The organism is Streptosporangium sp. NPDC049046 (assembly GCF_040649155.1).
GTDB lineage: Bacteria > Actinomycetota > Actinomycetes > Streptosporangiales > Streptosporangiaceae > Streptosporangium.
Genome location: NZ_JBEZEZ010000009.1, coordinates 1 through 57,671 on the forward strand (window position 1 = coordinate 1; position 57,671 = coordinate 57,671).

Genomic DNA, 57,671 nt, shown 5'->3' on the forward strand with positions numbered 1-57,671 from the left:
TCGGGCGTCTTCTTCCTCATCGCCTTCGCGATCATGTCACTGCTGTGGGACGCCGGAGCCCGCCGAGCCATCGGCCTGCGCAGACCGTACGCCGGAGCGCTGAACCGGGATCTGACCGGCGTCGTGCTGGTGATGGGCCTGCTGCCCGCGGTCACCTACGTCGTCTCGTGGGCGGGCTGGTTCGCCTCCCCGCTGGGCTGGGGCCGCAACTGGGTCCAGGCGACCTCGCACGGGCCGGCCTTCTTCGTCTTCGACTCGCTGCGCTCCTGGCTGAGCTACCACTTCCAGGTGCTCGGCTTCCACACCGGCCTGGCGACCCCGCACAACTACGAATCCGACCCCTGGACCTGGCCGCTGCTGCTACGCCCCGTGGCGTTCCACTATCCGCCGGACAAGACCGGATGCGGCGCCGACAGCTGCGCCGAGGCGGTGCTCGGGGTGGGCACCCCGGTCATCTGGTACGGGGGCCTGGTCGCCCTCATCGCCATGATCGCCTGGTACGTCGCCACCCGCGACTGGCGGGCCGGAGCCGTGCTCGTCGGCTACGCCGCCGGCTGGCTCCCCTGGTTCTACTGGGCGGTCGCCGACGGCCGGACCATGTATCTCTTCTACATGATCCCGATGGTCCCCTTCATGATCCTCGCGCTCACCCTGGCCGCCGGGCTGATCATCGGAAAGGCGGACGCCGCGCCCAACCGCAGGGCGGTGGGGGCCGCGGTCGTCGGGGCCTTCACGCTCCTCGCGCTGATCAACTTCGGATGGCTCTACCCGGTGCTCAGCGCCGAGCTCATTTCGCACTCCCAGTGGTGGACGCGGATGCTGTTCCGGAGCTGGGTGTGACGGGATCAGGTGTGACGGGACCGGGCAACGCGGCGGGATCGGGGATGATCGTGACCGGGCCGCCCGTGCCGAGACCGCTCTCGGCCGGGTCGCCTGTGACACCGTTCGCGACACCGCCTGTGACACCGCCGCCCGTGGTGGCGTCGCCCAGGGCATCCGATGCGGCGCCGGATGTGACGCCGTCGGGGGTGACGCTGCCGGGGGCGACGGCGGCGGGTGCGGCGGTGACGGGTCCCGAGAACCCGTGGCGCAGCGAGATCGCCGCCGCCATGCACGCCAGCGGAACCGCGGGCAACAGGTAGCGGTAGTCGAACTCGGCCGTCGCCGCCGGTGCCAGGATGAGGCCGAGCGAGGCGAGCCACGGCAGCAGCACCGGCCCGCCCAGCTTCCGCCAGCGCACCGCCACCCCGACCAGTCCGACCAGGAGCAGCCCGCCGAGCACGATGCCCGGCAGCCGGACGACCCGCTGGTACGCCTGCAGGAAACCGGCCCACGGATCGGTGACATCGGTGCCGATCACGCGCAGCTTGCCCTGGATCTGCGCGGTCCGCAGGCCCGGATCGTACTTCTGCGCGTCGGTGTCGGTGCTGCCCCGGTACGACGACCAGGCGGGAAGGATCTTGTTCTCCGGCAGGAACTCGTACTGCCGGTAGGTGTTGAAGTCGGGGAAACGCGGCCGGCCCCAGTGGAAGGCGCGGAAGAAGTCACCGGCCACCAGGCTGAGATAGTCGAGCGGCTGGGACAGGATGGCCCGCTGGGCGAACGCGCCCGCGGTCTTGTTCGTCTCGGGAGTGAACGTGCTGCCCACCCCGAAGGCGTGGAAGCGCTGACCGTTCTGCGCCCACCAGAGGTATTTCTGGCCGGAGAAGCCGCGCTGGCCCGGCGGCGCGCTGATGCACAGCAGCGCCAGCTCCAGCTCCTCGCGAGGATCGACCTTCATTTTCCGGCAGTCGGCGAACAGCGCCGTCCGCATGTAGAGAATCGCGCCGTCGCTGTTGGTCATCGCGAAGTTGCCGTGCGCGGACGCGAACCAGGCCATGTATCCGGTCACGGGGAGCGCGCACGCGACCACCATGGCCGCGATCGTCTTCCAGGCCGTGCGCTTCACCATCAGGTAGATCACGACCAGCACGAGGATCGGCAGGCCGATCGACCGGGTGAGCGCGGTGAGGGCGAGCAGCAGCCCGACCACCGCACCGAGCCGCCAGGACATCCGCCGGTGCCAGAGCACCAGCGTGATCACACCCACGACGAGCAGCATGAACATCGCGTCGGACATGATCAGGTGTTCGAGCTGGATCTGGTACGCGTCGAACAGCACCGGCACCGCGGCGAGCGTCGCCCCCCAGCCGGGCAGCCCGAACCTCACCCGCAGCAGGGAGTAGATCAGCACCGCGACGCCCAGGCCCATCAGGTGCTGGACGAAGGCCACCAGCGCGAAACTCTGCAGCGGCCGCATCAACAGGAGCAGAAAGGAGTAACCGTTCGGCCTCAGGGCACTGGGACGGTCGGGGTTCACCGCCCCGGAGACATACTCGTAGGAGTCGTTGAACCACTGGGCAGGGCCGTACCCGAGCATGGTGACCACACGCAGCACGAACGCCAGCGCCAGGGCGGTCACGAAGACACGATGCCGATAGAGAAACGCCCATAGGCGAGCGACCCGGTCGGGCGGAGGCACGTCCGGGCTAGGGCGGTCGGCGACGGTCACCATGCACTACAGGATGCCAGTCGTTTCAGGGAGTTGACCCGGGCAGGGGACTGCAGAGGGCATCATGGTGAGATTGGCCTGTGCCGTGAGTGAAGGGTTGAGACGTGGAACTGACCGTGGTCATGCCTTGCTTGAACGAGGCGGAGACCGTGGAGACCTGCGTACGCAAGGCGCTCGCCTGCATGCGGGAGCACGGAATCGACGGGGAAGTCCTGATCGCCGACAACGGCAGCACGGACGGCTCACAGCAACTCGCCCGGGAGGCCGGGGCCCGCGTCGTGCACGTCGACGCGAAGGGGTACGGCAACGCGCTGATGGGGGGGATCCGCGCGGCGCGCGGTCGCTACGTCATCATGGGCGACGCCGACGACTCCTACGACTTCACCGCCCTGCTGCCGTTCGTCGAGCAGCTCCGTGACGGTGCCGACCTGGTGATGGGCAACCGCTTCAAGGGCGGTATCGCGCCGGGCGCCATGCCCCCGCTGCACCGCTACCTGGGCAACCCGGTGCTCTCCTTCATCGGCCGGCTGTTCTTCCCCAGCGCGATCGGCGACTTCCACTGCGGCCTGCGCGGCTTCCGGCGCGACTCCATCCTCAAGCTCGGCCTGCAGACCGGCGGCATGGAGTTCGCCAGCGAGATGGTGGTCCGCTCGACGCTTTCCGGGCTGGACGTGCGCGAGGTGCCCACCACGCTGTCGCCCGACGGCCGCTCCCGCCCGCCGCACCTGCGCTCCTGGCGCGACGGCTGGCGCCACCTGCGCTTCCTGCTGCTCTACAGCCCGCGCTGGCTGTTCTTCATCCCCGGCCTGGTCATGATGACGATCGGCCTGGTCGCGGGCGCCGCCCTCACCTTCGGCCCCGTCTACATCGGCAAGCTCGCCTTCGACGTCGACACCCTGGTCGGCGCCTCGGCCATGGTGGTGATCGGCTTCCAGGCGTCCCTGTTCGCCCTGTTCACCAAGGTGTACGCGGCGGAGGAGGGCTTCCTTCCCGAAGACAGGAGGGTGCGCAAGCTCGTCGACATCGTGAGCCTGGAGAAGGGCCTGATCGTCGGCGGCCTGCTCGCCCTGGGGGGTCTGGGCGGCCTGGTCGCCTCACTGGTCCACTGGCAGACGCGCAGCTTCGGCCCGCTGATCCCCTCGGAGTCGCTGCGCATCGTCGTGCCCTCGGCCACCGCGCTGATCGTGAGCTTCCAGACGATCTTCGCGTCGCTGTTCATCAGCATCCTGGGCATCCGCCGTACGAGGGAGACGCCCATCGACGTGGCCGCCTCCGCCGCCGAGGAGGCCGCCGAGGCCGTCAGCCGCGCCGCCGCGGGCGAACCGACCACCCCGGCCGAGGGTGCCACCCCGGTGTCGCCGCGGCTGCCCTGAGCCGAACCGGCCGACGCCTCCGCTGAGGGCCGGCCGCGCCGGTGCCGCCGTGGCCGTCCTGGACGCCACGGCGCCCCGGGAGAACGGCCGTCCCGCACGTCATGGCGGTTCGGGGGAGCGGCTGCCTCGAACGTCACGGCGATTCGGGAGAACGGCCGTCCCGGACGTCATGGCGGTTCGGGAGAGCGGCTGCCTTGAACGTCACGGCGGTTCGGGAGAGCGCGGGCTCCGCGGCGGCGGCGACTTCGGGAAAGCGGAGGCCTCCAAGAGGCATGACGGCACCAAGGACCGCGGCCGCGTCCCTTAGGCTTGCACCATGTCCCAGCACATCCTGACCGCGGTCGCCTGGCCCTATGCCAACGGCCCCCGCCACATCGGGCACGTCTCCGGATTCGGCGTGCCGTCCGACGTCTTCAGCCGCTACCAGCGGATGGCGGGCAACAAGGTCCTCATGGTGAGCGGGACCGACGAGCACGGCACCCCGATCCAGGTTCAGGCCGACAAGGAGGGCCTCACCGCCCGCGAGCTCGCCGACCGCTACAACAGGGTGATCGTCGAGGACCTCCAGGCGCTGGGGCTCTCCTACGACCTGTTCACCCGGACCACCACGGAAAACCACTACGCGGTCACCCAGCAGATCTTCAAGGGACTCCACGACAACGGCTATATCTTCCCCCAGACCACGATGGGCGCCATCTCGCCCTCCACCGGGCGCACCCTGCCCGACCGCTACATCGAGGGCACCTGCCCGATCTGCGGTTACGAGAGCGCCCGTGGCGACCAGTGCGACAACTGCGGCAACCAGCTCGACCCGATCCAGCTGATCAACCCGGTGAGCAAGGTCAACGGTGAGACGCCGGACTTCGTGGAGACCGAGCACTTCATGCTCGACCTTCCCGCGTTCGCCGAGGTCCTGGCGTCGTGGCTGCGCTCCAAGGAGGGCGACTGGCGGCCCAACGTGCTGAAGTTCGCCCTCAACATGCTCGGCGACATGCAGCCCCGCGCGATCAGCCGCGACCTCGACTGGGGCGTGCCGATCCCGCTGGAGGGGTGGAGCGACCAGACCAACAAGCGGCTCTACGTCTGGTTCGACGCGGTGATCGGCTATCTCAGCGCGTCCATCGAGTGGGCCCGCCGCTCCGGCGACCCCGACGCCTGGCGCCGGTGGTGGCAGGACCCCGAGGCCCTGAGTTACTACTTCATGGGCAAGGACAACATCGTCTTCCACGCGGAGATCTGGCCGGCGATGCTGCTCGGCTACAACGGCCGGGGTGCCCGCGACGGCGAGCCGGGCGCGCTCGGCGCGCTGAACCTCCCCTCCGAGGTCGTCTCCAGCGAGTTCCTCACGATGGAGGGGCGCAAGTTCTCCTCCTCCCGTCAGGTGGTCATCTACGTTCGCGACTTCCTGGAGCGCTACGACGCCGACGCGCTGCGCTACTACATCGCCGTGGCGGGCCCGGAGAACCAGGACACCGACTTCACCTGGTCGGAGTTCCTCAACCGCAACAACGGCGAGCTGGTGGCGGCCTGGGGCAACCTGGTGAACCGCTCGATCTCGATGGCCGCCAAGAACTTCGGGGTCATCCCCGAGGCGGGCGATCTCACCGACGCCGACCGCGCCATGCTGGAGCGCAGCCGCGAGGCCTTCCCGAAGGTCGCCGTCGAGTTCCAGCACTGCCGCTTCAAGAACGCGACGAACGAGGCGTTCGAGGTCATCCGCGAGGCCAACCGATACCTGGCCGAACAGGAGCCCTGGAAGATCAAGGACAACCCCGAGCGGGTGAAGACCATCCTGCACGTCGCCCTGCAGGTCGTGGACGACGCCAAGACGCTGCTCACCCCGGTCCTGCCCAACTCCTCCAACAAGATCTACGCGATGCTCGGCGGCACCGGGGTCTGGTCGGGAATGCCGGAGATCCACGAGGTCACCGACGACGACGGCCGGACCTACCCGATCATCACCGGCTCCTACGAGGGCGCCGCGCGCTGGGAGTCGTCCCCGATCCGGGTGGGCTCCCCGCTCGCCCCGCCGACCCCGCTCTTCGTCAAGCTCGACCCGAAGATCGTCGAAGAGGAGCTGGCCCGCCTGGGCGAGTAGGACGGGTCTCGCGGTTCCTGGGAAACGTGTGGTTCGCCGGACGTCCCGCGGCTTGTCGGGACGTTCTGTGACCCCTGTGAAGCGTGTGACCCTCAGGACGTCCGGCGATCGGTTGTGAAGCGCGTGGTTCGCCGGACGTCCACGGCCCGCGCCCGGTTCCGGGCGCGGGCCGTCGCCTCGGGGTGGACGAGGGCCGTACGGTACGGGCAGCGGCGGCCCCTGCCGGTGCGAGGCCGCCTCCGGGGGGACGAGGGCCGTACGGGCCGCTCGGTGGGCGCGGGCCGTGCCCGCTTCTCGGTAGGTTGGACGCCGTGAGCACGCCGAGCCTTCCCGCCGCGCCCAAGCCCCTGCCAGCAGAGGTGTTCGACAGCCACTGCCACCTGGACATCATGGTGGGCAACCGCCAGGCGTCCTCCGGTGACCCGGTGGCCCAGGCCGCGCAGGCGGCTCGGGCGAGCGTCGAGGGCATCCTCGACGAGGCCCGCGCCGTCGGCGTGACGCGGCTCGTCACCATCGGCTACGACCTGCCGTCCTCGCGCTGGAACGCCGAGACGGCCGCCCTCCACGCGGACGTCTACGCCGGGGTGGCCATCCACCCCAACGAGGCGCACGCCTCGACGCCGGAGACCCTCGCCGAGATCGAGCGGCTGGCCCGCCTGCCGCACGTCAGGGCGGTGGGGGAGACCGGGCTCGACTACTACCGAGACTGGGCGTCAAAGGAGGACCAGCACGCCAGCTTCCGCGCGCACATCGAGATCGCCAAGCGGACCGGCAAGGCCCTGGTGATCCACGATCGCGAGGCCCACGACGACGTGCTGCGGGTGCTGGCCGAGGAGGGCGCTCCCGAGGTCGTGGTGTTCCACAGCTTCTCCGGTGACGCCGGGATGGCGAAGCAGTGCGTCGATGCCGGATATTTCATGTCTTTTTCCGGTCCGGTGACCTACAAGAACGCGGCCTACCTCCGTGAGGCCGCGCGGGTCGCACCGCGAGAGCTGATCCTCGTCGAGACCGACGCGCCCTATCTGCCGCCCACCCCTCACCGGGGCAAACCCAACGCTCCCTACCTCATACCGCTCACGCTGCGCTGCCTCGCCGAGGTGAAGGGGGCCGACCTCGCCGAGCTGGCCACCGCCGTCAGCGCCAACGGGGAGACCGTCTTCGGCTCCTGGTGACCAAGGCTCGGACCCCGCCGACAGCGGGTCCGGAACCTGCCCTTTCCCGGCCCGGGGCTTGTGCTCTTCCTCGCGGGTCCGGAACCCGTCCGTTCCCAGCTGAGGGCGGGTCCGGGACCCGTCCGCACCGGGTCCTCACGGGCCCCGAGCCCGTTCCTCCCGGCCGCCGGAGCCGGGCCCGAGCTTCCGGCTCGCGGGGTGTCCGAGCCGGGAGTCTCAGCCCACGGAGGCGCCGAAGTCGACGGAGGCGGCACCTTCGAGGGCCGGAATCCCGCCGGTGCCCGGCGAGAGCGGGACTCCCTCGGTGTCGTTGCGGCCCAGCAGGACGACCGCTCCCGCGCCTCCCCTGTCGGGCGCTCCCGCGACCAGCCTGTTTCCGCTGAACCCGACCGACCAGCCGAAGTGGTCACCCGCCCCGTTCTGGGTGATCAGCCTGCCTGGCCCCTGTTCGCCCATCGTGATCAGACGCACGCCGCCCTGGCCGTCGGCGTCGAAGGGTACGCCGACCGCGAGCCTGACCTCCCCTCCGCCTCCCTCGCCGGTGAACGCGAGCGAGAATCCGTAGCCCTCGCCCGGAGCCCCTTCCGAACCCTGGTGAAGGGTGGCGAGAGGGGTGATCGCCTGGGTGCCCGATGACTGGAACAGCTGGACGAGGCCGGAGTTCTTCACCGCCCCGCCGTCGCCGAGCGGTGCGCTCACGGCGAGGTAGCCGACGTCGTCCCGCTCGGCGTAGGCCATCGCGTAGCCGAACCGGTCGCCCGTCTCGGACCTGGCCACCTCACGAAGGTCCCACTTCCTGCTCCCGTACTCGTCCTTGGGCTCCCGCACGTCGTAGATCACCGTGATCGACCCCGAGTCGCGTTTACCCGCGTCGACCTGGCGGCCCGCCCCGTCGTCGTTCTCGTACGGCACCCCGACCGCGAGATCCGGCTCGTCCAGGGCGCCGCCGAGCCTGCCGATCGCGAGTGACCAGCCGAACATGTCGCCGACCTCGCCGTTGCCCGTCACGCCCTCGGTCTCCTGGGAGATCCGCCGGCCCGTACCGAGCGTCGCGGTGTCGAAGAGGTAGACCGCGCCGGAGTCGGCCGTACCGTCGGCGTCCTCGTGCGGGGCCCCGACCGCCACCATCGTCCCGCCGGAGGTGAGGGACCAGCCGAAGTGGGCGTCGGCCTCGGGCTTGGGAGCGACCAGGCGGACCGTCCTGCCCCCTGGGCCGCCGTACACCACGTAGACCGCGCCCGCGTCCTCGACGCCCGCCACGTCCGCGTACGGGGCGCCGACGAGCAGGTCCGCGCAGCCGTCACCGTCGATCTTGGCCAGCCGCACCGACCACCCGAAGCCGTCTCCGGCCTTCGTCTCGGGGACGGTCACGACCTTCCCGCTCTCTCCCCGGCCGAAGAGCACGTGGGCGGCCCCCGCCCCGGCCAGCCCGCCGGGGTTGGCGAACGGATCGCCGACCGCCACGTCCTCCAGGCCGTCGCCGTTGAAGTCGCTCACGCCCGCTCCGGCGCAGTCGGCGGGCGAGGCGGCGGCGGATCCGGTCGCGAGGATCCCGCCGGGCGCGGTGAGCGCCTCGGCGGCCCCGGTGGAGGCGAGCGCGATCGCGGCCGTCGCCGCGAAGGGGAGCAGCAGTCTCACGACAACCTCACCTCGATGTTCCTGCCTCCCTTGATCACCACACCGGTCAGCTTCGCGGGCTTGCGGGCCGGTGGCAGGTCGAAGACGAGGACGCCGTCCACTTTCGCCCCGGGGGCCAGGGCGGCGGGCACGGCCGTCGACGTCTCCTCGGAGGTGTGCGTCGCGCCGCGATCGTCGACCAGCGTGACCGGGGTGCCGTCGAGCTGCACAGACTCCCCACCGGTGTTGATCAGTGTGAACGGGATCGTGCAGAACCGGCCGCGCGCCGGGGTGGCGCCCCGGTACGAGGTGAGCCCGCAGGTCGGGGTCCGCGGGATGATCAGCTGCGGGTCCTCGATGAGGGAGCCGGTCGTGATCATGCGGCCCACGTCGGTGTCGCCGGTGCCTGCGAGGTCACCGGTCTCGCCGGTGGCGCCCTGCGACGCCTGCCCCGCGCCGTTGGTCGCGTTTCCCCCACCGGTGTTCAGCAGGACGACGACCGTGACGGCGAGCGCCGCGAGCACGGCCAGTCCGGCGAACAACCAGCGCCGCCGGGGGGCCGCCCGCCCGGTGTCCGGCTCGCCCGATTCCGGTGGGGGCTGGAAGCCGGTGGAGGGCGACGGCGGCGACGAGGGCAGGGCGACGGCGGGTGCCTGCCCCGGCGTCCGGTCCGGTGCGGCGCCCGGTTCCGGCCCGGACGGCCGGGCCTGAAGCGGGCTGGTGAACGGGGGCGACGGCGATGTCGTGGACTCGGTCCGCATGGGGTACGGGAGCGGATTCGACTCCGGTGCCGTCCGGGAGTCCGGTGACGCGGTCGCCGCCGTGCGGGGCGCCGGTGTCGTCCGGGACCCGGGGTCCAGTGGTGTCGTGGACGGACCGGCCGCGGTGAACGGACCGGACGCCGAGGCTCCCGGTCCCTCCGGGGGCGCCGAGGGGAAAGCCGCGCCGGGGGCGGACGGGGTCGATCCCGGGAACGGGTCCGCGGGACGCCGGGCGGGAATCGGGCCGGGGATGGGAGTCGGTGCCGTCGCCGGGTCGGCGAACCCCGTCCCCAGGTTCAGCGCGCTGAGGGTCTGGGTGGAGTCGGGTTCCACGTTGGAAGGCGGCTCCCACGACTCGTTCAGCAGGTCGGTCGCGATCAGCGTGGGCGGGTCGGCCCGCACGGGCGCGGGAGCGGACGGTGCCGCGATCCCGCCGCCGACCAGGGCGATCAGCAGGTCCTGGGCGCTGGGCCGCTGGTAGGGGTCCATCTCGGTCGCGCGGCGGACCAGGTCGTTCAGCGGGGCGGGAAGCGCGCCCAGGTCGGGTGGGGTGGTGAGCAGCCGGGTCGCCATGGTCATCATGTCGCCCCGCCCGTAGGGGTGGCGGCCGTTGCCCGCGTACGCGACCATGCAGCCCCAGGCGAAGACGTCGGCGGCCGGGGTGATCTCCAGTCCGCGCACCTGCTCGGGGGCCCACCAGCCGGGGCTGCCGAGCACCTCGCCCGAGCGGGTGAAGCTGTGCGTGGAGTCGAGGGCTCTGGCGATGCCGAAGTCGATCACGCGGGGTCCCGACATGGACAGGATCACGTTGGCGGGCTTGAGGTCCCGGTGTACCAGACCGGCGACGTGGATCGCGGCCAGAGCGGCCGCCACCCCCAGGGCCACGCCGTGCAGGGTTCCCTGCTCCAGGGCGCCGTGCTCGATGATCTGGCGGGACAGCGGCGTGCCCGCGATGTACTCGGTGACCATGTAGGGGCGGCCGTCGTCGTCGTTGCCGTTGTCCAGCACCTGCGCGGTGCAGAACGAGGCCACCCTGCGGGCGTTCTCGACCTCCGTGTGAAACCTCGCCGCGAAGCCGTCCTCGATCGCGAACTCCGCCTTCACCACCTTGAGCGCGACCGGCCGTCCCGTCGGTGCCAGCGCCAGATACACGGTTCCCATCCCGCCCTCGCCGAGACGTCCGAGCAGGCGGTAACTCCCGATCCGCTCGGGGTCGGCGGGGCGCAGCCCTTCGACACCGGGCTGGTTCACGTCCTCTTCACCGGGCAGGTTCCCTCTCTCACCGTCGGGCCCCCGTACGGCAACGTTATCCACAACGGAACCTCTCGCGCTTCATCGAACGTCCTCGCATCGCCTTCTGTGCGGGAAACTGGTCGGATGGCATGGGAGAACAACCTTGAGTAATCGCGGCGAACGAGCCAAAGACCCCAGCGGGCCGATGGGTGCCGGCCGTGAGCGGGCGTACGGGGAACCAGCATGAACCTTCTCGGCCCAGCGGAAATACGTATTTTGGCGAACAAGCTCAATATTCGTCCCACGAAGAAGCTCGGCCAGAACTTCGTGATCGACGGGGGCACGGTCCGCAAGATCGTGCGGGTGGCCGGGCTTGAGCCGGACGACGTCGTCATCGAGGTCGGTCCGGGGCTGGGATCGCTCACGCTCGCGCTGCTTCCCGAGGTCCGCCGCGTGATCGCCGTGGAGATCGACCCCGTCCTCGCGGCTCAGCTGCCGCTCACCGTCGCCGAGCACACCCCCGAGCTCGCCGACCGCCTCACCGTGGTGCTCGCCGACGCCATGCGCGTCCTGCCCGCGGACCTTCCCGCGGAGAGGCCGACCGCGCTGGTGGCGAACCTCCCCTACAACGTGTCCGTGCCGGTGGTGCTGCACCTGCTGGAGACGCAGCCGTCGCTGAGCAAGGTCCTGATCATGGTGCAGGCCGAGGTCGCCGACCGGCTCGCCGCCGCCCCCGGTTCCAAGGTGTACGGCATCCCCTCGGTCAAGGCCGCCTGGTACGCCGACGTCCGCCGGGCGGGTCCCGTCGGCCGCACGGTCTTCTGGCCGGTCCCCAACGTCGACTCCGGCCTGGTCGCGATGGTCAGGCGGGAGCCGCCCACGACCGTGGCGACCCGCGAGGAGGTCTTCGCGGTGGTGGACGCCGCCTTCGCCCAGCGCCGCAAGACCCTGCGCGCCGCCCTCGCCTCGTGGGCGGGTACGGCCTCCGCCGCCGAGCGGGCGCTGCGGGCCGCGGGGATCGACCCCTCGGAACGCGGCGAGCAGCTCACCGTCGAGGACTTCGCGCGGATCGCCGAGCACCGTACGAAGGAAAGCGGACAGGAAGGCGGGGTGGAGAGCGGTGCGTGACGTGATTCGCCGGTCCGTTCGTGTGCACCGCGCAGGGAGCCCGTTACCATCTGACGTCGTGACCAGTGAGCGAGCTCTTGAGGGGGGCACATGGACTCCGTGACCGTCCGCGTGCCCGCGAAGGTCAACCTGCAGCTCGCCGTGGGGCCGCTGCGGGATGACGGCTACCACGACCTCGTCAACGTCTTCCACGCCGTCTCGATCTTCGACGAGGTCACGGCCACCGCGAAGGTGGGGATGAGCGTCCGGGTGGAGGGCGAGTCCGCCGACCAGGTGCCCGAGGACGGCGAGAACCTCGCGATCAAGGCCGCCCTCGCGCTGGCCGGGCACGCGGGCCGCTCGTACGGCGTGAACCTGCTCATCCGCAAGTCGATCCCGGTGGCGGGCGGCATGGCGGGCGGCAGCGCCGACGCAGCGGCGGCCCTGGTCGCCTGCAACGAGCTGTGGGGCCTCGGCCTGCCGCTCGAGGATCTGATGGAGATCGCCGCCGACATCGGCAGCGACGTCCCGTTCGCGCTGCTCGGCGGTACGGCCGTCGGCACCGGCAGGGGCGAGCGGCTCACCCCGCTGAAGGTCGAGGGCGACTTCCACTGGGTGTTCGCGCTCGCCGACGGCGGCCTGTCCACGGCCACGGTCTACGCCGAGTGCGACCGCCTCCGCGAGGCGACCGGCGAGCGGGTCGCCTGGCCCCGGGCCGCAGAGCCGCTGCTCGCCGCGCTCCGTGAGGGGGACGCGGAGACCCTCGGCGCGGAGCTCCGCAACGACCTGCAGCCCGCCGCCGTGATGCTGCGCGGATCCCTGGCCCGCACCCTGGAGGCCGGCCGCGAGCACGGCGCCCTCGGCTCGCTGGTCTCCGGTTCGGGGCCCACCTGCGCCTTCCTGGCCCGTTCCGAGTCCCACGCGGGTGAGCTGGCCGCCTCCCTGAAGGACGCCGGGGTGGCGCGCGACGTCATCACCGCCCACGGCCCCGTCCCGGGCCCCGTGATCGTGTAACCGCCCCCGGTCACCGAGGCGGCGTGACCGTCGAGGAAGGCGGCGCGACAGCCGAGGGCAGCCGAGGGCAGCCGAGGGCAGCCGAGGGCAGGGTCCGCCTCTCGGCGACGGTCGCGCGGGCGGGAGCCGTCTGACGCCGACGACGCCGCCGTCACCGTGGCCTACGCGACGGCCGTGCGGGCGGGAGCCGTTTTCCCCGCGGGGGTCGCGCCGGCTGGGAGCGGATACGCTTGTCTGGCGATGAATCTGGTCAATCTTGAGTCGGTCTCCCACTCCTACGGTCCCAAGCCCCTGCTCAGCGACGTCTCCCTCGGCATCGAGGTGGGCGACCGCATCGGCGTGGTCGGCCGCAACGGTGGCGGCAAGACCACCCTCATCTCGGTGATAGCCGGCGATCTCAAGCCGAACAGCGGACGGGTCACCCACAACCGAGGGCTCCAGGTGGGGTCGCTGTCGCAGGGCGACGACCTCGACCCGGCGCGCTCGGTGAGCGAGATCGTCCTGGGCGACAGGTCCGAGCACGAGTGGGCGGGTGACGCGGGCATCCGCGAGATCCTCGCCAATCTGCTCGGCGACATCGACCTGACGGCGCCCGCGGGCAGCCTGTCGGGCGGTGAGCGGCGCCGTACGGCCCTGGCCAAGCTGCTCATCGACGAGCACGACCTGATCATCCTGGACGAGCCCACCAACCACCTCGACATCGAGGCGATCGACTGGCTCGCCAGGCACCTGGCGGGCCGCAGGACCGCGCTGGTGGTGGTGACCCACGACCGGTGGTTCCTGGACGCGGTCTCCACCAGGACGTGGGAGGTCGTGGACGGCGCGGTCGAACGCTACGAGGGCGGTTACGCCGCGTACGTGCTGGCCAAGGCCGAGCGCGCCCGGATCGCCGCCTCCGCCGAGGCCCGTCGCCAGAACCTGATGCGCAAGGAGATCGCCTGGCTCCGCCGGGGCCCGCCCGCGCGCACCTCAAAGCCCAAGTTCCGCATCGACGCCGCCCAGGCGCTGATCGCCGACGAGCCTCCCGCCAGGGAGAGCGTCGAGCTGGTCAAGTTCGCCGCCGCCCGGCTGGGCCGTACGGTCTACGACCTTGAGGACGTCACCCTGCACGCCGGAGGCCCCGGCCAGGGCCCGATGGTCCTCGACCACACGACCTGGCAGTTCGGTCCCGGCGACCGGATCGGTCTGATCGGCGTGAACGGGTCGGGCAAGTCGTCGCTGCTCCGCCTGCTCGCCGGCACCGTGCACCCCGACTCGGGCAGGCTCGTACGCGGCAAGACGGTCCGCCTGGCGCACCTGTCGCAGGAGCTGGGCGAGCTCGACCCCGCGCGCAGGGTGCTGGAGACCGTCGAGGAGGTCCGCAAGTTCATCCAGGTCGGTAAGAAGGAGTGGACCGCCTCCCAGTTGCTTGAGCGCCTCGGCTTCAAGGGCGACGCGCAGTGGAAGGTCGTCGGCGACCTGTCCGGTGGCGAGCGCCGCCGCCTGCAGCTGCTCCGCCTCCTCATGGACGACCCCAACGTGCTGCTGCTGGACGAGCCGACCAACGACCTCGACATCGAGACGCTCAACGAGCTGGAGGACCTGCTCGACGGCTGGCCGGGCACGCTGATCCTGGTCAGCCACGACCGCTACTTCCTGGAGCGGGTCACCGACAGGACCGTCGCCCTGCTCGGCGACCACAAGCTCTCGATGCTCCCCGGCGGCGTGGACGAATACCTGGCCCGCCGGGCCTCGGGGGCGGCCCTGTCCGCGCGAGCGGCCTCCGGCGCGGTGTCGGGTACGGCCTCGGCGACCTCGTCCACCGGCGCGAAGGAGACGGCTCCCGGCCTGTCGGCGAAGGACGAGCGCGACCTCCGCAAGGAGCTCTCCAGGATGGAGCGCCAGCTCGACAAGCTGAGTGGCCGCGAGGCGAAGCTGCACGCGTCCATGGCCGACGCCGCCGCCGACTACGAGCGGCTCGCCTCGCTCGACGCGCAGCTGAAGGAGATCCTCGCGGAGAAGGAGTCGATCGAGGGCGAGTGGCTGGAGCTCGCCGACCGCCTGGGCGATTAGGCGCGCTCCTCGCCACGGGGTGGGGCGGATCGCCTGATCAGGCATGTCGCCGCTCCGACGGGGCGGGGCGGTCGTGTCCTCGGCGGGGCCGGCCGCCCGGGTGATCGGGCGTGGTTCCGGATCCGATGAGACGGGGGCTCGGCTGTCCGGATGGTCGGGCGTGGGTCTCTGGATCCGTCCAGGAATGCGGAAGGCCCAGGTTTGGATCTTCACCGGAGGGCATGAACTGTCAACGCACTCCGGTGTCGGTGGTGTCGAAGGGGATGAGTAGCGTGCGCAGCAGGTCCGCGAGGGCCTGCTGTTCGCGTTTTCCCAGGCTCGACAGGAGATCGCGCTCGCGGCGCAGCAGGTCGGCGAAGGCTCCGTCCACCCGCGTCCGTCCGGCGTCGGTCAGGGAGACCAGGACGCCGCGCCGGTCCTCGGGGTCGGGGCGCCGCTTGACCAGCCCGGCCGCGGCCAGGCGGTCGATCCGGTTGGTCATCGTCCCCGACGTCACCAGCGTCGCGCGGAGCAGGGCTCCCGGACTCATCTCGTACGGCTCCCCGGCCCGGCGCAGGGCGGTGAGCACGTCGAACTCCCAGGTCTCCAGGTCGTGCTCCGCGAAGGAGGCCCGGCGGGCGCGGTCGAGGTGGCGGGCGAGCCGGGAGACCCGGCTGAGCACCTGGAGCGGTTCCACGTCGAGGTCGGGGCGTTCCTGGCGCCAGGCGGCGACCAGCAGGTCGACCTCGTCCTTCTCGGGATCCTGACCGAGGTCTCGGTCAAGGTTTCGGCCGGAGTCCGGGGTGGGATCCTGGCCGAGGTCCTTGTAGGGATCCCGGGCGAGGTTCCTGTCGGGGTCCTGGTCGGGATCCCCGGCGGCCGCGTCGGCCGCGACGGTCTTGTCCTTCGCGGCGGAGGGACGCCCGGAGCCGTGGTCCGAGTGGTGCTGGGTCATGGCGCGAGTCTATCTGTCTTGACATCGAGATATCTTGCCGGATATCACTTGTCTTGATGTCGAGAGATATGTGGGATCCCCTGGTCTACGGTCGCTACGCCGACGAGCGCTCGCGACCGTTCTTCGATCTTGTTTCCAGGATAGCCGTGGAGCGCCCCGGTTACGTGGTCGACGCGGGCTGCGGCACCGGTGAGCTCACCGCCGAGCTCGCCAGGCGGTGGCCGGACGCCCGCGTCCACGGGTTCGACTCCTCGCCCGCCATGATCGAGAAGGCCCCCGCGGGCGGTTCGCTGAGCTTCTCCGTCGACGACGTCACGACGTGGCGCCCCGAGCGCCCGGTCGACGTGATCGTGTCCAACGCCGTCCTGCAGTGGGTGCCTGAGCACCGCGAACTGCTGCCGCGCTGGGTGGAGGCCCTCGCCCCCGGCGGCCGGCTCGCCTTCCAGGTCCCCGGCAACTTCGACGCCCCCAGCCACACCCTGATCCGCGAGCTGTGCCGCACCACGTGGCGCGACCGGCTGGGCGACCTGGCCAGGCCCTCCCCGGTCGACGACCCGGCCGCCTACCTCGGCCTGCTCACCGGCCTCGGCTGCCGGGTGGACGCCTGGGAGACCACCTACCTGCACGTCCTGCCCGGTGACGACGCCGTGCTCACCTGGATCACCGGCACCGCCCTGCGCCCCATGCTCGACCGTCTGTATCCCGCCGAGGCCACCGCCTTCCTCGCCGACTGCGCCGCCGCCCTCCGCGAGGCCTACCCGCCCGAGCCGTACGGCACGGTCTTCCCCTTCCGCCGGATCTTCGCGGTCGCTCAGAAGTGATCGTTGGAATGTAGCCCGGACAGCGGTGGCGTCCTGGTCACGGCACTGGCCGGGGTTCCTGGACGGATAACAGGGCATCAATAAATACTGCGAAGAGACGGTAGATATCTGGGCAAATCTGGGGATGACCTGTGGGAATAGAGATCGAGGACAAGTTCGACGTGCCGGTGGACTACCGGCTGCCGGACCTTACCGGCCTGCCGGGTTCGACAGGGGTGGTGGGGCCGAAAACCCACCAGCTGGTCGCCCTCTACTTCGACACGCCCGATCTGAGGCTCGCCGCGCGGGGGATCACCCTGCGCAGGCGCAGGGGTGGCACCGATCCCGGCTGGCACCTCAAACTTCCCAAGGCCAAGGGCGTCCGGCAGGAGATCACCCACCCGCTGACCCGGAGCGCCAAGATCGTCCCGGCCGAGCTGGCGGACCTCGTGCTCGCCTACACCCGGGGCGCCCCGCTCGCGCCCATCGCCGAGCTGGACACCCGCCGCTCCGTCACCACCCTGGTCAACGGTGCCGGGGTGGGGCTGGTCGAGATCGCCGACGACCGGGTCAAGGGCACCGTGTTCGGTGACGAACCCCACGTCGAGCGCTGGCGCGAGGTGGAGGCGGAGCTGCTCCAGGGGGAGGAGAAGCTCCTGAAGAAGGTCGGCAAGCGGCTGGGCAAGGCCGGGGCCGTCCCCGCCGACTCGGCGAGCAAGCTCGCGCGCCTGCTCGGCGGCGCCGGAGCGGTCTCGGAGCATCCGCGCGCCGAGACCGCTCCCGGGTCGGCGGGCGAGGTCGTCCTCGACTACCTCACCTCCCAGGTCGGCGCGCTGCTCGCCCAGGACCCCCGGGTCAGGAAGGCGGAGGAGGACGCCGTACACCAGATGCGCGTCGCCGCCCGGCGGCTCCGCAGCGCGCTGAAGTCGTTCAAGACGGTCGTCGAGGGGACCGACGACCTCAGGAAGGAGCTCAAGTGGCTCGGCGCGGTCCTCGGTGAGGCACGTGATCTGGAGGTCATCCGTGAGCGGTTCGCGCGCCGGCTCGACAGCCTGGACGACGCGCTGATCGTGGGCCCGGTGCGGGCGAGGCTCAGCTCCGACCTGCTGGACGACGAGCACGAGGCCCTCGACCGGATCAGGGACATCATGGGCGGGGAGCGCTACTTCGCCCTGCTCGACGCCCTCGACGACCTGACAGGCACCCCGGTGCTCACCAAGGCCGCGAAGAAGCCCGCCGACACCCTGGAGGTCGTCGCCGCCAAGAGCTGGCGCCGGGTCACCAGGATCTACGACACCGCCCAGGCCGTCGAGGACGAGTCCGAGCGCGAGGTCGCGATGCACGAGGTGCGCAAGGCGGCCAAACGGGCCCGCTACACCGCCGAGGTGATCGGCATGAGGAAGCTGGCCAAGCGGGCGGAGGACGTCCAGGAGGTGCTGGGCAACCACATGGACGGCGTCGTCGCGCAGGAGCGGCTCGCGGCCGAGGCCGGAAACGCCCGCCTGGTCGGGGAGGACACGTTCACCTACGGCGTGCTGACCGGCGTGGAGCGGGCCGCGGCCGCGCGCGCGTGGGAGGAGTTCCCCCGGATCTGGGAGAAGACCAGGGTCGCCGTCGCGAAAATCCTCTGAAGGGACGGCCGAACGGGGACGACCCCACCCGGCGTCTCGGTCACGGCGAGCTCCGGCGGCACGAGGTCCCCCATGCTCCGGCGGCACGAGATCCTTCACGGCGGGACGGCCGACGTGTCCTTCACGGAGGGACGCCGACGCCTCAGGCGTGCCGTCAGACGTCGTAGGCGTCCACGGCCACGACGTCGCCGCCCGCGTGGTGCAGCACCATGAACGCGCCCTTGGCCAGCCGCGTGTCGCCCGCCCGTTCGTCGAGCCCGGCGATCAGCTCGGGCAGGACCTTGCCGTGGCTGCAGAGCGCGACGGGCCGGTTCGAGGCCATCGCCTCCGTGGCCAGGCGCAGGGAGGCCCGGCAGTCGTAGCCGTTCTCCGACAGGACGGATTCGAGCCGGATCGGCAGACCGGCCCGCTCGGCGTACGGCTCCAGGGTCTGTACGCACCGCCTGCTGGGTGAGCTGACCAGCTCCGCGGGGCGGAAGGCGCCCAGCACGCTCGCCAGCACCTCGGACTGCCCGCGCCCGCGCCCGTCGAGCGGCCGGTCGTCGTCGTCGCCCTTCCAGTCCTGCCGGTTTCCCGCCAGGGCGTGTCGTACCAGCACGAGCGGGGTGGTCGCGAGCGGCGCTTCGCCGAGCGCGCGCAGCAACCCGGCGTCCCACTCGTAGCTCAGGCGCCGTGCGGCCTCCTCCACCGGTAGCCAGGCCACGCCGTCGACCTCGTGGGTGTCGGTGCGACGGCCCTCGGAGACCGTCCTGGCCAGCCAGTAGTCGACCCGCTTGGGCCGCCCGCCCTTGAGGTAGTGGCTCGACGGCAGCGACCGGCCGAACTCCACGGTGAGGCCCGTCTCCTCGGCCACCTCCCGCAGCGCGCCGGCGACGGGGTGCTCACCGCGCTTCAGCTTCCCCTTGGGGAACGACCAGTCGTCGTACTTGGGCCGGTGGACGAGGGCGACCTCCGGCGCGTCGGGGGAGCCGCGCCAGATGACCGCCCCGGCCGCGTGGATCATGTCGTCCGGGCGGGGGCCGCGCTCAGTCATCGATCGCTCTCCACCTGCGGGTGCCGATCAGGTAGGTCTGCAGGTCGTCGCCGGGGTGCCGGGTCCAGGTGCCGTCGGAGTTGAGCCACCAGGTCGCGGTGTCGTCGGACATGGCCCGGTCCAGCAGGTCGCTGAGATAGTTGCGCTGCTGCTGGCTGGAGACCTTGACCAGCGTCTCCACCCTGCGCTCGATGTTGCGGCGCATCATGTCACCGCTGCCGATCCAGATCTCCGGGCGCCGGCCGTGGCCGAACTCGTAGATCCGCGAGTGTTCGAGGAACCGGCCGAGCACGCTCCGCACCCTGATGTTCTCCGACAGGTCGGGGACACCGGGGCGGAGCGTGCAGACCCCGCGCACCCACAGGTCCACCGGTACGCCGGCCTGTGACGCCCGGTAGAGGGCGTCGATGATGGGCTCGTCCACCAGGGAGTTCGTCTTCATCCTGATCCTGGCCGGCCGTCCCGCCTCCTGGTGGGAGATCTCCCGCTCGATCCTGGCCAGCAGCCCGCCGCGCAGCGAGTGCGGGGCGACGAGCAGCCGCCGGTAGGCCGAGTGGTTGGAGTAGCCGGTGAGGTGGATGAACAGGTCCGTGACGTCCTCGCCGACCAGCCGGTCGGCGGTGAGCAGGCCGAGGTCCTCGTACAGCCTGGCGGTCTTGGGGTTGTAGTTCCCCGTGCCGATGTGGCAGTAGCTGCGCAGTTCGCCCGAGGGCTCCTGGCGCACGACCAGGGCGAGCTTGCAGTGGGTCTTCAGGCCCACGACGCCGTAGACCACGTGGCATCCGGCCCGCTCCAGCTTGCGAGCCCAGGTGATGTTGGCGTGCTCGTCGAACCTGGCCTTGATCTCCACGACCACGACGACCTGCTTGCCCGCCTCGGCGGCGTCGATCAGCGCGTCCACGATCGGCGAGTCGCCGCTGGTGCGGTAGAGCGTCTGCTTGATGGCGAGCACGGCGGGGTCGGCCGCGGCCTGCTCGATGAAGCGCTGCACGCTCGTGGAGAACGAGTCGTACGGGTGGTGCAGCAGCACGTCCCGCTCGCGCAGCACCGCGAAGATGTCGTCCTCGACGTGCACGACCTCGGCGGGCACGAACGGGCGGAAGCTCAGCTCGCCCCGGTCCAGGTCGGCGATCGCGTGCAGCCCGGTCAGGTCCAGCGGCCCCGGCAGCCGGTAGATCTCGTGCTCGGCGACCCCCAGCTCGTCCACCAGCAGGTCGAGCACCTCGGGCGTGATGGTGTCCTCGACCTCCAGCCGGACCGGGGGGCCGAAGCGGCGCTTGAGCAGCTCGCGCTCCAGCGCCTGCATGAGGTTCTCCGTGACGTCCTCGTCGACGTCGAGGTCCTCGTTGCGGGTCACCCGGAAGACGTGGTGCTCGACGATCTCCATGCCCTTGAACAGCTGTCCGAGGTGGGCGGCGATCACGTCCTCCAGCGGGACGAAGCGGTCCCTGGAGGCCGTGACGAAGCGGGGGAGCTGGCTGGGCACCTTCACCCTGGCGAAGACCGTGTTGCCCGTCGAGGGGTTGCGGACGGTGACGGCCAGGTTCAGGGACAGACCCGAGATGTACGGAAAGGGATGGGCGGGGTCGACGGCGAGCGGCGTCAGCACCGGCCTGATCCGCTCCCTGAAGAGCTTGCGCATCTCGCTGCGCTCGTCGCGGCCCAGATCGTCCCAGCGCACGATCTCGATGCCCTCGGCGCCCAGCTGCGGGCAGATCCGCTCGTGGAAGCAGGCCGACTGCCGCTGCGCGAGGTCGTTGGCGATGGCCGCGATCCTCGCCAGCTCCTCACGCGGTTTCAGCCCGCTCTTCGTGCGGAGCAGCAGGCCGGTGGCCATCCGTCGTTTCAACCCGGCCACCCGCACGCGGAAGAACTCGTCGAGGTTGCTGGCGAAGATGGCGAGGAACCGCACCCGTTCGAGCAGGGGCAGCGACGGATCCTCCGCCAGCTCCAGAACCCGTTGGTTGAACTGGAGCCAGCTCTCCTCCCGGTTGAGGAAGCGTTCCTGGGGTAGGGAGAGCCCATCGGGGGCCGGGCGAACGAGTTCAGCGGACATATGACCAGAATGCCCGCTTTGATTGAACGGAACGTTAACTTCGTCTCAACGAGCGCTGTTGCTTACTCACTTGGTTCAAGCTTTTCCCGCCCCGCGTCGACGGAGCTTGCGTGCCTGCGGCCGTCCCCGGCGGCCCTGGCCTCCTTGAGCCGCGCCTTCTCCAGATCTCGCAGCTCGCGCTCGCGGGCCTTCTCCTGCTCCCGCAGCAGTCGCTGCTGCTCCCGGTACTCCCGCTCGCGCACCTTCTCCAGCTCCCGCTGCTCGCGGAGCCGGATCTTCTCCAGGTCCTTGGCGAGCTTCTCGGCCTCGCGCCGCTCGCGCTCGCGGGCCTTCTCCTGCTCCTTGAGCTCGCGCTCGCGCAGCTTCTCCTGGTTCTTCAGCTCCCGCTCGCGGGCCTTCTCCAGCTCCCGGATCTCCTTCTCCGTCAGGGGTGGCGACTCCTCCGGGGGAGGTTCCGGCTCCTCCGGCTCCTTCTGCTCCGGCCCGGTGGCGCGCGGCCGGGGGCCGGAGGGGTGGGGTTCCGACGGGCGCGGCTGTGGATGGGCGAGCCGGTGCTCCAGGCCGCGCGAGGCCGTGGTCAGCCGGGGGTTGGGATCCAGGCCGGTCAGACCGTTCCAGGCCAGGTTGACCAGGTGGGCGGCGACCTCCTCGCGCGCCGGTCTGCGCACGTCGAGCCACCACTGGCCGGTCAGCGCCACCATGCCGACCAGCATCTGGGCGTACATGGGAGCCAGTTTGGGGTCGTAGCCTCGCTCGACGAACTCGTCGACCATGACGTCCTCAACCTGGCTGGCGATGTCGTTGATCAGGCTGGCGAACGTGCCGGTCCCCGAGGCGGCGTGCGAGTCACGGACGAGGATGCGGAAACCCTCGCTGTTCTCCTCCACGTAGGCCAGCAGGGCGAGGGCCGCCCTCTCCAGCTTGATCAGCGAGTGCGAGGCGGACAGCGCCTCGGTCACCAGGCTCAGTAACTTCTGCATCTCCCGGTCGATGACGACCGCGTACACGCCCTCCTTACCGCCGAAGTGCTCGTAGACCACCGGTTTGGAGACGTTCGCGGTCGCCGCGATCTCCTCGACCGATGTGCCGTCGAACCCTTTCTCCGCGAACAGGGTCCTGCTGATCTGGATCAGCTGTTCCCGGCGTTCCTTACCTGACATGCGCCGTCGGGGTTCGCTCACGTCTCTAATAATGGCGTTCCCCCGCTCCCGGACGGGACCCGAACCCCGGGTCAGGCGGCGATGCGCTTGGCGGCGAGGCGCTCGGGCGTCGGCCAGCGCACGTCGTAGGCCCATCCGGCCTTCTCGAACCAGCGGATGACGCCCGCGCTGAGATCGATCTGCCCCTTCAGCACGCCGTGCCGGGCGCAGGTCGGGTCGGAGTGGTGCAGGTTGTGCCAGGACTCGCCGAAGGAGGGGATGGCGAGCCACCACACGTTGCGCGACTTGTCGCGCGACTCGAAGGCCTCCTCGCCGAAGACGTGGCAGATGGAGTTGATCGACCAGGTCACGTGGTGCAGCAGGCCGATCCTGACCAGCGTGCCCCAGAAGAAGCCGGTCGCCATGCCCCACCACGACCAGGTCAGCAGGCCGCCCAGCAGGGCGGGCATCACCATCGTGGTGATCGCCAGGACGGGGAAGAACTTGTGCAGCTTGATGATGTCCGGGTCCTTGACCAGGTCGGGCGCGTACTTCTCGCGGTTGGCCCTGTCGGCCTCGAAGAGCCAGCCCATGTGTGCCCAGAGCAGGCCCTTGGCCACGGCCACGAAGCCCGTGCCGAAGCGCCACGGCGAGTGCGGGTCGCCCTCCTTGTCGGAGAACTTGTGGTGCTTGCGGTGGGTGGCCACCCAGTCGAGCACCGACATCTCCATGGAGAGGCTGCCGGCGATGCCCAACGCGATCTTCAGCGGGCGCTTGGCCTTGAACGAGCCGTGCGTGAAGTGGCGGTGCAGGCCGACGGTGACGCCCAGTCCGGTGACCACGTAGAAGACGCTCGCGATGATGACGTCGGACCAGCCGAGTCCCCACCCCCAGGCGAACGGGACGGCCACGACCAGCGCGATCAGCGGGGCGCCGACCACCACTCCGAAGGTGATGATCTCGGGCAGGGTCTTCCGCTCGGGGTCGATGTCAGGTTTTGGGCCCTGAGCAGGGCGCTCTTCGATGAGGGTCATGCGCTACCTCGCGGTGGCTCGGAAAAGGCAAGGACTCATGTCCGGCTACGCAACCGTAACCTACGCAATCGTAAGTTAGGAACACCTAAGCGCCTAATGTCAGGAACATGACTCTCTGGGATTCACTCCGTAGCGGGTCCATCACTTGTTCTACCCCCGGCTGACCTGCTAAACGAGGATCCCGCGCGCGCCCGCCCGTGAGGCCGGGGTGACGCCCGGGGGATCCGTGCCTCCTGGGGGCGTCCGGGACGCCCGGGGGGCGGGCGACCGGGCGCGCCCGGTCGCACGGGCCCCGGGGGCGGGTCGCGGAAGCGGGTGCGGAAACGGGGCGCGTTCGGCGGTGCGGGCTCTGTATCGTAGGGGTGCCGGGCGTACGGGTTCCGTCCCGATCGCCCGACCGGTCCGGCATTGGGTAATTGGCAGCCCGCAAGGTTTTGGTCCTTGTTGTCCAGGTTCGAGTCCTGGTGCCGGAGCAATCCACTTCTGTCTGTTTTATTCGCTCGGCTGGTCGGCTGAGTGGCTCCCCGAGGGGGAAGGTATCCTCACGGTGTCGAGCAGGTGAGGACGCCGCCCCCCGGGGTAGCCGTTCGTCACCACGCTTCGCCATGTCTCAGTCGCGACGCCGAGGGAGCCTCGTCCGTGAGTGTGCCGCGCCCGGCAGCCGTCATCGTCCTCGCCGCAGGCGAGGGCACCCGGATGAAGTCGAGAACACCGAAGATCCTCCATGAGCTGTGCGGCCGCGCCCTGGTCGACCACGTGCTCGCCGCCGCCAGGGACCTCGAACCCGAGCGGCTCGTCGTCGTCATCGGCCACGAGAGGGAGCGGGTCCAGACGCACCTGACCGGGACCGATCCCGACGCGCGGACCGTCGTCCAGACCGAGCAGAAGGGCACCGGCCACGCCGTCAGGACCGCACTGGAGGCGACCGGCACCATCGACGGCACCGTCCTGGTGACGTACGGCGACACGCCGCTGCTGCGCGCCGAGACCCTCGCCGCCCTGCTCGAACGGCACGGACAGGACGGCAACGCCGTCACCGTGCTGACGGCCGAGGTCCCCGATCCACGCGGCTACGGCCGGATCGTCCGCGACGCCTCGGGAGCGGTCCTGGAGATCGTCGAGGAGAAGGACGCGAACCCCGCGCAGCGGGCGATCAAGGAGATGAACTCCGGCGTCTACGCCTTCGACGGACTCCTGCTCGCCGACGCGGTCAAGCGGGTGTCCACCTCCAACGCCCAGGGCGAGGAGTACCTCACCGACGTCCTCGCGATCCTGCGGGAGGACGGCCACCGGGTCGGCGCGCACATCGCGGCCGACTACGTGGAGGTGGAGGGCGTCAACGACCGCGTACAGCTGGCGTTCGCCCGCAAGGTGCTCAACGCGCGCCTGCTGGAGGCCCACATGCGGGCCGGGGTGACCGTGATCGACCCGGCCACCACATGGGTCGACGCCGACGTCATCCTCGAGGCGGACGTGGTGATCCACCCCGGCACCCAGCTGCACGGCTGCACGACGGTCGCCGAGGGCGCGGAGATCGGCCCCGCCAGCACCCTGACCGACACGATCGTCGGAGAGGGCGCGCTGGTGCGCAACGCCGTCTGCGTCGACGCCGTGATCGGCCCCGAGGCCCTGGTCGGGCCGTACGCCTACCTGCGCCCCGGTACGGTCCTGGCGCGCAAGGCGAAGGCGGGGACGTACGTTGAGATGAAGAACGCGCAGGTCGGTGAGGGGGCCAAGGTGCCACACCTGAGCTACGTGGGCGACGCCACGATCGGTGCGGGCGCCAACATCGGCGCTTCGGCGATCTTCGTCAACTACGACGGGGTCAACAAGCACCACACGACGGTGGGAGAGAACGCCTTCGTCGGGTGCGACACCATGCTCGTCGCGCCGGTCACGATCGGCGACGGCGCGTACACGGCCGCGGGATCGGTCATCGACGGAGACGTCCCCCCGGGAGCGATCGGGGTGGCACGTGCGCGCCAGCGCAACATCGAAGGATGGGTCGCGCGCAGGCGCGCGGGCACCAGATCGGCCGAGGCGGCGCTACGGGCCGCCGAGGCCGGGGAACAGCAGGGGAGCCAGACGTGAGTGAGCGAAGCGAGCGGCCCGGCGAGCGGCCCGATGGGCGGTCCGGCGGGCGCGGCGGCGTCGCGCGGGTATCGGCGGGCTCTCAGGCGAGGGGGACGGCATGAGCGGCATCAAGAAGACCGGTGAGAAGAACCTGATGTTCTTCTCCGGGCGCGCGCACCCGGAGCTGGCGGACGCGGTGGCGAGCCACCTCGGGGTCGACGCGGCGCCGACAACGCTGCGCGACTTCGCCAACGGGGAGATCTACGCCCGTTACCAGGAGTCGGTCCGCGGCTGCGACGCGTTCGTCATGCAGAGCCACACCTGGCCGATCAACCAGTGGATCATGGAACAGCTGATCATGGTGGACGCGCTCAAGCGCGCCTCCGCCAAGCGGATCACCGTGATCATGCCGTTCTACGGCTACGCCCGCCAGGACAAGAAGGGCCGGGGCCGCGAGCCCATCACCGCCCGCCTCATGGCCGACATGTTCAAGACGGCCGGGGCCGACCGGCTGATGTCGATCGACCTGCACACCTCCCAGATCCAGGGCTTCTTCGACGGCCCGGTGGACCACCTGTTCGCGATGCCCGTCCTGGTCAACTACCTCAAGGACAAGCTCGACCTCGCCAGCACCACGGTCGTCTCGCCCGACACCGGCCGGGTGCGGCTCTCGGAGCGCTGGGCCGACACGCTGGGCACCCCGCTCGCCTTCATCCACAAGCGCCGCGACCTCGACGTGGCCAACCAGGTGAAGGTGAACGAGGTCGTCGGCCGGGTGAGGGGCCGGACCTGTGTGCTGATCGACGACATGATCGACACCGCGGGGACGATCTGCAAGGCGGCCGACGCGCTGTACGAGCAGGGCGCGACCAACGTGGTCGTGGCCGCCACCCACGCGGTGTTCTCCGACCCCGCGGTCGACCGGCTGAAGAACTCCGGGATCTCCGAGGTCATCGTCACCGACACGGTGCCGCTGCCCGAGGAGAAGAGGTTCGACAAGCTCACCGTGCTGTCGATCGCCCCCCTGATCGCCCGCGCCATCAACGAGGTCTTCAGCGACGGCTCGGTGACGAGCCTCTTCGAGGGCGACAGCTGACACCCCGTCCCGTCCCCGGGAAACCGTCGTGCACGCGTTCCCGGGGACGGTCCTCTTCCCCGTTCCCGGAGCGCGGTGAAGCCCCTTCCGGAGCTGTCCGAGGGCGTTCGGGACCGCGACGCGTTCGGCGTCACCGTTGACACGGTAGGGTTGTGGGATTGCGTGCGCTCGTAACGCCTTCCGCTAGGGCGGGTGAGGGGGAGCGCACCTTTCCGATTCCCGAGATCCCTAGGAGATCAGCCATGTCCGAAGTGGTCATCACCACCGAACTCCGTGACAAGTTCGGCAAGGGCGCCGCCCGCAAGATCCGTCGCGAGGACAAGGTCCCCGTCGTCCTCTACGGGCACGGCACCGAGCCCCAGCACCTGTCCCTGCCGGGTCACGAGCTGCTGCTCGCCCTGCGTACGCCGAACGTGCTGATCCGCCTTGAGGGCGCCGTGACCGAGCTGGCCCTGCCCAAGGGCGTCCAGCGCGACCCGATCAAGGGCTTCCTGGAGCACGTCGACCTCATCCTCGTCCGTCGCGGCGAGAAGGTCACCGTCGACATCCCCGTCACCGTGGTGGGCGACGTCGCCGACGGCATCCTCGACCAGCAGCTCGTCTCCGTCTCCGTCGAGACCGAGGCCACCCACATCCCCGAGGGCGTCGAGGTCGACGTCGAGGGCCTGGAGGTCGGCACCCAGATCACCGCCGCCGACCTGAAGCTGCCCAAGGGCACGACCCTCGCCGCCGACCCCGAGGCGCTCGTCCTCATCGTCGCCGCGACCCCGGTCGCCGAGCCGGAGGGCGAGGCCGCCGAGACGGCCGAGGCCGCTCCGGCCGCCGAGGGCGAGAGCGCCGAGTAGTTTTCTCTGCTAGATCTGTCAGGGCGGCCCGGGACCGGGCCGCCCTGACGCGTGTGAAGGGATGCCGATCGTGGACCGCTGGTTGGTCGTGGGCCTGGGAAACCCCGGGCCGGAGTACGCCGGGAACCGGCACAACGCGGGGTTCATGGTCCTGGACGAGCTCGCCGCGCGAGCCGGGGGACGGTTCAAGGCGCACAGGTCGCGGGCGGAGGTCCTGGAGGGCCGCCTGGCGGGTGTCCCCGCCGTGCTGGCCAAGCCGCTGTCCTTCATGAACCTCTCCGGCGGGCCGGTCAAGGCCCTGGCCGACTTCTACAAGGTCGACCCGGCCAGGGTGGTCGTGGTCCACGACGAGCTGGACATTCCCTACGGCGCGCTGAGGGCGAAGCTGGGCGGCGGCGACAACGGCCACAACGGGCTGAAGTCGATCACCAAGTCGCTCGCGACCAAGGACTACCTGCGGGTGAGGTTCGGCATCGGCCGCCCGCCGGGCCGGATGGACGCCGCGGCCTACGTCCTGCGCGACTTCGCCACCGCCGAACGCAAGGATCTCGCCTTCCTCGTCGACCGCGCCTCCGACGTGGTGGAGTCGCTGATCAAGGTCGGCCTGGAGCCGACCCAGAACGCCTTCCACGCCGGCGACCTGAACATCTCCGGCCCGCCCAGATAGCCGGCTCAGCCGGTTGGCCTCAGGAGGTCGGCCTCAGGAGGCCCGCCCGCCTGCCCGTCCGGACGGACGGACCTCCGGACGGCCGGGGCCCCAGACGCTCGGAGCGATCGGAGCGCTCGGACGGCCGGCCCGCCCGGGGAGCCGGTCCGTCCGGGCATTCGGCCCGCCGGGAAGCCGGGGTGTTCGTGCCGTGCTCCCCGTGACCGATGTCAGCGGCGGTCGAACGCCATCAGATTCTGCAGCAGCTCGGCCTGCTCGATCGCGTCGTCAAGCGCGTTGTGGGTGTGCGGACGCCGGGACCGCAGGTGCTCGGGCATCTGCCGCTTGGTCGCCCAGCCGATCGGTACGCCCGCCTTGGCCGCGTACAGCGTCTTGAGGTCGATGCACCGCGAGTGCCCGAACGGCGAGGCGCCGGTGAAGCGCATGAAATACCAGTAAATCCACATCCAGTCGTAGGAGAGCGGATAGGCCGCCAGCACCGGCGAGCTGTTCCCGCACACCTCGCGGATCCACGCGGCGGCCTCCCGCATCGCCTCGGCCGGGTCGCGGCCCTCGCGCATCAGCGTCTCCCGGTCGAGCCCGCTCACGGCGAGCGCCTCGGGCACGTGGTCGTCGCTGATCGGCCGCAACTCCGCGTAGAGCGTGAGGGTCTGTGGATCCACCGGCTCGAAGACCTTTCCGGTCATCCGCCCGGCCACGGCCATACCCATGCTGATCATTGAATAAGGCCCCGGAATGGGGCCATCGGCCTCGACATCCACAGAGATGTATGTTTCGGTCTTCAACCTTCTGGTCTCTCCCGCCACCGCTAGCATTCCATGACTGTCTGTCCGTGAACGGTTACGCAGGGGGAGCGCGTGCGCGACGTGACCGCATTCCAGGCCGCACAACAGAGCGGGTCGGGAGCCGTCCAGGCCACGTGGGAAGCCGAAGGGAAGGCCGTGCCGGCTGTGCGGGAAGGCGAGGCGAAAGCCGTCCCGCACACACGCGAAGCCGGAGCCGCCCCGGACATGCGGGAAGCCGGGGCCATGCGGGAAAGCGGGGCCGTGCGGGAAGGCGGGTCCGGGGCCGTGCGGGAGGCAGGGGCCGTTCCGGTCGCGCGGCGGCGCACACCGGGCTGGGTGCGGAAGCACCGCGCGACGGCCGTCGCCGCCGACACCGTCTGCGCCGCCCTGGCCGGAGCCCTCGCGCTGTTCGTTCGATTCGGCGAGGTTACCGCCTACGTCTTCCCGTACGTCGTGCTGAGCGCCGCCCTGCCCGTCGTCTGGGTCTGCGTGGTCGCGCTGAACCGCGCCTACGAGCCCCGGCTCATCGGCCTGGGCTCCGAGGAGTTCCAGCGGATCCTGCAGTGCGGCTTCATGCTCACCGCCGCCCTCGCCGTCTGCGCCTACCTCACCAAGATCGAAGTGGCCCGGGGCTACGTGGTGCTGGCGCTCCCGCTGACGACACTGCTCACCCTCCTCGCCAGGTACGTCCTGCGCCGTTCCCTGCACCGCAGGCGGGCGCGGGGCGGGTGCATGCGGCGGGTCGTGGCGGTGGGTCACCGGGCGGCGATCACCGAGTTGGTCCGCAGGTTCCGCCGGGAGCGCTACCACGGCATGGAGGTCGTGGCGGCGTGCATCCCGCGCGGCGGGATGCACGATGTGGAGAGCGTGCCGGTCGTCTCGCGCGGCGGGATGGGCGACGTGGCGGGCGTGCCCGTCCTGGGCGACCTCTCCGAGGTCGCGCTCGCGGTCGGGCGGGTCTCGGCCGACACCGTGGCCGTGCTCGCCTGCCCGGAGATGGACGGGGTGGCGCTGCGGCGGCTGGCCTGGCGGCTGGAGAAGACCCACACGGACCTGATCGTCGCCCCCGCCCTGATGGAGGTGGCCGGGCCGCGGATCACCATTCGCCCGGCGGCGGGACTGCCGCTGCTGCACGTGGACCACCCCGAGATCTCCGGCCTGCGCCAGGTGCTCAAGAACCTGTTCGACCGGGTGGGGGCCGGGCTGCTGCTGACGGCGCTGCTGCCCCTGCTGGCGGGGGTGGCGGTGGCCGTACGGGCCTCGGGGCCGGGACCGGTGTTCTTCCGGCAGACGAGGGTGGGGCGCGACGGCGCCGAGTTCACGATCTACAAGTTCCGGACGATGCGCGCCGACGCCGAGCACCGGAAGATCGCCCTGTCCAGCGACGGTCCCGGCCTGCTCTTCAAGATCCGTAATGATCCGAGGGTGACGCCGCTGGGCGCCCGGCTGCGCCGTCACTCACTGGACGAACTGCCGCAATTGATTAACGTGGTTCTGGGGCATATGTCGCTGGTCGGCCCCCGGCCGCCACTACCCGAGGAGGTCGCGAGGTACGGTGACGACGTCCGCCGTCGATTACTGGTCAAGCCAGGCATGACCGGCCTCTGGCAGGTGAGTGGCCGCTCTGACCTCTCCTGGGAGGAATCCGTACGATTGGACCTGCGTTACGTGGAGAGCTGGTCCCTCATGCTGGACCTGCAGATCCTGTGGAAGACTTGGTCGGCTGTCGCGCGAGGAGCTGGAGCATACTGATGACCGTTCGCGACGATCACGAGCTCGCCGCCGAACTGGCGACGACGGCCGGTGAGAAGCTGGCGGCGCTGCGCGCGGAGCGCGGCTTCGGCGACCCGTCCGAGCTTCGCAAGGAGGGAGACGCCTCCTCCCACGTGTTTCTCATGGAGGCCCTGTCCCGGCTGCGTCCGGGTGACAGTGTGCTGTCCGAGGAGGCGACCAGCGAGGAGCGCCTCGACTCGCGCAGGCTGCGCGCCGAGCGGGTCTGGATCATCGACCCGCTGGACGGCACCCGCGAGTTCGCCGAGGAGGGCCGCTCCGACTGGGCGGTCCACGTGGCACTCTGGGAGCGCGGCACGCTGACCGCCGGAGCCGTCGCACTGCCCGCCCAGGGCCGTACGCTCTCCACCCTCGAACCCCCCGTGCCGCCCGCCCCCGAGGCGGGCGCGAGGCCCAGGATCGCGGTCAGCAGGACCCGTCCGCCGGAGTTCGTGCAGAACCTGGCCCGTCTCGCCGGCGCCGACCTGGTGCCGATCGGTTCGGCGGGCGCCAAGATCTCCGCCGTGCTCACCGGCGAGGTCGAGGCCTACGTGCACGCCGGCGGCCAGTACGAGTGGGACTCCGCCGCGCCTGTCGCGGTGGCCCTCGCCTCAGGGGTCCACGCGAGCCGTATCGACGGCTCGCCGCTGGTCTACAACCAGCCCGACCCCTCACTGCCGGATATTCTTGTTTCCCTACCGGGACTGGCGCCAACGTTGCTCGCTGGAATCCGGGATCTGCACCGCTAATCCCCGCTAGGAGAGTCTGATGCTTCAGCGCGACTACACCACGTCGCAGCTCGATGTCCTCGAGGCAGAGGCTATTCACATCATGCGTGAGGTCGCGGCGGAGTTCGAGCGTCCCTGTCTGCTCTTCTCCGGGGGCAAGGACTCCATCGTCATGCTCCGCATCGCGGAGAAGGCGTTCTGGCCGGCGCCGATTCCCTTCCCCCTGATGCACGTCGACACCGGGCACAACTTCACCGAGGTCATCGAGTTCCGTGACCGCCGAGCCGCCGAGCTGGGCGCCCGCCTCGTCGTCGCGAGCGTCCAGGACTCCATCGACGCGGGACGCGTCGTCGAGGAGACCGGTCGCAGGGCCTCGCGCAACCGGCTCCAGACCACGACGCTGCTGGACGCGATCGAGGAGAACGAGTACGACGCGGTGTTCGGCGGCGCCCGCCGCGACGAGGAGAAGGCTCGCGCCAAGGAGCGCGTGTTCTCCTTCCGCGACGACTTCGGCCAGTGGGACCCCAAGAACCAGCGTCCCGAGCTGTGGAACCTCTACAACGCGAGGATCCGCAAGGGCGAGCACATCCGGGTGTTCCCGCTGTCCAACTGGACCGAGCTCGACATCTGGGACTACATCCGGCGCGAGGGGATCGAGATTCCGTCGATCTACTTCGCCCACACCCGCAAGGTGTTCGAGCGCGACGGCATGCTGCTCGCCGACAGCGAGTTCATCACCCGTGACGAGGACGAGTCGCTCCTGGAGATGACGGTCCGCTACCGGACGGTCGGTGACGTGACCTGCACCGGCGCCGTCCAGTCGGGTGCCGCGACGGTCGAGGAGATCATCGAGGAGATCGCGGTGACCCGGATCACCGAGCGCGGCGCCACCCGCGCCGACGACCGGGCCTCCGAGGCGTCCATGGAGGACCGCAAGAAGGAGGGCTACTTCTAGTGAGAGTCCGAATCTTCGACGCCCCGTGCGCCCCGTGCGACCTGGCCCACCCGGTCCACCCGGCCCACCGCGAGTCCCTTCCCGCGCGGTCCGGCCGCGCACGCCGTACGACCCCTGGAGAGCAGCGCTAATGGACATTCTTCGCTTCGCCACGGCGGGAAGTGTCGACGACGGAAAGTCGACCCTCATCGGGCGGCTGCTCTTCGACTCCAAGGCGATCTTCGAGGACCAGCTGGAGGCCGTCGAGCGCACCTCCCGCGACCGCGGCACCGAGTACACCGACCTGTCGCTCCTCACCGACGGCCTGCGGGCCGAGCGGGAACAGGGCATCACGATCGACGTCGCCTACCGCTACTTCGCCACTCCCAGGCGCAAGTTCATCATCGCCGACACCCCCGGGCACATCCAGTACACCCGGAACATGGTCACCGGCGCGTCCACCGCGGACCTGGCGATCGTCCTGATCGACGCCCGCAAGGGCGTGCTCGAACAGTCGCGGCGGCACGCCTTCCTCACCACCCTGCTGCGGGTGCCGCACCTCGTCCTCGCCGTCAACAAGATGGACCTGGTCGACTACTCCCAGGAGCGGTTCGAGGAGATCCGTGAGGAGTTCACCGCGTTCGCCTCCAAGCTGAACGCGCCGGACCTCACGTTCATCCCGATCTCGGCGCTGCACGGCGACAACGTGGTGTCCCGTTCGGAGAACACGCCCTGGTACAACGGATCCTCCCTGCTCCACCACCTGGAGCACGTGCACATCGCCTCCGACCGCAACCTGGTCGACGTGCGCTTCCCCGTGCAGTACGTCATCCGCCCGCAGCGGGCCACCGACCCCTCACTCCACGACTACCGCGGCTACGCGGGCCAGGTCGCCGGAGGGGTGCTGAAGCCGGGCGACGAGGTCATGCACCTGCCCTCGGGACTGGCCACGCGCATCGCGTCGATCGACACCTTCGACGGGCCGCTCGACGAGGCGTTCCCCCCGATGTCGGTCACCCTGCGGCTGGAGGACGACATCGACATCTCGCGCGGCGACATGATCTGCCGTCCGAACAACCAGCCGCACGTCTCCCAGGAGCTGGAGGCGATGATCTGCTGGATGGCCGACACCGCCAAGCTCGCCCCGCGCACCAAGCTGACCATCAAGCACACCACCCGCACGGCCCGTGCCCTGGTCAAGGACCTGCACTACCGGCTGGACGTCAACACCCTGCACCGGGACGAGACGGCACAGTCGCTCGGCCTCAACGAGATCGGCCGGGTCTCGCTCCGCGTCACCCGGCCGCTGTTCGTGGACGACTACGCCCGCAACCGCCTCACCGGCGGCTTCATCCTGGTGGACGAGTCCACCAACAACACCGTCGGCGCCGGGATGATCGTCGACGCCAAGTAGGCGCACCCCGCCGCCCGTGGCCCGCGCCACGGTCCCCTCCCGTACGCGAAGGGAGGGGGCCGTGGCGCGGGGCCGCGGGCGGTTCGTCGTTCCAGGGGCCGGCCGTGGGTCCGCCCGGCGTCGGATCGCGAGGCCGCGGTCCTCCCTTTTTCCGATCTCCCTGTTCGGTCGCGAGGCCGCGGTCCCTTCCCTGCTCGATCTCCCTGTCGGTCGCGAGGTCGTGGCCACTCCCCGTTCGGTGGACGTGATTCAGGGGACGGGCGGCGTCGCACCCGTTGGGTAGATCCTTTGTCCGTTCTCCGACCCCTCTGTTACGCTCCGCGCTAGCCTCGACACGTTCCGTATCCACCGGGTAAGGATTCGTGCCTGTGTCTGATAGTCCGTCACCTGCTCGGGTGGTATTCCTGGGCGGCCTCGGCCGTAGCGGGACCACACTGCTGGAGCGCCTGCTGGGGGAGATCCCGGGCATCGTTCCGCTCGGTGAGGTCGTCCACCTCTGGGCGAGGAGCGCGCTCGCGGACGAGGCATGCGGGTGCGGTGAGCCCTTCGGATCGTGCCCCTTCTGGGAGAAGGTCGGCGAGCGTGCGTTCGGCGGCTGGTCAGAGGGCCTCGCCCACCGGATGATCGCGCTCAGGTCCCGCGTGGACCGCACCCGGCGCATCCCCACGCTGGCGAGGCTCCTCGCCGAGGAGCAGACGGGCACCGGCCGATGGCCGACGCCCGGCACCGCGGAGCTGGACGAGTACGTCGCGATCCACCGCGACCTGTACGACGCGGCGGGCGAGGTCGCCGACTGCCCGGTCGTGATCGACTCCAGCAAGCACGCCTCGCTCGCCTTCTGCCTCGCGGCGGCCGGAGTCGACGTCCAGGTCGTTCACATGGTCCGCGACCCCCGAGCGGTCGCCCACTCCTGGCGGAGGAAAGTCGCCCGTCCCGAGGACGGGCGCCCGATGACCCACTGGTCGCCCTCCCGCACCTCGCTGCACTGGCTGAGCGAGAACCTCGGACTCGAACTCCTCGCCCGCAGGGGCGTCCCGGTCACCCGGGTCCGCTACGAGGACCTGCTCGACACCCCCGCCGACACGCTCAGGCGGGTGGTCGCCAGGATCGGGCTCCCCTGCCGTCTCGACTTCCTCTCTGGCAGGTGGGCGGAGCTCTCGACGGCGCACACGGCCTCGGGCAACCCCGTGCGCTTCACGGTCGGCCGCACGGAGCTGACCAGGGACGACAGCTGGCGTGACGTCGCGTCGCCCCGGCAGTCGCGCCTGGTCACCGCGCTGACCTGGCCCCTCATGATCAAATACGGCTATTACCGGAGAATCGCGTGAACACATCGGTGGGTGTCGTCATCCCCACCCGGGGACACCGGCCCGACCAGCTGCGCGCGGCCACGCTCGCCGTGCTCGGTCAGGACCATCCAGGACCCGTCGAGGTCGTCGTCGTCGTGGACGGCGGCGATCCCGCCTGGGTCGCCGACCAGGTGGCCGACCTCCTCGCCAGCCGGGCGGTGACACCCGGCCGGCACGGGCCGTCCTCACGCGGCGTGCGGGTGATGGCCAACCGGTTCACCCCCGGCCTGCCCGGCGCCCGCAACACCGGCATCGCCGCGCTCGGCACCGACCTGGTCGCCTTCTGCGACGACGACGACCAGTGGCTGCCAGGAAAGATCGAGGCCCAGGTCGCCGCGCTGGAGGCGGAGCCGGAGGCGCGTTTCTCCAGCTGCGCCATCGAGGTCGAGTACGGATCGCGGCGCATCGCCCGGCTGGCCGGGACCAGTCGCGTCACCTACCGCCACCTGGTGCGCTCGCGGATGGTGATGGTGCACTCCTCGACGTTCCTGTTCCGGCGCGGCGGCCTCTGGGCGGACGAGAGCGCCCCCGGGGGACAGAACGAGGACTGGGACCTGGCACTGCGCGCCGCGGCCCAGCACCCCATCGTGCACGTCGACCGGCCCCTGGTCCGGGTGCGCTGGGGCGGTTCCTCGTACGTGGCCCGCTGGGCCGACCGGATCGCCGGGCTGCAGTGGATGCTCGCCCGGCACCCTGATCTGGCCGTGGATCCGCGCGGCGCGGCGCGGGTCTACGGTCAGCTCGCCTTCCACCACGCGGCCCTCGGCCAGCGCAGGGAGGCGGGCCGCTGGGCCTGGCGGGCCTTCACCGCCCGCCACGGCGAACCCCGGGCGCCCATCGCGCTCGCGGTGGCGACGGGCCTGATCCCCGCGCGGACCCTGCTCAGCGTCCTGCACCACCGGGGACACGGCATCTGATGGCGCCCGTCACCCGGCATCCGCGGGTCGTGCTCCGCCACGGCGCCTTGATCGTTCCGCCCGTGACGAGCCAGGCCGCCGCCGAGCGCCACGACCCACCGTTCGCCCCGTTCCTGACGGTGAAGGCCGTCGAGCGCCCGACGGTGCCTCCCTCCCCGCCCCGCACCGACCGCCGGTCCGCGACCACCGGTCACGACTCGGCGCCCGGCCTGCCCGCCGTCGCAGGGCAGGCCGGGACGCCGGTCACCGGGCGGGAGGCTCCCCCGGCCGTCTCCCGCAGGAGGCCCCGACCCGACAAGGCCACCCGCAGGCGTCTGCGCAGGCGCGTGCGGGTGGCGGGGGTCGCGATCGACCCGATGACCGAGGGCGAGGTCGTCGAGCACGTGGTTGCGGCTCTGAAACGCGGAGAGGGCGGCCACCTCGTCACCCCGAACGTCGACATCAGCCGGACCGTCGCCCGCGATCCCCGGGCCCGCCGACTCGTCGAGCGCGCCGATCTCGCGGTGGCGGACGGCATGCCGTTGGTGTGGGCGGCGAGGCTGCTCGGCACCCCTCTCCCCGGCCGGGTCACCGGCGCCGACCTGATCTGGTCCCTGTCGGAGGCCGCCGCCTTCTACCGCCATCCCGTGTATCTCCTGGGCGGTCCCCGGGGCACGGCCGCGCAGGCGGCCCGCGAGCTGGTGGGCCGCCATCCGGAGCTGGTGATCGCCGGGGTCGGCGCCCCGCCCTACGGATTCGAGAACGATCCGAAGAGCTACGCCCGGGTGCGCGACGACGTGATCGCCGCCGCGCCTCGGCTGGTCTTCGTCGGGCTCGGCTTTCCCAGACAGGAGCGCCTCATCGCCTCACTCCGCCGTGACCTGCCGGGCACCTGGTTCGTCGGCTGCGGCTCGGCGATCGCCTTCGCCGCGGGCACCGTGCGGCGGGCACCGGCGTGGATGCGCCGCGGCGGCCTGGAGTGGGTCTTCCGGCTGACGCGGGAGCCGGGCAGGCTCGCCCGCCGCTATCTGGTCGACGACCTGCCGTACGCGCTTCGGCTCCTCACGGTCTCCCTCGTACGCGGCCTCTTCTCCTGAAGCCGTGTCGCCTCGAAGCCGTGGGGCGTGGGGCGTGGTGCCGCGGGGCTATGGGCCGTGGGGCTGTGTTCTCTTGAGGTCGTGACCCTGTGAGGTCGTGACCCTGTGAGGTCACGCACCGTGAAGGCATGGGAGTCGTGAAGTTCCGGAGCGCCGGAGCCTCACGACTCCACGGTGTTTCCCGTGCGGACCTCAACGTTCCGCCGAGGCGAGTCTCCTGACCCGGAGGGCCTCCTGCGGGCTCAGCCGAGCGTCGGCCTCGGCGAGGGCGCGGCGCGAGTCCATCGGCCGGTAGGCCGTGCGGGACAGGCCGCTCCAGGCGAAGCCGCCAAAGCCTCTCTCCGATGTGCCCGTGCCCATGCCCGTGCCCATGCTTAACGCCTCCGTGCTTGACGCCCTGGTGCCTGACGCGTCCGTGCACGCGCGGCGGATACGCGCCTCGGCGCGGGCCGTCCAGGTCAGGCCCGCCCACTCGTACAGGCGGCGAAAGCCCGCCAGGGGCTCGCGGGCCAGGTCCTCGTAGCGGGCGAGCATGATCCCTGGGTGCCGTTCCGCCAGGTCGGCGGCGGTGGTCCCGGCCGCCCGCCACAGGGCCACGGCTTTGGCGACACGGTCCTGGGAGCCGACCAGCGGGCGCAACGCCTCCAGGTGGGGCTGGTCGCGCATCAGCAGCGGTTGTTCGAGCAACTCGTGAAAGTAGACCGTCCAGCCGAGCCGCTGCCAGCTGCCGACGAACGCCACCGGATCGCGCAGCAGAACGATCACACGGCAGCCGAGCCGGTCGGCGAACCACCCGGCGGAGAACAGCGCGAACGGGTCGTCCAGCAGCGCCCGGCGCCCGCCCAGCCGCCCCAACGTGAACGCGGTGCCGTACCGGACCATCCTCGCCAGGTCGTACGGTGACCGGTTGCGGCGCAGTTCGGCGAGGAACCCGTAGCGCAGCGCGACCGTGCGGGTGAAGGCGGGCAGCCAGGCCCGCTCGTTGTCCGGGCAGATGTACTGGAACCGGTGGCCGACCACGGCGTCGAGGACACCGGGGGAGTGGCCCGGCGGGTGCTCGGGGTTGAGCGGCTCGTTGACGTAGACCAGCTCCCCGCTCGCCGCGAGCATCCTGCCCGTCCAGCTCGTCCCGGTCCTGGGCAGCCCGGTGACCAGTACGGGCGTCACGGTGCCCATCACGTGTCCAGGCTTCCGGAACACCCGGGCCGCGCGGTCATGGCATCCACCTCGCGTTCAGGGCCGTAGGGGGCGGGGAAGGAAGGGAGGTCATGCCGCCCGCCGGGCGGCCGGGCTGCGGGCGCCGAAGGGCCGCAGCCCGTACCGGCGGTGGATGTGCCAGAGCGGCAGCAGGTTCTTGACCACCGTGCCCCCCGCCCAGCCGAGGGCGGCACCGAGCGAGCCCAGCGACGGGATGAGCAGCAGGTCCAGCGCCACCACCGTCGCGACGGCGGCGACCAGGTTGGCCAGGCTGGAGCCGGTGTGCCCGGCGGAGGTCAGCACCACGTCGGCCATACCGCACGCCGTGGCGAGCAGCATCGTCGCGGCCAGCACGAACGCCACCGGCGCACCGCCGGTGTAACCGTCACCGAAGACGGCGCCGAGCAACCACGGCGCGAACGCGGCGTACCCCAGCCAGACCGGCCAGGTGAGCAGGACCAGCCAGCGGGTGGCCGACCGGTACAGCTCCCCGGCGCGCGGCAGGTCGCCCTCGGAGAGGGCCCGGACCAGCCTCGGCTGCATGGCCTGCGCGAGCCCCTGACCGGCCAGCTGACCCACGATCTTGAAACGGGTGGCGGCGGTGTAGACGGCGGCCTCGGCCGGGCCGGCGAGCAGCGCCACGATCACGACGTCCAGCCGCTGGAACACCGCCTGGATCCCGGCAGCCAGCGACCGTGGCCAGGTGTGACCCCACAGCTCGTGCGCGGCGCCCGGCGGCAGGGGCGTCCCGGGCAGCCGCCGCCGCAGCCAGATCGAGGCGAGCACCAGGACCGGCAGGTACGGCAGCGCCCAGGCCGCGGCGAGCAGGGGCACGGAGTCGTGGCCCGCGAGCACCACCGCCCCGACCAGGAGCGACTGGGACACCGGCTGCAGCACCCCGTCCAGCAGCACGGTCGGCCGCATCGAGCCGAACCCGCGGGTCGCGCTCACCACGACGCCCGAGCACGTCACCGCGGGCAGGGCGACCGCGAGCACCCGCAGCGCCGGGTCGGAGACGGTGAGGACGACCGTCGCGCCGGCCGCCAGCGAGAGCGCCGCGACCGGGACGAGCGCCGCGCGGACGTAGCCGGAGGTGTGGCGGTGGTCGAGGGACCGGGACCTGGCGATGAAGTGGACCAGCCCGTTCCCCGCGTCCAGTCGCAGGACCGTGGCGACCGTGAGGCACAGCGCGGTCGCCGAGAAGAAGAGACCGGCCGCCTCCTGCTCCACCCCCCTGGTGACCAGCACGACCGTGAGGAACTGCGAGGCGGCCCCCGTCCCCGCTCCCGCGAGCCCCGCCACCCCGCCCCGCGCGGCCCCGGTCAGGCGGCCCGCCAGGCGGGTGGGGATCAGCGGCGCCACGAAGGCTCCGCGCCCAGCCACGAGGTCAGCAGGGTGTCCTGCTCCTCGAAGTGGGCCCTCAGCTCGCGGCGGAGCTTGCGGGGCATGGGACCCGGCCTGGCCCGGCCGTTGTGCCGTTCGAACACCGGCTCACCGAGGTGCGGCAACCCGAGGAACGCCAGCACGCGGTCGTAGGCGAGATCGGGTTCGGCGAAGAACCGGCCGCTGTCGATGACGAGCAGCCGGTCGCGGCCGACCAGCGGCTCCAGCCGGGCGAGTTGCTCGGCGTAGCGGCCCCTGGCGAGATAGGCGTGGTGGCGGTGGGCGAGGTTCGTCGAGTACGGCGAGGCGCGCAGCCGCTCCTCCGCCCCGGCGAGCCGCTCCTCCTCCAGCCGCACGGCCCTGGCGAAGGAGCGCTCCGTCTCGAAGCCCCTCGCCAGCTCGTGGGCGTGCGCGGAGAAGGCCCGCTCGACGGGGTCGCGGACCAGCACGATCAGCTTGGCGCCCGGCAGGTCGCGGGCGATCCTGGGACCGGCCAGCGGGTGGAACAGGTAGTAGGGCGACGACTCGAAGGCCTGGGCGGGGAAGCCGTACCTGCGGGCCGGCCGGGAGGCCGACACCCGCAGCGGGAAGTGCGCCCGGTACCAGGACAGGTCCCGGTCGTACGCCGTGTCGAAGTAGTGGACGCCCTTGCGCAGGACGGGCTTCAGGATGAGCGGGTGCTGGGACAGGACGCGGTACAGCGAGGTGGTGCCGCAGCGCTGTGCCCCGACGATGAGGAAGGAGGGCAGCACCCGGCTGCGGGAGGTGAGGCGCCCTATCGCCCACGAGGCCGTGTGGACCGAACGCTTCAGCGCGGGTCTCACAGCCTTTACAGCCTTCACAGCAGGGTCTCCTGGGAGTCGGCGAGGGGGGTGAGCCAGAGCTCCGGTGGTCCGAGGGGCGCGTGGCCGTCGGCGGCGTGGCGGTCGGCGAGGGCGATCAGGTAGCGGAGCGCGGTGAGCCGGGACTCGGCTGCCGAGAGCCCGAAGGGGGCCAGGATCCGCAGGGACCGCGCCACGCAGGCCCTCGCCGCGGTGGCCGGATCGGCGCGGCGCAGGGCCCGCTGGAAGAAGTGGTGGACGGCGTCGAAGCCCAGCGGGACCCCGGTGCCGAACCGCTCCCAGTCCCAGACCAGCAACCGTCCGTCGGGGCCGCGCGAGATGTTCCACGGCGTCAGGTCACCGTGCCAGGAGAACGACCGCTCTTCGAGCCCTCCGCTTTCAGGAGCCGGGCTTCCTCCGGCGGGGACGCCGAGGAGGGCGTGGCCGGCACGGGCGGGTTTTCCGGGAGGCGGGTCTCCCGCGACGGGGGTGCCGAGGGAGGGCCGGCCCGCGCGGGCGGTTTTCCCGGGAGGGGGGTCTCCCGAAGCCGGGTCCGAAGCGGCGGGGGCGCGATCCGGGACGTCGCCCCCGGGGATGCGGGCGATCTCGTCGATCGCGTCGACGAGGACGTCACCCGGTATCCGCCCCCGCCGTACGGGAAGCGGGGTGAGCGCCAGCACGGACAGGCCACGCCAGGTTCCGTGGTGCAGCACGGCGGGCGGGACGACGGTCTTGAGCGGTACGCCGGCGAGCAGGCCGAGGGTCCGCGCCTCGTGGGAGACGAGCTCCCGGGTCAGGTCGGTGTCGCCGATCTTCACGAAGGCGATCGGCCCGTCGGCGGCGCGCGCCTCCAGGATCGGCTTGCGGTTGGCCCGGCGGGCCGGGCGCACCCGCAGCGTGACACGGACGGCGGTGCCGAACACCTCGCTCAGGTGGCTCTCGATGCCGTCCCGGCCCGAGGACACCGTGACCCTCCCGCCGGGGTGCCACCAGGCGCGGGGGACCAGCCTGCGGGGGAGCAGCCGGTGGGGGAGCAGGGTGTAGGGGCTCGGGTCGCCGGGGCCGGGGAACAGCAGGTCGAGGGTCTGGTCCAGGTAGCGCAGACGGGCGCGGGCGTCGTTCATGAGGCCGTGCTCGCCATCGAGTTTCTCCAGAGCAGTGCGAACGAGACGAGGTACAGGCTGAGCGGTGTGACCAGCCCGTCGTAGACGAACATGTAGAGGAGGGTGAGGATCATCACGAGGACCCCCGCGACGCCGATCGGGCTCCGGTCACGCCAGTGGCGGCGGACGGCCCCGGCGAAGAACGCCACGTAGAGCGCGGCACCGGTGAAACCCTGCGTGATCATCAGGTGCCAGAGCTGGCCGTCCCCGCCCAGAGGCGGATGGCCGCAGGTGGGGCACCAGCCGCTCTTGCCGGTGGTGATCGTCCGGTGGTTGCCCGTGGCGTTGCGGGTGTTGCCGTACCCGATGAGCGGCGCGGTGCTCGCGGCGGCGAGGGTCGCCGAGACGGTGAAGGCGCGGATGCCGTTGCTGTGCGGGTTGTCGAGCCGCTGGGCCACCATCGCCTGCAGGGGGCTGAGGGCGAACACCAGGGCCCCCGCGGTCAGGGCCGCGCAGGTCGCGACGCGGGCCCGCGTGCCCAGCCGCAGCAGGACGTACGCGGCGGCGACGCCGAGCCCGATCCACAGCCCTCGGTTGAGCGAGTAGACGACGGGGATCGCGGCGAGCGCGACGAGCGGGACGACGGCGAGGCGTCTGCGCGGCCCGCCGTACACCCACCAGCCGACCACGAACCAGACGAGCAGCACCGAGAGGTTGCCACCCCAGGCGTTGGCCCACTCGAACGGCGCCTCGGGGCGCGGCGAGGCGTGGCCGAGGACTTTCTGCATCTGGGCGGCGGTGGGGTGGATCAGGTTGTGGACGAAGGGGTTGCCGCTGATCCAGTCGGGGAGGACCGTCTCGACCGGTGAGGTGAACTCCACGCGCGGGGCGAACACGCCCAGCAGGCCGCCCGCGACGGTCGTGAGGAACAGCGCGCCGAGCATCCGCACGAGGGTGAGCTGCGGCAGCTCCTCCTCCGTCAGGTTGCCCAGATAGAGCACCATGACCAGCAGCGAGACGTACAGGAACAGGCGCATCAGATAGCCGAGGAGCCGCCCGGCGCCGAACTCGCCGTAGGTGCCCGGAGGCATCTCGCCGAGCATGAGCGCGCTGATCAGGTAACCCGCGAGGAGCAGCAGCCAGAGCCCGAAACCGCGCGGCGCCCTGATCGGCCGCCTCCGCCACAGGACCAGCGCCATCGCCGGGGCCACCACGATCACCGACAGGCCTCCGAAACCGAGCGCCCACCAGATGGGATAGCCCACCAGGAGGGCGGCGATCGGCCAGACGGCCGGACGCGGACACCTCACAGCCTGCGCCCCCTCCGGCCATCGGCCGCCTGCCCGGTGGTTGGAACGTTCCCGTTGGCCCCGAGCGCGAGCGGCACCTCCGGCCCGTCGGCGGGTCCGCGCGCCCCGTCCCTGTTCGCCTCGGGCGCGGGCCACGACTCCGCCCTCTCGGCCGCCCCGCGTGCGCCGTTCCCGTGCCCTCCGGACGCCTCCGGTCTTTCGGCCGCCCCGCGTGTGCCGTTCCTGTGCCCTCCGGACGCCTTCGGCGCCTCCGGTCTTTCCGCCGCCCGGTGTGCTCCGTTCCCGTACGCCCTGGGCGCATGCCGCGCCTCCGGTGTGCCGGGGGGGCCGTGCGCTCCCGACCTGGCGGGTGCCTCCAGGCTCTCGCCCGGCGCTCCGAGCAGGGCGGGTCCGCCCGCCAGGCCGGCCAGAGGCCGGTCGGCCCTTCGCTGGGCGCCCTCGCGGCTCCACCCTCCTCCGGCCCGCGGCGCGGACGCGCCCTGCGGGACGTACGGCCCCTGTGGTGTCGGTCCCTGTGACGCGTACGGTCCCTGTGGAGCGCGTGCCGCGTGAGAGCCCCGCCCGGCGGGGAGCGAGGGGACGTCGTCGCCGATGACGAACGTGCCGACCACGGGGATCCCGCGATCGTTCAGCGCCCGTACGGCGTGCTTGACCTCGCGCGGGGAGGTGCCGGGTGTCGCGACCACGAGCACCGCGCCCGCCGGGCCGTGCGCCCGGACACCGTCGAGGGTGTCCAGGCCGGTGAGGCGGCCGACGGCTGCGGGGGGCCGCCGGGCGGTGTCGAGGCGGTCGCGGAGCCAGGCGGCGCCGACCCCGCAGATCAGCCCCGCCATGAGGCCGCTGCCCAGGTAGAGAGGAGGGCGGGGGGTGGTGGGTTCGGCCGGCGCCGTCGCCTGGCTGATCACGGAGCCGGGGGTGACGGCGACGGTCTTGAGCGCGTCGTATTTGGAGGTGAGGCTGTGAACCTGCCTGGCGAGGACGTTCTGCCGCTGGAGGGCGAGGGTCCGCTCGGTGGTCCCCCTGCCGAGGCCGGGAAGCTCGGTGGCGACCCTGGTGAGACCCGCGTTGGTCTGCCTCAGCTTGACCAGCACGGCCCTGGTCTGGGCCGCGAGCGTCTGGGCGGAGGACTCGCGGCGCTGGGCGAGGTAGGCGAGGGCGTAGGCGCTCGCTCCCGAGGCCGCGGTCGCCGGGTCGGCGGCGCTGCAGGAGATCTCCAGGACCGAGGTGTTGGGCGGCACCGAGACCTCGGCGGGGCAGGAGAGGCCGTCGAACAACCGCCTCGCCTTCGCCTCGACCACCGCGGACCTGGCCACCTGGGCCTCGGTGTCGAGGTTGAGCGGTTCGCGCTGACGGCTGGTGACCTGGTTGGTCTGTTCCTGCGCTCCGGTAGCGGTCACCAGGACCTGCCCGGAGGCGGTGTAGGAGGGCGGGGTGAGCCACATCAGGGCGATGCCGCCACCGGCTCCGGTGAGGAACAGGGAGAGGACGATCAGCCACCGGCGGCGGAGAAACGACGCGTAGTCCGCCAGATCCTCGCCTCCGCGGCGGACGGGGGCGTCCGGTGACGGGCTCATGTGTCGCTGGTGCCTCTCCGGCGAACAGACGCTGGGAACCCTTGGAACTATAGGTCGGCTTTCCGTTTCCCCGAACCGATACGCAAGATTTTCTTTGCGTTGGACGCGCCAATCACAGGGAGATAACAGCGGTTTATCCGATATTTCCTATCGTCCGCGAGGGAGCTGTGGCACGGACCGGCAAAGTCAGGGACGAGGCACGTCCGGGCGATGGGAAGGTGTTCCCCCGTGACGGTCGAGGACGGCCCACGAATGCGTACGCGCGACGGCTGTGAGGAAACGGTGCATCAGACAAATGCTCCTATAGACGTAATTCCGCGAGTGGTAAGAATCGCCGGTTCCGGCCTCGTGCTGGCGCTGGGTCTGGGCACCCTCGCGCTGGGAATCGCCGGGCTGAGCGGAGGCGGCAGGACCTCCAACGCCGCGGACGCCCCGGGTACCGCCGACACGGGGGAGGCCCGTGCCGCGGCGGGCGCCGTCGGCGCCCCGGGAGCCCGCGAAGGGCGCTCCCGGGCCGCCTGCGAGGTCGGTGCCAAGCTCGTGCCCTCCTGCGGCGCCTGGTGGGGCATCGCACCCGAGATCTTCACGGGACGGCCGCAGAAGCGGGCCCTGGAGAGGGCCGAGAGACGCATGGGCCGGCCGGCCGACATCATGCACGTCTACCACCGGGGCGACGAGCTCTTCCCGACCCCCGCGGAACGCGCCATCGCCCGTGACCCGGCCGGCCGCAGGCTCCTGCTGATCAACTGGAAGCCGTCCCTCGACCACACCTGGGGGCAGATCGCCCGTGGGGCGCTGGACGAGCGGATCGACCGGCTGGCCGCCCACATCGTACGAACCTTCCCCGAGCGGTTCTTCCTCACCGTCCACCACGAGCCGGAGGACGACGTACGGGAGGCCCACGGCAGGGGAATGACGGCGGCCGACTACGCCGCGATGTTCCGCCACGTGGTCAAGCGCCTGCGGCAGGGGGGCGTGACCAACGCGGTCACGGTGATGACCTACATGGGAGCGCCCAACTGGGCGTCGGAACCCTGGTTCGAGAAGCTCTACCCCGGTGACGACGTGGTCGACTGGGTGGCGATGGACCCCTACGTCGACCACAGGGTCCACAGTTTCGACGGGCTGGTGAACAAGACCCGCCCCGAGTTCCCCCGCTGGTCGGGGTTCTACCGCTGGATGGGGGAACGCTTCCCCGACAAGCCCGTCATGCTCGCCGAGTGGGGCGTCTTCGAGCGTCATGACCGGCCGGGGTTCAAGGAGTCGTTCTTCGACTCGGTACGCGGGGAGATCGGCGAATACCCGCGGATCAAGGCCCTGATCTACTTCGACTCGCCGCGCGCCCCCCGTGGCGACACCCGCTTCGACACCACGCCCGGCGGCCGGAGGGCCTTCGGCGAACTCGCCCGCGACCCACGCCTCGACGCCGTCGTCCCCGCCCGCTGACGGCGGCTACCGGGGCGTCCGGCGAGGGCTTCCGGGCCTGGGCGTCGGGTCGGGATCAGCGGATCCAGCCGCCCTGGATCAACGGATCGAGCACCTGGTGCACCGCCCGGTCCACGCTGATGCCGGTGGTGTCGATTTCCAGGTCGGCGTCGTCCGGCTCCTCGTACGGGTCGGAGACGCCGGTGAACTCGGGGATGATCCCCGCGCGGGCCTTGGCGTAGAGGCCCTTGCGGTCGCGGCGCTCGCACTCCTCCAGGGGGGTGGAGACGTGGACGAGCAGGAAGTCGGCGCCGACAGCCTCGACCATCTCCCGTACCTCCTCGCGGGTGGCGGCGTACGGCGCGATGGGCGCGCAGATCGCCAGACCACCGTGCCTGGCGGCCTCGGCGGCGACGAAACCGATGCGGCGGATGTTGAGGTCGCGATCCTCCTTGGAGAAGGTGAGCCCCGCGGAGAGCAGATGGCGGACCACGTCGCCGTCGAGGTAGGTCACCGTGCGGCTGCCGCGCTCCAGCAGCGCGTCACGCAGCCCTCGGGCGACGGTCGACTTGCCGGAGCCGGACAGGCCGGTGAAGAAGACCACCAGCCCCCGGCGGTGCGGGGGACCGGGAAGCGTCACGGGCTCGGGACCCGCCAGGTGCTCGGTCGCGCCGTAGGCCTCGGCCACGCGCTCGCGCAGCTCCAGGTCGATGGCCGGCTCCCTGGGCGCGAGCGGCACCACCGCGACGAGCGTGCCCTCCGGCAGCCCCTCACGGGCCTTGAGCGCTGCGCGGACCACCGCGGGCCCGCCCTCGCCGTACGCGAGCGGGAGCAGCAGGATCGACGCCTCCAGCTCCCGTGCGGTCGCCGTGATCTCGCCGAGGTCGCCGAGCGGCCCGCGCATGGTGACGGCGAGGACCGACTCCTGCCCGTTCAGCTGCTCGCGGACCCGCGCCGGGGTGAGGCGGAGCCGGGCGAACGGCCCGTGTTCGGGGGCGTCCAGCGCCTCGACAGGCCCGGCGACGAAGCCGTCCGCACGCTCGGTGACGGTGAGCACGGCGAGCGCCGCGCCCTCGGGGTCGCGCAGGGTGATCCGGTCACCGGGGGCGGCCGGGTGGTCGTCGGGAAGGGTGAGGGTGACCGGCGCGGGCCACGGGGTGCCGTCGGCGAGCGCGCCGTGCTCGTCCACGGCGTGCGCGTCGGCCGAGCTCAGGAAGCCCTCCAGCGGCCTGAAGGCGCCGGAGAGCAGCAGCTCAAGGTCGGCCAGCTCGCGGGCGTCTGGGGTCCACTCGAAAGGCGCCGTCATCTGCTCCACCATCGCGGTCGTCGGAACTTTCCTGCTCCGCCCGCTCACGATGGACGACCCCGTCCGGCGAGCCTGGGATCCGGCCGCCCGGTGAAATCCCAGGTGCCCCGGCCCGGTGGATCTCAGATCAACCGGGCGAAGTGACTCTGGGGCTTGCGGATCACCAAAGTTATCTCGTCGTGAGACGCGGGCCGGCTCCCCCTGGAGAGGGCCTCCACCACCGAGCAGGTGGCGCGGGCAAGCTTACCGAGAGGTCCGCGGAGCGCGGGACCACTGGCGGTGGAGATGTCCTCGGTCACCATCAGCCCGCGCACGAGGCAGAACGAGTGCATTCCCTCGCGCGAGGCGATCTGCTCGTAGACGGCGGGCAGCGGGCCCACGGTCCCGGCGGGGACGAACCTGCGCCACAGCCATCGCCGCAGCCCCGTCGGCGTGAGCCGGTCGCACGCCCCGTACGCCGAAGCCCGGTCGCGCATCCTCACCAGCAGCAGCCCGCCGGGCCGCAACCCGGTGAGCAGCCGGTCGAGCACCAGCTCGGCGTGCTCGATCCGCTCCAGCAGGAACGGCACGTAGACGACGTCGAACGCCCGCGGGGGCACCGGCACGGAGCGCAGGTCGCCCAGCGCCCAGGAGTCCAGGTCCTTGCGCGCGGACGTGCTCGTACGCAACACGGGCAGGTCCTCGTCGATCCCGATGACCCTGGACTCCGTCTGCGCGAGATCGAGCGGCTCAGGCCATCCGCACCCGGCGATCAGGATGTCGAGCCGCCGGCCGAGCTGGCTGCTCCACTGCTCCTTGATCCGCTGACTCAACAGGTCGTCCTGATCGACGACCGACCTCACCTCTGCCATGTAACCGAGAGTAGTCAAGTCAGCACGATTCGGCTACATGGCGACGCTGCGCGTCTTGTTGGCGACGCTGGCGCGTCGCGGTTCGGCGTGTTGTTGGCGACGCTGGCGCGTCGCGGTTCGGCCGCTCTTGTCCGGCTCGTGTTGTTGGCGACGCTGGCGCGTCGCGGTGAGGCCGCTCTTGCCCGGCTCCTTCCCTCGTCGAGGAAGATCGCTCGTTCCTCACGACCTTCCTCTCCTCAGTCCAGTCGCCGGCGCGGCCTCACGGGTAGTCCCGCAATTGGAGACGCTGGGGCATTGCGGTGAGACGGTTCTTGTCCGGCTCGTGTTGGTTGGCGACGCTGGCGCGTCGCGGTGAGGCCGCTCTTGTCCGGCTCCTTTCCTTGTTGAGGGAGGTCGTTCGTCTCTCGCGGCCTCACGAGCTGGTCCCGCGTATCCGAAGGCCGGAGCACCGGCCTGCGATTCGGTAGCCTTGGGCGGGTACCCCCCGTGTTCTCTCGGCTCGGGGTTGTCGTGTTGCCGTCGTGGGGCTGTGGGCGAATCTGATGAGTCTTTCCGGACTTCTGGACCTTGTCGCCGGGGAGCCTGAGCTGGCTTCCCTTCTTCAGGACGTGCGCGGGGGCGACTCGTCCGACGTGTCGCTGGTCGCGCCGCCCGCGTTGCGACCCTTCGCGGTGGCGGCGCTGGCCAGGGAGGGGGCCAAGGGGAAGGCGAGGACCGTCCTGGCGGTGACCGCCACCGGGCGCGAGGCCGAGGATCTCGCCTCGGCCCTCACCAGCCTCCTGGACGAGAGCACCGTCGCGGTCTTCCCCGCGTGGGAGACGCTTCCGCACGAGCGCCTGTCGCCGCGCAGCGACACCGTGGGGCAGCGTCTGGCGGTGCTGCGCAGGCTCGCCCATCCGGTCGAGGGCGACCACTCGGCGGGGCCGCTGCACGTGGTCGTCGCGCCGATCAGGGCGCTGCTCCAGCCGATCGTCCGGGGGCTGGGCGACCTGCGGCCGGTGCGGCTGCGCGCAGGGGACGACGCCGACCTCGACACCGTCGTCCACAGTCTCGTGGAGAACGGCTACCACCGGGTCGACATGGTGGAGAAGCGCGGCGAGGTCGCGGTGCGGGGCGGCCTGCTCGACGTCTTCCCGCCCACGGAGGAGCACCCGCTCCGGCTGGAGTTCTGGGGCGACACCGTCGAGGAGATCCGCTGGTTCAAGGTCGCCGACCAGCGCTCGCTGGAGGTGGCCGAGGACGGGCTGTTCGCCGCCCCCTGCCGTGAGCTGCTGCTGACCGACGACGTCAGGCAGCGGGCGAGGGAGCTCGCCGAGGCGCATCCCTCGCTGGTGGAGACGCTGGAGCAGCTGGCCGAGGGCGTGCCGGTGGAGGGCATGGAGGCGTTCGCGCCCGTGCTCGCCGGGGAGATGGACCTGCTCATCGACCATCTGCCGAGCCAGTCGGCGATCTTCGTGTGCGACCCGGAGCGAATCCGGGGGCGTGCCGACGAGCTGGTGCGGACGAGTCAGGAGTTCCTGGAGGCGTCCTGGATCAACGCCGCGTCCGGCGGCGAGGCGCCGATCGACCTGGGTGCGGCGGCCTTCCGCGACCTGGAGGAGGTCCGCGACCACGCGCGGCGGCTCGGTCGGCCCTGGTGGTCGCTCGCGCCGTTCGGCGCCGGCGCCGACGGTGACGCCGCCGAGGGCCTTGGCGGGGGTACGGCGCTGCGGGCGCACGAGGTCGAGTCCTACCGTGGCGACACCCAGCGGGCGCTGTCCGACATCAAGGGCTGGCTCGACTCCGACCGGGTCGTCGTCCTGCTGAGCGAGGGCCACGGCCCCGCCGAGCGCATGGTCGAGCTGCTCAAGGGCGTCGACCTGCCCGCGCGCCTGGAGCCGGGGCTCGACGCCGTGCCGGACAGGAAGGTCGTCCACGTCACCACGGGCCTGGTCGAGCACGGGTTCGTGACCCCGGCGCTCGCCGTGCTGACCCACCTGGACCTGGTGGGTCAGAAGGCGTCGACCAAGGACATGCGGCGGCTGCCCTCCCGGCGCCGCAACATGGTCGACCCGCTCCAGCTCAAGGTCGGCGACCACGTCGTGCACGAGCAGCACGGCGTGGGCCGCTACATCGAGATGGTGCAGCGGACCGTGCAGGGCGCCACCCGCGAATACCTGGTGATCGAGTACGCCAAGGGCGACCGGCTCTACGTGCCGACCGACCAGCTCGACGAGGTCACCCGCTACGTCGGCGGCGAGTCGCCCACGCTCAACCGGATGGGCGGCGCCGACTGGGCCAAGGCCAAGACCAAGGCGAAGAAGGCGGTCAAGGAGATCGCCGGAGAGCTGATCCGCCTGTACTCCGCCCGGATGGCCTCGCCGGGACACGCCTTCGCGCCCGACAGCCCCTGGCAGCGGGAGATGGAGGACGCCTTCCCCTACGCCGAGACGGGCGACCAGCTGGAGGCGATCGACGAGGTCAAGCGTGACATGGAGCGCCCGATCCCGATGGACCGGCTGATCTGCGGCGACGTGGGCTACGGCAAGACGGAGATCGCGGTGCGGGCGGCGTTCAAGGCCGTGCAGGACGGCAAGCAGGTGGCGGTCCTGGTGCCGACCACGTTGCTGGTGCAGCAGCACATGTCGACCTTCGCCGAGCGGTTCTCCGGGTTCCCGCTGAACGTCAGGCCGCTGTCGCGGTTCCAGAGCGACGGCGAGGTCTCCGCGACCATGGAGGGTCTGCGGGAGGGCTCGGTCGACGTGGTGATCGGCACGCACCGGTTGTTCTCGCCGGAGGTCAGGTTCAAGCAGCTCGGCCTGATCATCATCGACGAGGAGCAGCGGTTCGGCGTCGAGCACAAGGAGGCGATGAAGCACCTGCGCACCCAGGTCGACGTGCTGGCCATGTCGGCCACCCCGATCCCCCGTACGCTGGAGATGGGCCTCACCGGCATCAGGGAGATGTCCACGATTCTCACCCCGCCCGAGGAGCGGCACCCGATCCTCACCTTCGTCGGCCCGTACGACGAGAAGCAGATCGGCGCCGCGATCCGGCGCGAGCTGATGCGCGACGGCCAGGTCTTCTTCGTCCACAACCGCGTGGCCAGCATCAACAAGGTCGCGGCCATGCTGCGCGAGCTCGTGCCCGAGGCGAGGGTCGCCGTCGCGCACGGCCAGATGCAGGAGCACCAGCTGGAGAAGATCATGGTGGGCTTCTGGGAGCGCGACTTCGACGTGCTCGTCTGCACCACGATCGTCGAGTCGGGCCTGGACGTGCCCAACGCCAACACCCTCATCGTCGACCGGGCCGACAACTACGGCCTGTCCCAGCTTCACCAGCTGCGCGGCCGGGTCGGCCGGGGTCGCGAGCGCGGCTACGCCTACTTCCTCTACCCGCCGGAGAAGCCGCTCACCGAGACCGCCCACGAACGCCTCGCCACGATCTCCCAGCACACCGAGATGGGCGCGGGCATGTACGTGGCGATGAAGGACCTGGAGATCCGCGGCGCGGGCAACATCCTGGGCGCCGAGCAGTCGGGCTTCATCGCGGGCGTCGGCTTCGATCTGTACGTGCGCATGATGGCCGAGGCGGTGCAGGAGCAGAAGGCGAAGCTGGCGGGCACCTACCAGGAGGAGGAGCGGCCCGACGTCAAGGTCGAGCTGCCGATCAACGCCCACATCCCGCACGACTACGTCACCTCGGAGCGGCTGCGGCTGGAGGCGTACAAGCGGATCGCCGCGATCGGCTCGGACTCCGACATCGGCGCGGTGCGCGACGAGCTCGTCGACCGGTACGGACGGCCGCCCCAGCCGGTGGAGAACCTGCTGGAGGTCGCCCGTTTCCGCGTCCGCGCCCGCCGCGCCGGGCTCACCGACGTCACCCTGCAGGGGCAGAACATCAGGTTCGCGCCGGTGGACCTCAAGGACTCCCAGCAGGTCAGGCTGCAAAGGCTCTACCCGAAGGCGCTGCTGAAGCAGGCGGCCGGTACGTTGCTGGTGCCGGTGCCCAAGACCAGGCCCCTCGGCGGCCAGCCGCTGCGCGACCTGGATCTGCTCAAGTGGTGCGGTGATCTTGTCGAGGCGATGTTCCTCGAAACCGTGCGGGTAGAGTAAGCGGCGTTTGTCGTGAAGGGAACGCATGTGAAGTCGACTCGAATCCGCGTCATCCTGGCGGTCGTCGCCGCCGGTGTCGCGCTGACCGCCTGCTCTCCGAACCAGGCCGGTGCCGCGGCCATCGTGGGCGGGGAGCGCATCAGCTCGGGCGAGCTGGACAGGAACGTGCGGGAGTACGAGGCGGCGCTGGCCAAGGCCGGCCTGTCCGCCTCGCAGCTGCAGTTCCAGGACAGCGTCCCGCAGCTCGTGCTCTTCCAGCTGGCCAACGCCAAGCAGTACGCGCAGGTCGCGACGAGCAAGGGCATCACGGTCACCGAGGGCGAGGTCGACCAGGTGATCGCGGGCCAGGGAGGCCAGGAGAAGTTCGAGCAGCAGATGCTCCAGCAGGCCGTGGCGCCCTCGCAGGCACGCGAGTTCCTGAAGTCGCAGGTGATGGTCAGCAAGCTCGTCGCCAAGTACGGCGGCGGTACGGACGAGGCCGCCATCCAGCGCGGCCAGCAGCAGGCGATCAAGGACCTGCAGGCGATGCCGATCACCTGGAACCCCCGGTACGGCAAGCTGAACGAGGAGCGGAGCGAGCAGCAGCCGGGCGTCTTCGCCGACGCCGGTCGTTTCGGCACCGTCGGCGCTCCCGGCCCCGCCGACGCGCCGCCCGCGCCGCCGCAGCAGTAGCTCGGCATGTCGCTGATCGTCGTCACCACCTCGCCCCGGGTCGCTCCCGGGCTGCTCAGCCGCCGCGCGTGGCAGGTCCTTGAGGAGGGCCCGGTGCGCACCGGGTCCGCCGACCACCCGCACCTGCCCTACCTGGCGGAGGCGGGGGTCGAGGTCGAGGTGGTCGTCTGCGACCCGGCCGCGCTGGTCCGCGAGGCCGTCTCGGGGACCGTCGTGTGGCTGGAGGCCGACGAGGCGCTGATGCGCTCCATCGGCCACGCCGCGGTGGTGCTCGACGACCCGCCGGTGATCGAGGTCGTGCCGGGCTCGTACGACCTGCCGGGCGCGCGACTGCTCGACCTGGTCTCGGTGATGGACCGGCTCCGGGTCGAATGCCCGTGGGACGCCCGCCAGACCCACGAGTCCCTCGCCCCGTACCTCATCGAGGAGGCCTACGAGGTCCTGGAGACGATCGAGGAGGGCGACCGCGCGGCGCTGCGCGAGGAACTGGGCGACCTGCTCCTGCAGGTCGCCTTCCACGCGCGGGTCGCAGCGGAGGGACCGGAAGGGTTCGACGTCGACGACGTGGCCGAGGGCATCGTCGCCAAACTCGTCCGCCGGCACCCGCACGTCTTCGCCGACACCCGGGTCGAGGGCGCCGGAGAGGTCAGCGCCAACTGGGAGACCATCAAGGCCGCCGAGCGCGCGGCCAAGAACGGCGGCGACCCCGGTTCGGTCGTCGACGGCGTCCCGATGGGCCAGCCGGCGCTCTCCCTCGTCGCGCAGCTCCTGCGCCGCGCCGAGGGCGTCGGAGCCCCGACGACCCTTCCCGAGGGGGTTCCCGCCGACGGTCTGGGTGCGAGGCTCTTCGAGCTCGTACGGCAGGCTCAGGCGGCCGGACTCGACCCTGAGGCGGAACTGCGGGCCGTGGCTCGTGCCTATAAGCGACGCTTCGCGTCGCGGTGAGAAGTGTTGTCGGCGACGCTGCTACATGGCGACGCTGACGCGTCGCGGTTCGGCCGCTCTTACCCGGCTCCTTCCCTCGTCGAGGAAGATCGCTCGTTCCTCACGACCTCCCTCTCCTCAGTCCAGTCGCCGGCGCGGCCTCACCGGTTTGTTGGCGACGCTGACGCGTCGCGGTTCGGCCGCTTTTGTCCGGCTCCTTCCCTCGTCGGGGAAGGTCGCTCGTTCCTCACGACCTTCCTCTCCTCAGTCCAGTCGCCGGCGCGGCCTCACGGGTAGTCCCGCGAGGAAAGGCGGGTTGGGCATGTCCTCAGGGGGCCTTGGGGATGTTCCCGGGGTTTCTGGGGATGTGGCGGTGAGGCCATTCGGCGGCGGTTGCCCCGATCGAGTCAGACGTGTTCTTGGGGCGGTTCTTGGTGAGGGGGAGATGGGCGGGGTCTGAGGTGGGGGTGGGGTGTGTTGGGAGGTTTGTATGGAAATTGCGCGAACATTGTTCGGCGGTGGCCCGGTCGCCGTGTCGGTATGGGGATCTCGATAGGCTTCCGAGGCAAACTGTCCTGCGACTTTAGGAGCGCTTCGTGGCTTCCATCGAGGGCGTTACCGCCCGAGAGATCCTTGACTCCCGGGGCAACCCGACGGTTGAGGTCGACATCCTCCTGGACGACGGCAGCCAGGGGCGCGCCGCGGTTCCCAGCGGCGCGTCCACCGGCCAGTTCGAGGCCGTCGAGCTGCGTGACGGCGACGAGCGCTACGGCGGCAAGGGTGTCGAGAAGGCCGTTCTCGGTGTGACCGACGAGATCGCCGACGAGATCCTCGGGTTCGACGCCGCCGAGCAGCGCAGCATCGACCAGGTGATGATCGACCTCGACGGCACGCCCAACAAGGCCCGTCTGGGCGCCAACGCGATCCTGGGTGTCTCGCTCGCCGCGGCCAAGGCCGCCGCGGAGAGCGCCGAGCTGCCGCTCTTCCGCTACCTCGGCGGTCCGAACGCGCACGTGCTGCCGGTGCCGATGATGAACATCCTGAACGGCGGCGCGCACGCCGACAGCAACGTCGACATCCAGGAGTTCATGATCGCCCCGATCGGGGCGGAGACGTTCCGCGAGGCCGTGCGGATGGGCACCGAGGTCTACCACGCCCTCAAGTCCGTCCTCAAGGAGAAGGGGTACGCCACCGGCCTCGGCGACGAGGGCGGCTTCGCGCCGAGCCTGCCCTCCAACCGTGACGCGCTCGACCTGATCCTGGTCGCCATCGAGAAGGCCGGATACGTCGCGGGCGAGGACATCGGGCTCGCCCTGGACGTGGCCGCCTCCGAGTTCCACTCGGACGGCGTCTACACCATCGACGGCAAGGGCCTGTCGGCGACCGAGCTGATCGCCTTCTACGAGGACCTGGTCGCCAACTACCCGCTGGTCTCCATCGAGGACCCGCTGGACGAGAGCGACTGGGAGGGCTGGAACGCCATCACCCGCGCCCTGGGGGACAAGGTCCAGCTGGTCGGCGACGACCTGTTCGTGACGAACCCCGAGCGTCTGGGCCGCGGCATCGCCGAGGGCACCGCGAACGCGCTGCTGGTCAAGGTGAACCAGATCGGCACGCTGACCGAGACCCTCGACGCCGTGGACCTGGCCCACCGCAGCGGTTACCGCTGCATGATGAGCCACCGCTCGGGCGAGACCGAGGACACCACGATCGCCGACCTCGCGGTGGCCACCAACTGCGGTCAGATCAAGACCGGCGCCCCGGCCCGCTCCGACCGGGTGGCCAAGTACAACCAGTTGCTCCGCATCGAGGAGCTTCTGGACGACGCGGCCCGTTACGCGGGTCGCGCCGCGTTCCCGCGCTTCCGGCGGTAGTTTTTTGCTGGCGGCTCGCGCCCGGATCCGGGCGCGAGCCACACCGCGGACGAGCGTGGAGACGGAGGGGGACGCATGGCGGCACGACCACAGTTGACGGGACGGGCCGCGGTGCTCGCGATCGTGGTGTGCGCGATCGCGATGAGCCTCGCCTACCCCATCAGGGAGTACGTCGCCCAGCGCCGCCAGATCGCCCAGCTGGAGCAGGAGAAGGCGAGGGAGATCGCCGCGATCAAGGCCCTTGACGACCGCTCCAAGCAGCTCCTCGACCCGGGCTTCATCAAGCGGCAGGGCAGGGAGCGCCTCTTCTACTGCGATCCGGGGCAGAAGTGCTACGTCGTCATGGGGGACGCGCCCTCGCCGGGTAAAGGCACGACCGGTGAGCGCCAGGCGGTCGCCAGGCCGCCGTGGTACGAGACGCTGTGGGACTCGGTGAAGGCCGCCGACAGCGGCGGGGGACAGAAGGCGGCCAAGTCCGCCGGGTGACGCCGATACCCTGGTTGTCGTCTTTCAGGGGGGTGTCCACGAATGGTTGACGACCGCGACGTGGCGGCGGTGGAGCGACAGCTCGGCCGGACGCCGCGCGGACTGCGGAGGGTGGCGCATCGCTGCCCGTGCGGGCTTCCCGACGTCGTCGAGACCGCCCCGAGGCTGCCCGACGGATCGCCCTTCCCGACCCTGTTCTACCTCACCTGCCCCAGGGCCGCCTCGGCCATCGGCAGGCTGGAGACCTCGGGGATGATGCGGGACATGCAGGCCAGGCTCGCCGAGGATCCGAAGCTGGCCGAGGCGTACCGGGCCGCGCACGACGACTATGTGGCGCGTCGTGACAGGGCGGCCGCCGAGGAGGGCCTGGAGCCGCTGCCCCGCGACATGCAGAGCACCGGGGGCATGCCGACCCGGGTCAAGTGCCTGCACGCCCTGGTCGGGCACGAACTCGCGGTGCCGGGTGGCAACCCCTTCGGCCGCGAGGCCCTCGACGCGCTCGGCGACTGGTGGTCCGCCGGGCCGTGCGTCGACCAATCCGTAGCCCCGTGTGCCGAGGCCGTGGCACCGACCTCGAAGGAGACCGAGTGATCCGCGTCGCCGCGATCGACTGTGGCACCAACTCCGTCCGTCTGCTCGTCGCCGACGTCGGCAGGGACAGGCTGATCGACCTGGAGCGCCGGATGGAGATCGTCCGGTTGGGGCAGGGGGTCGACAGGACCGGCAGGCTGGCGCCGGAGGCCCTGGAGCGTACGTTCGCCGCCATGCGAGGCTACGCGGGGCTCATCGACGGGCTCGGGGCCTCCTCGGTCCGTGTGGTCGCCACCAGCGCGACGAGGGACGCCGCCAACCGGCAGGACTTCGTGGACGGCGTGCGCGACATCTTCGGCGTGGAGCCCGAGGTGATCACCGGTGCGGAGGAGGCGGAGCTGTCGTTCGCCGGGGCGACCCGCGATCTGGTGCGCTTCTCCGAGGAGACGGGCCTGCCCGCCCCCGAGGGCACCCGCCCGCCGTACCTCGTGGTCGACATCGGTGGCGGCTCGACCGAGTTCGTGCTCGGCTCGACGCACGTGGAGGCCGCGCTCTCGGTCGACATCGGGTGCGTCCGGCTGACCGAGCGCCACCTGCGCGACGCGGGCGACCCTCCCTCGGCGGAGGCGGTCGAGGCGATGACCGCCGACATCGACGACGCGCTCGACCGGGTCGCGGCCGAGGTGCCCGTGGAGCGGGCGCTGACGATGGTCGGGCTCGCGGGATCCGTGACCACCGTCGCGGGAATAGCGCTTGAGCTGCCGGAATACGATCCGAAGAAAATTCATCATTCGCGAATTTCCGCAGGTCAGGTGCATGACGTCGCCAAGCGCTTGCTTGGAATGACCGTTGAACGGCGGG

The 57,671-nt window shown here is 71.0% G+C and carries 43 protein-coding genes, 1 tRNA gene and 2 pseudogenes (1 of these 46 running past the window's edge); 29 read left to right on the forward strand and 17 right to left on the reverse strand.

Translation table 11 applies throughout. From position 1 onward, the window contains the following. Positions 1 to 840 (forward strand): annotated as a pseudogene (locus AB0B96_RS14400) (phospholipid carrier-dependent glycosyltransferase); the annotation flags it as partial. Here the strand turns inward: AB0B96_RS14400 and AB0B96_RS14405 are convergent. Next, positions 788 to 2,461 carry a hypothetical protein gene (locus AB0B96_RS14405; RefSeq protein WP_362898779.1) on the reverse strand — a complete coding sequence of 558 codons (1,674 nt, stop codon included), beginning with the start codon at positions 2,459 to 2,461 and terminating at the stop codon, positions 788 to 790. The pseudogene AB0B96_RS14400 and the gene AB0B96_RS14405 sit on opposite strands and share 53 nt — an antisense overlap. 194 nt (positions 2,462 to 2,655) lie before the next feature. Here AB0B96_RS14405 and AB0B96_RS14410 point away from each other — a divergent pair, with 194 nt between their 5' ends. The 3 genes from AB0B96_RS14410 to AB0B96_RS14420 all read left to right on the forward strand — a co-directional run bounded on the left by AB0B96_RS14410 (position 2,656) and on the right by AB0B96_RS14420 (position 7,194). Beyond that, positions 2,656 to 3,924 (forward strand): glycosyltransferase, encoded by a 1,269-nt coding sequence (locus tag AB0B96_RS14410; RefSeq protein ID WP_350950205.1) that lies wholly within the window; start codon positions 2,656 to 2,658, stop codon positions 3,922 to 3,924. A gap of 316 nt (positions 3,925 to 4,240) precedes the next feature. Next, positions 4,241 to 6,022, forward strand: coding sequence for a methionine--tRNA ligase (gene metG, locus AB0B96_RS14415; protein WP_350950206.1), 1,782 nt, complete (start codon positions 4,241 to 4,243; stop codon positions 6,020 to 6,022). Between the two features lie 311 nt (positions 6,023 to 6,333). Beyond that, entirely contained in the window at positions 6,334 to 7,194 is an 861-nt protein-coding gene (locus tag AB0B96_RS14420) for a TatD family hydrolase (protein WP_362898782.1), read from the forward strand. A 216-nt stretch (positions 7,195 to 7,410) separates the two neighbouring features. Here AB0B96_RS14420 and AB0B96_RS14425 read toward each other — a convergent pair whose 3' ends face one another. Both AB0B96_RS14425 and AB0B96_RS14430 read right to left on the reverse strand, forming a co-directional pair. Next, complete coding sequence (locus tag AB0B96_RS14425) at positions 7,411 to 8,832, reverse strand: FG-GAP-like repeat-containing protein (protein ID WP_362898784.1); 1,422 nt, start codon at positions 8,830 to 8,832, stop codon at positions 7,411 to 7,413. After that, positions 8,829 to 10,823: a protein kinase gene (locus AB0B96_RS14430; RefSeq protein WP_362898786.1), complete on the reverse strand. Its 1,995-nt coding sequence runs from the start codon at positions 10,821 to 10,823 to the stop codon at positions 8,829 to 8,831. The genes AB0B96_RS14425 and AB0B96_RS14430 overlap by 4 nt, the downstream gene beginning before the upstream one ends. A 225-nt stretch (positions 10,824 to 11,048) precedes the next feature. On the opposite strand from AB0B96_RS14430, the gene rsmA reads away from it, so the two are divergent. The 3 genes from rsmA (at position 11,049) to AB0B96_RS14445 (ending at position 14,978) form a co-directional block, all read left to right on the forward strand. Beyond that, complete coding sequence (gene rsmA / locus AB0B96_RS14435) at positions 11,049 to 11,933, forward strand: 16S rRNA (adenine(1518)-N(6)/adenine(1519)-N(6))-dimethyltransferase RsmA (protein WP_362898788.1); 885 nt, start codon at positions 11,049 to 11,051, stop codon at positions 11,931 to 11,933. A 90-nt stretch (positions 11,934 to 12,023) separates the two neighbouring features. Further along, positions 12,024 to 12,926: a 4-(cytidine 5'-diphospho)-2-C-methyl-D-erythritol kinase gene (locus AB0B96_RS14440; protein WP_362898790.1), complete on the forward strand. Its 903-nt coding sequence runs from the start codon at positions 12,024 to 12,026 to the stop codon at positions 12,924 to 12,926. A 240-nt stretch (positions 12,927 to 13,166) separates the two neighbouring features. After that, positions 13,167 to 14,978, forward strand: coding sequence for an ABC-F family ATP-binding cassette domain-containing protein (locus AB0B96_RS14445; RefSeq protein ID WP_362898792.1), 1,812 nt, complete (start codon positions 13,167 to 13,169; stop codon positions 14,976 to 14,978). Positions 14,979 to 15,207: 229 nt separating this feature from the next. On the opposite strand, the gene AB0B96_RS14450 is transcribed toward AB0B96_RS14445, so the two are convergent. Next, positions 15,208 to 15,696, reverse strand: coding sequence for a MarR family transcriptional regulator (locus AB0B96_RS14450; protein WP_362899192.1), 489 nt, complete (start codon positions 15,694 to 15,696; stop codon positions 15,208 to 15,210). Between the two features lie 272 nt (positions 15,697 to 15,968). Between AB0B96_RS14450 and AB0B96_RS14455 the strand changes: the two genes are divergently transcribed. Next, positions 15,969 to 16,733 (forward strand): trans-aconitate 2-methyltransferase, encoded by a 765-nt coding sequence (locus AB0B96_RS14455; RefSeq protein WP_362898794.1) that lies wholly within the window; start codon positions 15,969 to 15,971, stop codon positions 16,731 to 16,733. Positions 16,734 to 16,864: 131 nt separating this feature from the next. Then, a complete protein-coding gene (locus AB0B96_RS14460) occupies positions 16,865 to 18,343 on the forward strand; it encodes a CYTH and CHAD domain-containing protein (protein WP_362898796.1) in 1,479 nt (492 codons plus the stop codon). 154 nt (positions 18,344 to 18,497) lie between these two features. Here the strand turns inward: AB0B96_RS14460 and AB0B96_RS14465 are convergent, their stop codons facing one another. From AB0B96_RS14465 to AB0B96_RS14480, 4 genes and pseudogenes are all read right to left on the reverse strand, one after another. Further along, positions 18,498 to 19,376 carry an NUDIX hydrolase gene (locus tag AB0B96_RS14465; RefSeq protein ID WP_362898798.1) on the reverse strand — a complete coding sequence of 293 codons (879 nt, stop codon included), beginning with the start codon at positions 19,374 to 19,376 and terminating at the stop codon, positions 18,498 to 18,500. Next, positions 19,369 to 21,432, reverse strand: a complete 2,064-nt coding sequence (locus AB0B96_RS14470) for an RNA degradosome polyphosphate kinase (protein ID WP_350950216.1) — start codon at positions 21,430 to 21,432, stop codon at positions 19,369 to 19,371. Before AB0B96_RS14470 ends, AB0B96_RS14465 begins: the two co-directional genes overlap by 8 nt. Positions 21,433 to 22,010: 578 nt before the next feature. After that, positions 22,011 to 22,592 (reverse strand): annotated as a pseudogene (locus tag AB0B96_RS14475) (TetR/AcrR family transcriptional regulator); the annotation flags it as partial. A gap of 71 nt (positions 22,593 to 22,663) precedes the next feature. Further along, complete coding sequence (locus AB0B96_RS14480) at positions 22,664 to 23,605, reverse strand: fatty acid desaturase (protein WP_362898801.1); 942 nt, start codon at positions 23,603 to 23,605, stop codon at positions 22,664 to 22,666. 401 nt (positions 23,606 to 24,006) lie between these two features. Here AB0B96_RS14480 and AB0B96_RS14485 point away from each other — a divergent pair. The 5 genes from AB0B96_RS14485 to pth all read left to right on the forward strand — a co-directional run bounded on the left by AB0B96_RS14485 (position 24,007) and on the right by pth (position 28,286). Further along, positions 24,007 to 24,078, forward strand: a tRNA-Gln gene (locus AB0B96_RS14485). A gap of 166 nt (positions 24,079 to 24,244) precedes the next feature. Further along, entirely contained in the window at positions 24,245 to 25,696 is a 1,452-nt protein-coding gene (gene glmU, locus AB0B96_RS14490) for a bifunctional UDP-N-acetylglucosamine diphosphorylase/glucosamine-1-phosphate N-acetyltransferase GlmU (RefSeq protein WP_362898803.1), read from the forward strand. Positions 25,697 to 25,796: 100 nt separating this feature from the next. After that, positions 25,797 to 26,774 (forward strand): ribose-phosphate diphosphokinase, encoded by a 978-nt coding sequence (locus tag AB0B96_RS14495; protein ID WP_350950220.1) that lies wholly within the window; start codon positions 25,797 to 25,799, stop codon positions 26,772 to 26,774. Between the two features lie 242 nt (positions 26,775 to 27,016). Continuing rightward, positions 27,017 to 27,619: a 50S ribosomal protein L25/general stress protein Ctc gene (locus AB0B96_RS14500; RefSeq protein ID WP_362898805.1), complete on the forward strand. Its 603-nt coding sequence runs from the start codon at positions 27,017 to 27,019 to the stop codon at positions 27,617 to 27,619. Positions 27,620 to 27,680: 61 nt separating this feature from the next. After that, entirely contained in the window at positions 27,681 to 28,286 is a 606-nt protein-coding gene (pth, locus tag AB0B96_RS14505; RefSeq protein ID WP_350950222.1) for an aminoacyl-tRNA hydrolase, read from the forward strand. 209 nt (positions 28,287 to 28,495) lie between these two features. On the opposite strand, the gene AB0B96_RS14510 is transcribed toward pth, so the two are convergent. Further along, positions 28,496 to 28,996, reverse strand: a complete 501-nt coding sequence (locus AB0B96_RS14510) for a 3'-5' exoribonuclease (protein WP_362898807.1) — start codon at positions 28,994 to 28,996, stop codon at positions 28,496 to 28,498. Between the two features lie 318 nt (positions 28,997 to 29,314). Between AB0B96_RS14510 and AB0B96_RS14515 the strand changes: the two genes are divergently transcribed. The 7 genes from AB0B96_RS14515 to AB0B96_RS14545 all read left to right on the forward strand — a co-directional run bounded on the left by AB0B96_RS14515 (position 29,315) and on the right by AB0B96_RS14545 (position 37,259). Next, positions 29,315 to 30,823 (forward strand): sugar transferase, encoded by a 1,509-nt coding sequence (locus AB0B96_RS14515; RefSeq protein WP_362898810.1) that lies wholly within the window; start codon positions 29,315 to 29,317, stop codon positions 30,821 to 30,823. Continuing rightward, positions 30,823 to 31,590 (forward strand): 3'(2'),5'-bisphosphate nucleotidase CysQ, encoded by a 768-nt coding sequence (locus tag AB0B96_RS14520; protein ID WP_362898812.1) that lies wholly within the window; start codon positions 30,823 to 30,825, stop codon positions 31,588 to 31,590. The genes AB0B96_RS14515 and AB0B96_RS14520 overlap by 1 nt, the downstream gene beginning before the upstream one ends. 19 nt (positions 31,591 to 31,609) lie before the next feature. After that, a complete protein-coding gene (gene cysD / locus AB0B96_RS14525) occupies positions 31,610 to 32,524 on the forward strand; it encodes a sulfate adenylyltransferase subunit CysD (protein WP_350950225.1) in 915 nt (304 codons plus the stop codon). Between the two features lie 130 nt (positions 32,525 to 32,654). After that, a complete protein-coding gene (gene cysN / locus AB0B96_RS14530; RefSeq protein WP_362898814.1) occupies positions 32,655 to 33,917 on the forward strand; it encodes a sulfate adenylyltransferase subunit CysN in 1,263 nt (420 codons plus the stop codon). 395 nt (positions 33,918 to 34,312) lie between these two features. Next, positions 34,313 to 35,245 carry a sulfotransferase gene (locus AB0B96_RS14535; protein ID WP_362898816.1) on the forward strand — a complete coding sequence of 311 codons (933 nt, stop codon included), beginning with the start codon at positions 34,313 to 34,315 and terminating at the stop codon, positions 35,243 to 35,245. After that, positions 35,242 to 36,183, forward strand: a complete 942-nt coding sequence (locus AB0B96_RS14540) for a glycosyltransferase (RefSeq protein WP_350950014.1) — start codon at positions 35,242 to 35,244, stop codon at positions 36,181 to 36,183. The genes AB0B96_RS14535 and AB0B96_RS14540 overlap by 4 nt, the downstream gene beginning before the upstream one ends. 62 nt (positions 36,184 to 36,245) lie before the next feature. Beyond that, complete coding sequence (locus AB0B96_RS14545; protein WP_362898818.1) at positions 36,246 to 37,259, forward strand: WecB/TagA/CpsF family glycosyltransferase; 1,014 nt, start codon at positions 36,246 to 36,248, stop codon at positions 37,257 to 37,259. Between the two features lie 192 nt (positions 37,260 to 37,451). Here AB0B96_RS14545 and AB0B96_RS14550 read toward each other — a convergent pair whose 3' ends face one another. The 6 genes from AB0B96_RS14550 to AB0B96_RS14575 all read right to left on the reverse strand — a co-directional run bounded on the left by AB0B96_RS14550 (position 37,452) and on the right by AB0B96_RS14575 (position 44,647). Continuing rightward, on the reverse strand, positions 37,452 to 38,435 hold the full coding sequence (locus AB0B96_RS14550; protein WP_362898820.1) for a sulfotransferase: 984 nt from the start codon (positions 38,433 to 38,435) through the stop codon (positions 37,452 to 37,454). Positions 38,436 to 38,525: 90 nt separating this feature from the next. Next, complete coding sequence (locus AB0B96_RS14555; RefSeq protein ID WP_362898822.1) at positions 38,526 to 39,818, reverse strand: lipopolysaccharide biosynthesis protein; 1,293 nt, start codon at positions 39,816 to 39,818, stop codon at positions 38,526 to 38,528. Beyond that, positions 39,806 to 40,681: a sulfotransferase gene (locus tag AB0B96_RS14560; protein ID WP_362898824.1), complete on the reverse strand. Its 876-nt coding sequence runs from the start codon at positions 40,679 to 40,681 to the stop codon at positions 39,806 to 39,808. Before AB0B96_RS14560 ends, AB0B96_RS14555 begins: the two co-directional genes overlap by 13 nt. Further along, positions 40,678 to 41,784 carry a hypothetical protein gene (locus AB0B96_RS14565; protein WP_362898826.1) on the reverse strand — a complete coding sequence of 369 codons (1,107 nt, stop codon included), beginning with the start codon at positions 41,782 to 41,784 and terminating at the stop codon, positions 40,678 to 40,680. The genes AB0B96_RS14560 and AB0B96_RS14565 overlap by 4 nt, the downstream gene beginning before the upstream one ends. Then, entirely contained in the window at positions 41,781 to 43,073 is a 1,293-nt protein-coding gene (locus AB0B96_RS14570) for a hypothetical protein (protein ID WP_362898828.1), read from the reverse strand. Before AB0B96_RS14570 ends, AB0B96_RS14565 begins: the two co-directional genes overlap by 4 nt. Then, positions 43,070 to 44,647 carry a Wzz/FepE/Etk N-terminal domain-containing protein gene (locus tag AB0B96_RS14575; RefSeq protein ID WP_362898830.1) on the reverse strand — a complete coding sequence of 526 codons (1,578 nt, stop codon included), beginning with the start codon at positions 44,645 to 44,647 and terminating at the stop codon, positions 43,070 to 43,072. The genes AB0B96_RS14570 and AB0B96_RS14575 overlap by 4 nt, the downstream gene beginning before the upstream one ends. 321 nt (positions 44,648 to 44,968) lie before the next feature. On the opposite strand from AB0B96_RS14575, the gene AB0B96_RS14580 reads away from it, so the two are divergent. Then, entirely contained in the window at positions 44,969 to 46,093 is a 1,125-nt protein-coding gene (locus AB0B96_RS14580; RefSeq protein ID WP_362898833.1) for a hypothetical protein, read from the forward strand. A 55-nt stretch (positions 46,094 to 46,148) separates the two neighbouring features. On the opposite strand, the gene cysC is transcribed toward AB0B96_RS14580, so the two are convergent. Both cysC and AB0B96_RS14590 read right to left on the reverse strand, forming a co-directional pair. After that, positions 46,149 to 47,378: an adenylyl-sulfate kinase gene (gene cysC / locus AB0B96_RS14585; protein WP_362898835.1), complete on the reverse strand. Its 1,230-nt coding sequence runs from the start codon at positions 47,376 to 47,378 to the stop codon at positions 46,149 to 46,151. A 122-nt stretch (positions 47,379 to 47,500) separates the two neighbouring features. Then, on the reverse strand, positions 47,501 to 48,229 hold the full coding sequence (locus AB0B96_RS14590) for a methyltransferase domain-containing protein (RefSeq protein ID WP_350950004.1): 729 nt from the start codon (positions 48,227 to 48,229) through the stop codon (positions 47,501 to 47,503). Between the two features lie 542 nt (positions 48,230 to 48,771). Here AB0B96_RS14590 and mfd point away from each other — a divergent pair. From mfd to AB0B96_RS14625, 7 genes are all read left to right on the forward strand, one after another. Next, a complete protein-coding gene (mfd, locus tag AB0B96_RS14595; RefSeq protein ID WP_362898838.1) occupies positions 48,772 to 52,323 on the forward strand; it encodes a transcription-repair coupling factor in 3,552 nt (1,183 codons plus the stop codon). Between the two features lie 27 nt (positions 52,324 to 52,350). Further along, positions 52,351 to 52,995, forward strand: a complete 645-nt coding sequence (locus AB0B96_RS14600) for a SurA N-terminal domain-containing protein (protein ID WP_362898840.1) — start codon at positions 52,351 to 52,353, stop codon at positions 52,993 to 52,995. A gap of 6 nt (positions 52,996 to 53,001) precedes the next feature. Further along, positions 53,002 to 53,940: a MazG family protein gene (locus AB0B96_RS14605; RefSeq protein WP_362898842.1), complete on the forward strand. Its 939-nt coding sequence runs from the start codon at positions 53,002 to 53,004 to the stop codon at positions 53,938 to 53,940. A gap of 575 nt (positions 53,941 to 54,515) precedes the next feature. After that, complete coding sequence (eno, locus tag AB0B96_RS14610; RefSeq protein ID WP_350950000.1) at positions 54,516 to 55,793, forward strand: phosphopyruvate hydratase; 1,278 nt, start codon at positions 54,516 to 54,518, stop codon at positions 55,791 to 55,793. Positions 55,794 to 55,868: 75 nt separating this feature from the next. After that, positions 55,869 to 56,279, forward strand: a complete 411-nt coding sequence (locus AB0B96_RS14615; protein ID WP_362898844.1) for a septum formation initiator family protein — start codon at positions 55,869 to 55,871, stop codon at positions 56,277 to 56,279. Positions 56,280 to 56,321: 42 nt separating this feature from the next. After that, complete coding sequence (locus tag AB0B96_RS14620) at positions 56,322 to 56,870, forward strand: DUF501 domain-containing protein (RefSeq protein WP_350949998.1); 549 nt, start codon at positions 56,322 to 56,324, stop codon at positions 56,868 to 56,870. Then, positions 56,867 to 57,671, forward strand: partial view of a Ppx/GppA phosphatase family protein gene (locus AB0B96_RS14625; RefSeq protein ID WP_362898846.1) — the 5' portion only. The gene runs 155 nt beyond the window's last position; only the first 805 of its 960 coding nucleotides appear in the window; it begins with the start codon at positions 56,867 to 56,869; its stop codon lies beyond the right edge, outside the window. The genes AB0B96_RS14620 and AB0B96_RS14625 overlap by 4 nt, the downstream gene beginning before the upstream one ends.

Bases quoted from the DNA above. Each gene is read 5' to 3' on its own strand.
- AB0B96_RS14445 (WP_362898792.1), top strand. From the start codon at position 13,167: ATGAATCTGGTCAATCTTGAGTCGGTCTCCCACTCCTACGGTCCCAAG.
- AB0B96_RS14500 (WP_362898805.1), top strand. From the start codon at position 27,017: ATGTCCGAAGTGGTCATCACCACCGAACTCCGTGACAAGTTCGGCAAG.
- AB0B96_RS14515 (WP_362898810.1), top strand. From the start codon at position 29,315: ATGCGGGAAAGCGGGGCCGTGCGGGAAGGCGGGTCCGGGGCCGTGCGG.
- AB0B96_RS14470 (WP_350950216.1), bottom strand. From the start codon at position 21,432: ATGTCCGCTGAACTCGTTCGCCCGGCCCCCGATGGGCTCTCCCTACCC.
- AB0B96_RS14550 (WP_362898820.1), bottom strand. From the start codon at position 38,435: ATGGGCACCGTGACGCCCGTACTGGTCACCGGGCTGCCCAGGACCGGG.
- AB0B96_RS14620 (WP_350949998.1), top strand. From the start codon at position 56,322: ATGGTTGACGACCGCGACGTGGCGGCGGTGGAGCGACAGCTCGGCCGG.
- AB0B96_RS14510 (WP_362898807.1), bottom strand. From the start codon at position 28,996: ATGGGTATGGCCGTGGCCGGGCGGATGACCGGAAAGGTCTTCGAGCCG.
- metG (WP_350950206.1), top strand. From the start codon at position 4,241: ATGTCCCAGCACATCCTGACCGCGGTCGCCTGGCCCTATGCCAACGGC.
- AB0B96_RS14605 (WP_362898842.1), top strand. From the start codon at position 53,002: ATGTCGCTGATCGTCGTCACCACCTCGCCCCGGGTCGCTCCCGGGCTG.
- AB0B96_RS14575 (WP_362898830.1), bottom strand. From the start codon at position 44,647: ATGAGCCCGTCACCGGACGCCCCCGTCCGCCGCGGAGGCGAGGATCTG.
- AB0B96_RS14455 (WP_362898794.1), top strand. From the start codon at position 15,969: ATGTCGAGAGATATGTGGGATCCCCTGGTCTACGGTCGCTACGCCGAC.
- AB0B96_RS14495 (WP_350950220.1), top strand. From the start codon at position 25,797: ATGAGCGGCATCAAGAAGACCGGTGAGAAGAACCTGATGTTCTTCTCC.
- AB0B96_RS14440 (WP_362898790.1), top strand. From the start codon at position 12,024: ATGGACTCCGTGACCGTCCGCGTGCCCGCGAAGGTCAACCTGCAGCTC.
- AB0B96_RS14590 (WP_350950004.1), bottom strand. From the start codon at position 48,229: ATGGCAGAGGTGAGGTCGGTCGTCGATCAGGACGACCTGTTGAGTCAG.
- AB0B96_RS14520 (WP_362898812.1), top strand. From the start codon at position 30,823: ATGACCGTTCGCGACGATCACGAGCTCGCCGCCGAACTGGCGACGACG.
- pth (WP_350950222.1), top strand. From the start codon at position 27,681: ATGCCGATCGTGGACCGCTGGTTGGTCGTGGGCCTGGGAAACCCCGGG.
- cysC (WP_362898835.1), bottom strand. From the start codon at position 47,378: ATGACGGCGCCTTTCGAGTGGACCCCAGACGCCCGCGAGCTGGCCGAC.
- cysD (WP_350950225.1), top strand. From the start codon at position 31,610: ATGCTTCAGCGCGACTACACCACGTCGCAGCTCGATGTCCTCGAGGCA.
- mfd (WP_362898838.1), top strand. From the start codon at position 48,772: ATGAGTCTTTCCGGACTTCTGGACCTTGTCGCCGGGGAGCCTGAGCTG.
- AB0B96_RS14565 (WP_362898826.1), bottom strand. From the start codon at position 41,784: ATGAACGACGCCCGCGCCCGTCTGCGCTACCTGGACCAGACCCTCGAC.
- AB0B96_RS14480 (WP_362898801.1), bottom strand. From the start codon at position 23,605: ATGACCCTCATCGAAGAGCGCCCTGCTCAGGGCCCAAAACCTGACATC.
- AB0B96_RS14615 (WP_362898844.1), top strand. From the start codon at position 55,869: ATGGCGGCACGACCACAGTTGACGGGACGGGCCGCGGTGCTCGCGATC.
- cysN (WP_362898814.1), top strand. From the start codon at position 32,655: ATGGACATTCTTCGCTTCGCCACGGCGGGAAGTGTCGACGACGGAAAG.
- AB0B96_RS14465 (WP_362898798.1), bottom strand. From the start codon at position 19,376: ATGACTGAGCGCGGCCCCCGCCCGGACGACATGATCCACGCGGCCGGG.
- rsmA (WP_362898788.1), top strand. From the start codon at position 11,049: ATGAACCTTCTCGGCCCAGCGGAAATACGTATTTTGGCGAACAAGCTC.